We start from the raw sequence: 57,671 nt of genomic DNA on the forward strand, positions 1-57,671 counted from the left end.
TTCTTAGTCACGCTCAAATTTAAACTCAAACTTCCCGTCTCCGGCTGCACCATCAACAAAGGCCCGATCGATCGCAAAGGAGCATTCGCCTTAGCTGCAAAAGTCGATGCGACATTACCTTCAGGTAAGTGTTCCGATTCCAACTGCAACTTTAACTGATCGCCCGCCAATGTCACCTCCACCTGAATGCGGCTCCCGGAAGGCAAAGTTCGAGTAAAATTCTCAATCAAATTAGTTAAAACCTGATCCAGCATCGTCGGATCGCTGACTACCGCAGGCAACTTTTTCGGCACAATAACTTCCAAAGTGTGGTTTCGCACAGCAGCCTGTTTTTGCCAGCGGGGAATGCTATTTTGTAACACTTCACCGAGGGACATTGCTGTTAGCTGCACGCCAGAATTTTTAGCTTGCGACATTTCCAATTCCACGGCGCGGAAAATTAAACCGAAGCGATCGATCTGAGTGGTACACTCAGCATCAATCATTTCCAAACGCTTGACCACCACCGGATCGAGTTTGGGACGTTTCAGCAACAATCGAGTCAGCGTGCGGATAGTAGCCAAAGGAGTGCGGACTTCGTGGGCGATCGCCTGTAGCAATTCCACCTCTTTAGTAGCCAGAGGAATTGGAGATTTGCAGTTGATATCTGTAGGCGATAACTTTTGATGTCTATGGTTCAAACCATCATCACTTCTTTCATCTTTTATCCTGCCTGCTTCATCTTTCCCAACCGGCAAATTATGCAACAGCAAGCGGCTGAACTGCATCACTGTTTGATAATTTGGCTCCACAGGCAAAAACTGCTGGAACAGCGCGTCTAATTTAGTAGAATTATTAGTTAGTTGGCTAACTGGTAAATTGAAGCTACCGTCAGAATTGGCAAGCAAACATTCGCTTTCAGTCACCCTGCGCCGCAAAACCTCCCAAGCTTTGGCGACTACTTGCGGATCGAAAGAAAATAGAAAAGCCGGAATTCCTGCAGAATTTTCACCCAAAACCATCACCAGGCTAAAACTAGCAGTTAAAACCAAACAAAACTGCTCGTTCGCTAGGGGATCGCCACTTGCCAAAGCCAAAGCCGGGGCCGCCGCAGGCACTGATGTTTGCACATCAGCCGCCGGCATTAAAGCTAAAGTTTGTCTAGCCCGAAAAGACCACAAAGCTGCATCGTTGTCGGGAATACTGGTAAAAATCCAATTGGCAAAGCCGTTGGCCAAAGCGGGGTGAGTCAAAACCGAAGACGGGCCCGACAACACCAATCCCTGACAGGAATTGGAGATTGTCGATCGACAATTTGCTCGATCGGCATCTGTTTTCTGTCCTGCTTTTTGCCGATCGAGCATTTGATTCAAAGCTGCGATCGCCCCGTACCATTCCTGTTCAGCTTTCAGCCGAGAAGCCCCACGGCTTGCAGGACACCGATGGCGGTTGTTTCCTCCCGCCAACTTAGCATCAAAGAGACTCAGGTCATTTTCTTGGCCTTCGGAGGCTAAAATTTCGCTTATTGTCGGTAAAAAGTAAGTATTCACTGTTATAAACCCACCTTCGGAGGCATGAAGGGTGAAGTATTTATGTATAGGAAAGTTCAGGAGTTAGGAGTCAAGCACCAGCACGATCGAAAAACCCCGCATAATTTCTTGCGCCTTCCTCCTAACTCACAGGATATCCACATTTGTTAACTAACGATATTGGCAGAACCGTACCAATAAGTCGCAATCTCCGCGCTTGGGGCGATATTTTGGACGATCGCCCTGACAAAAGTGCAAAATGAAGTAAGTTAAACACCGCGCTTTCCTTATGCCCACCTCGATCGCCGACTCGAAAAATCTGCTGTCAGACTTAATGGCACGCTACCGCAACCAAGTCGATTATCTGGCAATTCGACTGGAAGAAGCCGAAGGCACCGACATCCTGCTGCGGGGCGAAAAAATTGAAACCCTCAGCGAAGGAGTCTCAATTGGCGGCCAAGTCAGAGCTTGTCACAAAGGCGGCTGGGGCTTTGCCAGTTTTAACCGACTTTCCACCCTCGCCGAAAGAATCGAAGAAGCCATCGCCGCGGCAAAACTGATCGGCGAAGAAGAAACGATCCTGGCGCCTGTCACCCCAGTACAAGACATTTGCTTGCTGCCGCTGACAGGAACAGACCCCCGTCTGGTTCCCCTAATTGACAAAAAGCAATTGTGCGATCGCTACGCGGCCATTCTCCGCAGCATTGACCCGCGCATCGCCACAATCTCCGTGCGCTACGGCGACAGCACCCAGCGGATCATCCTCGCCACCTCCGAAGGCACCATGCTCGAACAAGGTTGGGCAGACATGGAAATGCGCTTTGCCGCCACAGCCCGCAGCGGGGAAACCGTACAAACTGGCCGCGAAACCACTGGTTCCCGTAAAGCCTACGAAGATTTAACCGATCTTGATGTTCAAGTTCGCAGCGCCGCCCAGCGAGCCGTAGATTCCCTAGCGTTACCCCCTGTCCAAGGCAACACTTACACCGTCGTCATCGACCCAATTTTGACCGGATTATTCGTCCACGAAGCCTTCGGACACCTTTCCGAAGCCGACATGGCCTACGAAAATCCCGACATTTTGGAAATTATGACCCTCGGCCGCCAGTTCGGCCCAGAAAACTTGCAAATTTTCGACGGTGCATCGCCAGAGGGACACCGGGGCAGCTATTTCTACGACGACGAAGGCACTCCCGCGACTACTACTCAGTTAATTAAAGACGGCGCTTTAGTCGGGCGACTGCACTCGCGGGAAACTGCGGGCAAGTTGGGAGAAACGCCTACTGGCAATGCTCGCTGTTTGAATTATCATTATCCGCCGATCGTCCGTATGACGAATACTTGGATCGAACGCGGTGACACGCCGGTGGCTGACTTATTTTCTGGGATCAAAGAAGGGGTTTATGCGCGCAATTGGCAAGGCGGCATGACTAACGGCGAAATGTTTACTTTCAGTGCCGGCGAAGCTTGGATGATCCGCGACGGAAAACTAGACAATCCGGTGCGGGATGTTACTCTTTCGGGTAATGTTTTCAGCACTTTAGCTGATATTGAGGCGATCGGCGACGATTTCTACTGGGATGAATCCGGCGGCTGTGGCAAGGCAGGACAAAGCGGTTTGCCCGTGGGCTGCGGCGGCCCCAGTTTGCGGATTCGCGATGTCGTTGTTGGTGGCGAAGCTGCGGAAGAAAATTAAAGCTGCAAAAGTTGAAAAAAAAAGGTAAAGCGCCAGATTCCTACTCGCGCTTTACCTTTCTTTATTTTTTGAGTGCAACATTTACCGCCCGTTGGTGGTGTCTGATATCTTGAGGACGCTTGGCCAAAAAACCGGAATAGCGAACAATTATGCTTTGAGTCGTCAAATACCGCTGAAAAATCGGTTTTTTTGCTACGCAGTACGTAAGTCCGCAATTAATGGCTCGAAATCTTCAATTTTTCTCTTTTTCTCCCAATTTTATATTCTCCCATTCTCCCCCTAATTCCCTGCAATTATCGCTTTTTTCGGCTTTATCTCCCGGTGCCTCGTCCTGGTGGCTTATTATCTGGCTCCTTATCGTAAAAGGTCTGAGAGTCGGCTATGGCGGTTAAAATTTCGGGAGCAGAGTTGTCTTGAGCAAAAAAGGTCGATCGAGTTTCTAAGCTTTGAGCATTAACTGCGGTACCACTCAGTAACAGGCTTGACATCAGGATGGAAGAGTAAACGCGCATCATAAAATTTTGGTGTTTGTATTTTCCCCTTCTTGATACGCAGTCTGTACTCTGCTATCAGGATAAAAAAAATAATTGTGGCGAAATCATCAATTAGTAAGTGAGGGCACCTGCAATTTTTTTGATTTTTTGTTAAAAGCGGGTGAAATCCATCATCTAGCTCGCTTGTTCGCGGGTAATTTATAGTTATCTGCTACTGGCGGGCAACCAGCAGAATTCAAGACCCTGTTCAAAAAAATAATGCTACTCTTCTATGCCCCTGTTCGCAACCCTGGTAGTTATAAATCATTTCCAAATCTAAAATCTAAAATCTAAAATCTAAAATGGTATCGCCTCTGGAATCCTCTGGAAACGGTCTTCCAACAAGGAAACAAAAACCGCCAATTGTAAAGTTTTACAACTTTTATGATTGACTTCATAATTTATTGAGCTGAAGCCGCAATCCGGGGATTAAAGACATAACAGGAGAGTAACCAAGCCCGCCATCAGCACCTTAGATATCAATATCTTGGTCAAGGAGATTCCTTAAAGCGGGCAGTGCCTAATTTTTTACATTAACTTCATAAATGATTGCTATTGTATTTTTAAATAAATTGTGAACTTTTTATTTTTTGTGATCTTTTCTGACTTTTCTGATCTTGCTTTGTGACAAGAGCGCTTACCCGCCACTCCGAAGGAGAAGTCGAAAGCGGTTGGGGAAAAAAGCTCCTTCACAAAATCCTGGATTCAATCTCAAATCTCACCTCTCAAATCGACTAACTGGCGCGCAGGAATTAAAAAAACCCGGTTTTAAAACCGCTATCGCGGAATCAATCTCAAATATCAAATCTCACAGCGACTGACTTGCACATCTACCTGCCGGAATAGCGAGTCGAGGGTTGACGAGTTGTCCAAAATAACATCAGCTTGTTGACACTTTTGAGCTAGCGGCAACTGGGCGTTAATGCGGGCATTAGCTCGATCGTAACTCAAGCCGTCTCGCTGCATTAGTCGTTCTGACTGCACTTCGGGTGAACAGTACACTACCCAAATTTCGGTACACAAGTCAGTCATGTTAGCTTCAAACAGCAGCGGCACTACCAAAACCAAAGTCAACGTGTCAGCCTTGGCACAGAAACCGGGTTTTTTTTCAACAATACTCGGTTCTAGCTTTTGATGATGGTGAAAAAAGCCGGTTTCTTGAGTCTTTGTACCTAAATCCTGTGTGCCTTGGGATACCAAACTCGATGCAGCAATGCAGCTTTGAGTTTCCTCAACTAATCGGCGGCGCACGTAAGGGTGAATCTGTTGTTCCAACCACTGTCGCTCGTCTGCGTTACAAAAAATAATACTTCCCAACTCTGGCCGATTTAAATTGCCGTCCGGGAGCAAAATACCCGCGCCGTATCGTTTTACAATAGAGTCAAGTATTGGCGAACCGGGGTTCACAGCTTCGCGGGCGTAAATATCGGCATCTAAAATTGGAAATCCACAGGCATCTGCCAGATAATTAGATATAGCGGTTTTACCGGTGGCGATGCCCCCAGTTAAACCAATTAGACGGACAATTCGATCGCTCATAATTTTCTCTGTTTAAACTTCCTGTGTTTCGACACTTACTGTCAGTCTTTGCTATGTTGGTGACACAATCAAATTTAGACTTAAATTTTAAGATTTGCGATCGAGAGTTCGCGTTAGGAAGTGTCAGTATTGGGGTGCGATCGACTCTTTTTTACCTAAAATCTCAATTTTAAACTCGAATGAAGGTCTAGACCGAGGCAAACTTATGAATGCTCAACGTGCTGTGCGGTCGATTCTGGCAGCAATTCCCCTTGCTGGATTTTTGATAGTAGATTTTTTCCCCAACCTGGTTTTCCTCAAAGAAAACAGCAGCGGATGGGTACTCGTGGCAATTTATCCCCAATCTCAAATTGCTGCGGCACAATCTATTACTCCAGCCCCAGACGGCACCGGAACCACTGTCACCGCCCCAGGTACAGTGTCGCCTCCTCGCTACGACATTAAAGGCGGCACTACATCCAGAGACGGTGCAAATTTGTTCCACAGTTTTACTCGGTTCAATCTGAATTCTGGCGAAACTGCCAATTTCATCTCCAACCCAAGCGTTAAAAATATCCTCGGCCGCGTTGTCGGGGGCGACGCTTCCTTAATTAACGGTCTAATTCAAGTTAGTGGCGGCAATTCTAATTTGTTGCTGATGAATCCCGCAGGCATCATCTTCGGAGCAAATGCGCGGCTCGATGTGTCCGGGTCTTTTTTGGCTACCACCGCTAGCGGTATCGGTTTTGACGACCGTTGGTTCAACGGTACTGGGGCAAACGACTACGCCGCCCTAGTCGGAACGCCGAATGCTTTTGCTTTTGGCGCACAGCCGGGGAGTATTGTCAATGCCGGTAACTTGGCTGTCGGCACGGGGCAAAATTTGACTTTGCTGGGCGGAACGGTGATCAGTACGGGCCCACTTTCAGCCACAGGCGGTCAAATTACTGTGGTGGCGGTTCGGGACAAAAATTTGGTGCGGTTGAGTCAAAACGGACTTTTGCTGAGTTTAGAAGTTTCTCCAGCAGCCGGAATGTCGGCTTCGGAAGCTCTCCCCTTCTCTCCGCTGACTTTACCTCGGCTGCTTTCGGGCCCCGGCGTGGCTAATGCTACGGGTATAACTACAAACGCTCAAGGTGAAGTCGTGCTCACAGGCGGCCAAACAGTGCCTGCAGGGGCTGGAACTGCGCTGGTAGCGGGTACTGCGGACGTGTCTGCCAGGGGGGGCGTCGGAGGAAGCGTCAACGTGTTGGGTGACAAGGTAGGTCTATTGGGAGCGAAGATTGAGGCTTCGGGGCCCGACGGCGGCGGAACGGTGCGGATCGGGGGAGATTACCGAGGCGAGCGAACTGTGCCGAATGCCAGGATGACTTACGTGGATGCCAAAAGTTCGATCGCAGCCAACGCAACTGAATCAGGCAACGGCGGCCGAGTTTTTGTCTGGGCTGACAACACAACAGCATTTTTGGGCAGCATCAGCGCAAATGGCGTTTCTGCAACGGCAACCGCAGGTGTTGGCGGGTTTGTGGAAGTGTCGGGCAAGCAAAGATTGATTTTTAACGGTACTGTTGATACTTCAGGGACAAACGGTTTGGGGACTTTGCTGTTAGATCCAGAAAATATTTTAATTACAGATTCCCCAGAAGGTACGGGCGATGCGGAAATAATTGCTAACAATAATATTTTGGCAACAGGAACGCCACCAGAACAGCCAAACAATTCTGAGCCTTCGCTGACTATTTCGGCTAGAGCTTTGGAAAGTATGTCGGCGACTGCAAATGTGGTTGTCGAAGCGCTCAATGATATCACAATTGCTGATTTGGCGGACAATCAGTTGAGCTTTCAATCAACTACTGGTTCGGTAACATTTAGAGCCGATGCCGATCGCAATGGTGCGGGTGCTTTTTCGATGAATGCGGCCGATACAATTAGCACGGCTGGCGGTGCGATCACCATTTCGGGAAGTCAAATTACTGCGGGCAATTTGTCGAGTAACGGCGGAAATATTAGTTTGATTAGTCCGGGGGCGACCGTTGCCAACAATATTTCTTCATCCAATCTCAGCACCGCCAAGAGCGGGAATATTGTGCTCGACGGTCTGAATGTAACGGCGCAAAAACTGGATGCCAGCGGGCGGGAAGCGACGGGAAATGTCACTGTGACGGCTCGGAATGTTCTGGGAGTGAGCTCGATCGCAGGGGGTTCGGGAAACATTACTTTGACTGGTGATGAAATTAATTTTAAAGGTGACAAAAATTCAGTCAGCGGTACTGGGTTTTTGGTACTGCAACCTTGGAGTCCCGGTCAAAATATTGCGATCGGCGGTTCTGGAGATGTCGGCACTAATATTTATTTGAATCTGACAGCAAACGACCTCGGAAGTTTGGAAAATGGGTTTGCTGGAATTACGATCGGGCGCAGCAACGGTATCGGTTCAATTCTGATTGCCAACGATTTCACATTTTATGATCCGCTTATTATTCAATCGCCAGCGGGTTTGGGAACAATCACTACCACAAATTCTTTGACAGGGGCCGACAATGCCTCAATTACTCTCAAAGCTGACGGCAATATCCGTACCGGAAATATCACTACCAACAATCAGGAAATTCGCATCGTCAGCACCGCAGGCAATGTCACAACCGGTCAGTTACTTACTGGAACTGCCCGCACTATCAACACTTCTGTCAATCCTTCCGAAGATATAGGCAATTCGGCGGGAGATGTGAGTGTTACTGCACAGGGTACGGTGACTGCCGGGGCGATCGACACAAGGGGCGATCGCGCTGGGAAGGTGACGCTGACGGGGCGCAATGGAGTTACTGCCGGGGCGATCGAAGCTGGTGGCTCGAAAACACCGGGAGATATTACCCTGACGGGCAACAAAATTGACTTGACGGGTGAGAACAATTCGATCGCCAGCAACGGCAATCTGGTGCTGCAACCAGCAGATCCCAGTCAAAATATTATAATTCAAGGTTCGGGCGATACAGAAGCTCTGAACTTGACTGCTGCTGAATTGAACACTTTTCAGAATGGGTTTGCTTCGATCACGATCGGGCGCCCTGACGGTAGCGGTGCGATATCGATTGGTTCTCCAGCGCCGAATTCAACGCCGAATTCAACGCCTCTGGCGTTGACCTTTCAAGATCCGACGACGATTCAATCGCCATCGGGCAGCGGCGCGATCGTGGGAACGGGTGCGATCGTCGGCACTGATAACGCCACAATCTCTCTAATGGGCGGTACTGTAGCCGTCGGAGACGTTACCTCGATTGCGGGGATTAACATCACTAGCAGTCAAGGCAAGTTGACTGCTGGTACGGTTTCATCTCGCTCAAATTCCGGGGTGGCGGGCCCTATCAATATTCGCAGCGCTGGTGCGGTAGAAACCGGCAACATCGATGCTTTTGGTGCCAGAAGCGGGGGAGATATTTCGATTGCGGCGCCGGGCCGGATCGTTACAGGGGTGATCAACTCGAGTTCGCAATCGGGAAGTGCCGGTTCGAGCCAAATTATCGGGCAGAAAGATGTTGAAGTTGTTTCGATCAAAGCTCGTGGCAATACGGGCGGCGATGTGGCAATCGAGGCTGGGGGAGCGTTTCGGGCTGCGGGAACAGGAACTGCTGCTGAACGCGCCCAGGTCAGCATTTCTACAGACGGGCTGGCTCAATCGGGTTCACAGACGCTGCTGCAAAGCACTTGCTCGTCGGGAACCTGCACGGCGGCGACTGTTGGGACGGGAAACTTGAAGTCGAACACTGCCACTTCCTCAACTGCGATCGGGCCGCTGGCGATCGTGCCGAGTCCGGCACCAAATACCAGCGTGGAACTGCAAACTACAGACAATTCTCAACAAATTGTGACTCAGGTGAGTCTCGGCGCCGCAGCGTCGGAGCCAAAGACCAGTAACGCAAATGTCTCGCCAGAACCTGCTGCTGCGTCTGTTGAGGCGGGGTCAAAGGAGACTGCGGCAGGCCCGGTACTGCTGTCGCCGTTGGTGTTAAAAGACAATTTGGGTACGCCTGCGGCGACAGAAAACGCCAGCGTGGCAACAACTCCACAGAAGCCGGCGAGTGCGGTGACAGCAGAAAGTATCGGGAATGTGAGGGTTCCTGAGATTTCTCGATCGAACTCGATCGCGCAAATAAATCCGATCGACGCAGTGCAGCAAAGGGATAGAACTCAGGGCCGGGAATTTGAACGTTACTTTGGAGGCACTGTCACTGAAAAGTCAGTCACGCAGCAAAGTATTCGAGATACTCTCAGCAGCGTCAATCAGTTGACTGGGGTTAAACCCGCTATCCTTTACGTGTGGGCGAAAGAAAAACATTTAGAACTTGTGTTGTTATTGCCAGACGGCAAAAATGTTTTTAAAAGCGTGCCTGCAAGCCGCGAGACAGTCCTGCAAGTTGCTAAAAAATTCACTAATGCTATCAGAAGTCCCAGGAGATTGAATGCTGTTGATTACAAGGAACCTGCCGAGGAACTTTACCAGTGGTTAATTGCACCTCTGCAACCGGAATTGGAGGCTAACAAGATTGACACTTTAGTGTTTTCTATGGATGTCGGTTTGCGAACTTTGCCTTTGGCTGCTCTTTACGACGGCAAGCAGTTTTTGGTAGAAAAGTACAGTTTGGGGCTGATTCCGAGTTTGAGTTTAACTGATACTCGCTATGCCGATGTTAAGGGTTCTGAAGTGTTAGCGATGGGTGCGTCGAATTTTCCTGCCAAATACGATCAAAATCCGTTGCCTGCGGTGCCGTTGGAAATATCGACAATTGTGGGCAAGATTTGGCCTGGTTCGTCTTTTCTCAATGAAGCTTTTACTTTGGCAAATTTGAAGCAGAAGCGCAATCAACCGCAATACAAAATTATTCATTTAGCTACTCACGGCGATTTTCAGCCTGGGGGGGCCCAAAATTCTTACATTCAGTTTTGGGATACTAAGTTGCGGTTGAATCAGTTGGAGCAGTTGAAGTTATCTAACCCGCAGGTGGAGTTGTTGGTTTTGAGTGCGTGTACTACGGCGGTGGGGGACGAACAAGCTGAGTTGGGGTTTGCAGGGTTGGCGGTGCACGCGGGGGTAAAATCGGCTTTGGCGAGTTTGTGGTATGTCAGCGATGTCGCGACTTTGGGGCTGATGACTGAGTTTTACCAGGAGTTGCGTACAGCGCCGATTAAGGCTGAGGCTTTGCGGCAAGCGCAGTTGGCGATGTTGCGGGGTGAAGTGCGGTTGCAAGATGGTTATTTGGTGCGATCGGGCAACAATCAAGCTCTGCCTTTGCCGTCGGAGTTGGCCGCCAGGGGCGATCGAAAGTTGTCGCATCCTTATTATTGGGCTGCTTTTACCATGATTGGTTCGCCGTGGTAATTCTGAAGGAAGAGGGTGCGATCGCCCACAAAACCGGGAGAGAAGAAGTCGCAAAACTCGGAGGATCAGAATACCTAAAAAAGTGCGGTAATATCATTTCCGGTTACACCGGAATGATGTTGACTGTTGACTGTTGACTGTTGACTGTTGACTGTTGACTGTTGACTGTTGACGCCGTGAACAGTCAACAGTCAACAGTGAACTCGAATTTACTATTCCAATGCTAACGGATTTGATATCATTGGCCGCCACGCTTTCTCCGTTTTTGTCTAGCATTTTTAACAAAATTTCCTAATGCTCTAATGATGGCTTAGAGGTAATAGAGCCAATCTTTTGGGAGTAGAGACAAAAACGATTGGTTTCTCACGCACGGCTGATTTTGGAAATCAACTGCCTCTCACCACGTTGTCTAATTATATTAGTTCGCCATCATCTAGACGATAAACATGAACACAGTTGCGACCTTTGCCTTTGGCAGCATAACAAGCTGCATCAGCCGCCCCCATAACCTCCATCAAATCTTGGCTGTCTTGGTTAATGGCAACAACTCCAATACTGACCCCAATGATAAAGGTTTTGCTATCCCAAATAAACCGAAACTGATGCACTAGATCTTTGAGGTTTTCCGCAATCTGAGCTGCTTTAGAGAGGGGACATTTAGTAAGCAAAAGACCAAATTCATCACCTCCCAAGCGAGCCAGTGTGTCATGAGCGCGGACTCCCTTTTGTAAAAGTGTAGTGATTTGGCGCAGTAGCTCATCGCCAGCAATATGACCAGCGGTATCGTTAACGACTTTGAACTTATCTAAATCTAAATAACAGAGAGCGTGCTGCTGATTGCTATCTTGAACAGAGGCGATCGCCTCCATTCGTCGCTGCTCAAATCCTCGACGGTTGATTAAACCCGTCAGAGCATCGTGACTAGCTTCCCAAGAGAGTTGACGAGCAAAATTGCGCGATTCGGTAACATCATGAAAGACGATGACTGCCCCGATAATTTGACCTTGGCAGTCTCGAATCGGTGCTGCTGAGTTGTCAATGGCATACTCCGTCCCATCGCGCGCAATCAGTATAGTATGGTTAGCTAAGCCCACAATTCGCTTCTCCAACAGAGCCTTGTTGATCGGATTCTGTACTGGCTTTCGTGTTACTTCATTGACAATTTCAAAGACTGTAGACAGGGGGAGTCCCTTAGCCTCATGAGCCTTCCAGCCTGTCAGTTGCTCAGCGATAGGATTGAAAAATCGCACATTACCTTGAGCATTGGTAGTAATAACTGCATCACCAATCGATTGGAGAGTCACTTGAGCGAGTTCTTTTTCGGCAAAAAGGGATGCTTCGAGACGTTGGCGTTCTTCCATTTCTCTCAAGAGACGTAAATTCTGCTCTTGGAGGCTTTGTTGCAACCGTCGGATAGTTAGGTGAGTTTCGACACGAGCTAATACTTCTTCAATTTGAAATGGCTTAGCAATATAATCTACGCCACCAACAGCCAGCCCCTGAACCTTATTGAAAGTTTCATTGAGAACACTCAAAAAAATTATCGGAATGCTTGTGGTTTGCTCGTTAGATTTTAATTGTTTACAAACTTCATAGCCATCCAAATCGGGCAATTTAATGTCGAGTAAAATTAGTTCCGTCCATGGCGATTGGGCGGCTCGGATCGCCATTTCACCTGTTGTGGCACAGCGAACTTTATAACCATGTCTCCTCAAACTACGGCTCAGAAGACGCAGGTTGTCAGGCAGATCGTCAACAATTAAAATATTGCCGCGGTAGTTGGTAGCTGGATCGCTCACTCTATCGCTAGTTCTATCGAGAATCCTACTCCTTTCCATAGTTTCTTGCCAGAGGACTACAAGCCTATGAATAAGAGTATAGTTGAATTATTAGGTTATAAACTCACTTTACGCAGAAAGAAATCCTGCGATCGCAGAGTTCGAGGACTGGCACGCTGCCACAGCCCCTACAAAATCTGACTTGTTGAGGTAGGGATAATCCCCCCGTGGTTGCCCTTCTTCGTTTGGGGTAAAATTAGGAGAACATTTTTTCAACCCAAGCAGCCGATTTATAAACAAGCACATTTCTTAAAGGGCAAGTCTACTCGTCATTGCGATCGGATGTCTCGTGCTGCTGGGTTCGCAAGTTGACATCTCCCTACTCAAAAGTGGTTTTCCCGGTAAGACTTCGACCATGAAGCGGGCAATGGCAGAACTCAATCGCTAAGCACTTCAGCACTCATGAATAATGCAGGTTAGATATGATTACACAATTTTTTGAAAGTGGAGGATTCATTCCTCATGGTCACTGCTATCTCTGGCAAACAAACTTAGTAGGATTACATATTTTATCCGATGGTTTAATTGCTTTAGCTTACTACTCCATCCCCATCATGCTAATCTACTTTGTGCGACAGCGCCAAGATACTCCATTTCAGAAAGTATTTATTCTGTTTGGCGCCTTCATAATTGCCTGTGGTACAACTCATATTATGGAAATTTGGACGCTTTGGTTTCCTACTTATTGGCTTTCGGGAGGACTTAAAGCTATTACTGCTCTGATTTCTATATATACTGCATCTGAGCTAGTGTTTTTAATTCCATCAGCCTTAGCTTTACCTAGTCCAGCTCAACTTATTGTGGCAAATCAAGCCTTAGAGAAGGAGATCAATGAGCGCAAGCGGGCTAAAAACGAACGCAAACAAATTGAGGTGGCTTTACGAAACAGTGAAGAGCAGTTTCGCAATGCGTTTGAAAATGCCTCTATCGGGATGGCGATCGTTTCACTTGATGGGCACTGGATTAAAGTCAATCCTGCCTTATGTCAGATTCTTGGCTACTCCTCAGAAGAGTTGTTAGCGTTAACTTTCCAAGACATTACCCATCCTGACGATTTAGACCTGGATCTTAGTTATGCACATCAACTATTAGCAGGAACAATTTCAACTTACCAAATGGAAAAACGGTATTTCCATAAACAAGGACATATGGTTTGGATTCTTCTTGATGGCTCGCTCGTACAAGATGAACAGGGCAATCCACTGCATTTTATTGCTCAGATCCAAGACATTACCGCTCGCAAAAAAGCTCAAAAGACGCTAGAGCTTCAGAGTGTTGTTATGAATAACATGGCAGGTGGAGTGTGTTTAATTAAAGCCTCAGATCTCAGAATCGTCTACACCAATCCCAAATTTGACGCTATGTTTGGCTACACAGATGGCGAACTCGCAGGTCAATCGGTTGTTGTCTTGAATTATATCGATACAGAGGTTACACCAGACGCAAGCGTTGTAGATCTTGTCACTCAACTTGAGCAGAAAGGAGAAGCACAATATGAAGTATACAATAAGAAAAAAGATGGAAGACTTTTTTGGTGCAGGGCTCATACGTCTAGGTTTGAACACCCTGAATACGGAACTGTATATGTTTCCGTTCAGGAGGACGCAACAGAGCTAAAACTGGCTGAGCAAGCTTTGCAGGCTACCACAAATCGCCTCAACTTTCTCCTGAACTACAGCCCCGTTGTTATTTTTAGCTGTAAACCTGGTGGCGATTATGGAGCAACGTTCATCAGCGAAAATGTCAAAGATGTATTGGGCTATGAAAGCATTGCGTTTTTAGAAGATTCTGAATTTTGGGTGAATAACTTACACCCAGATGATTTAGAACGAGTAGTTAATGGCTTAGCCCATCTATTCGTCAATGATTTTTATTTCCATGAATACCGTCTTCGTCGCTCAGATGGGGTGTATCGCTGGATACTCGGTCAACTCAGACTAATTCGAGATCGTGCAGGTAGACCAGTGGAAATCTTGGGATATTTAATTGATATTAGCGATCGCAAACAAGCCGAGTTGGAACTTCAGCAAGCTAAAGAAGCAGCAGAAACAGCAAACCGAGCCAAAAGTATGTTCCTGTCCAATATGAGCCACGAACTCCGTACTCCTCTCAATGCTATTTTGGGATTTACGCAATTGATGAGTTACGATCCTGTTCTGACTCCCGAAATCCAACAAGATCTGGCGATCGTCAATCGTAGCGGCGAACATTTATTGGAATTGATTAACGACATTTTAGATTTATCCAAAATTGAGAGCGGACAGATGACACTCTCTCTTTCTGACTTTGACCTAAAATTTTTGCTGATTTCTATTGAAGAAATGTTGCGAATCAAAGCCCAATCGAAAGGATTGAAACTAATTGTCGAGCGAGACCCTAATCTTCCAGAATTTGTGCATAGCGATGAGAAAAAACTGTATCAAGTATTAGTCAATTTGCTCGGTAATGCGATTAAGTTTACTAAAAAAGGAAGCGTCACCTTACGAGTAAGATCAGAACAGATCGACCAAACTTCCTGTCACCTATGTTTTGAAATTGAGGATACTGGAGTGGGAATTGCTCCAACAGAAATAGACAGCTTATTTAAGGCGTTCGTGCAAGCGGAAGCTGGGAATAAATTAAATCAAGGTACTGGTCTAGGTCTAGCTATCAGCCAAAGATTTGTCAAACTCATGGGTAGTCAGATTCGGGTTCAAAGCACATTGAATCATGGGACAATTTTTTACTTTGAACTAGGGGTAAAGTTACCTCAATCAGTCTGCCTTGGTTCAGAATTGCTTAAACAGAGAGTGATTGGTATAGCTCCAGGACAACCAACATACCGCATCCTTGTGGTTGAAGATGTAGAAGAAAATCGCCGCTTATTGGTCAAACTCCTTACCTCAGTCGGTTTTGAGGTGCGCCAAGCAACACAGGGAGTTGAAGCACTATCCCTGTGGGAAAGTTGGTCCCCACACCTGATTTGGATGGATCTACGAATGCCGATCATGGATGGCTACACAGCCACTAAACGCATTAGAGAACATTCTCAGGGACAAGAGACTGTCATTATTGCTTTAACTGCCAGTGCTTTTGAAGAAGAGCGAGAGAAAGCTCTTATGGCTGGTTGTGACGACTTTATGAGCAAGCCTTTTCAGGAAAGGCTCGTCTTTGACAAACTCGCTCAACACTTGGGAGTAGAGTACATCTACACAGTTGTAGGAAAAGAGGCCCAACAACTATTTGTTGATTCTGTATCTCCCGAAGATTTAGCCGTGATGTCCTCTCAGTGGTTAGAAGAAATGTATCAAGCTGCCTACTATGTTGATCCTGAAGTCATGAACGAGCTAATCAAACAAATTCCCGCATCTAAATCAATTCTTTCCAGTTCGCTAATTGATTCTGTCAATAACTTTAACTATGACCAAATTATGGACTTAATTCGACCTCTGCTCCCGAATCCAGTTTAGTTATCGAGTTTAAGGACAAAGAAGCTAGAGCGATCTAAGGGGTGGCTAGGGAGCATCTCACTGAAAGCAGCCCAGCTAGAAATTGGAGTTTTGAGGCTCTCTTGCTGCGAGCAAAGAGTCAGAAGGAATGAGTCAGAAGAAGTGTTTTTACAAATATGAGATGCTCCCCTCCCGATCCAACTCGCTCTGACTTGCATTCCTCACGACGAAATGGTAACGGTTATTTTATTAAAGATGATATAATAATAAGTCAAAATTTAATTCTACTAATTCCAAATTTTTTGCAAATTGAGAACAAATCCCGGCAAAACATTTTCGCCAGAAAGAGTGAGAGGAGATTGTAAAACTTCCACATCTTGACCGGAGCGATAAATTTCAACTTCCCGTTTTTTGCGGTTAATCAGCCAACCCAAACGGCAGCCATTTTCCAGATATTCTTGCATTTTTTCCTGAGTCTTTTTTAGGCTGTCGCTGGGTGAGACTAATTCAATGACAAAATCGGGACAAAGCGGGATGAATTTTTCTCTTTGTTCGGGCGTCAAAGCTTCCCAGCGCGATTTTTCTACCCAGGAGACATCAGGAGATCGATCGGCTTTATTGGGCAGAGTAAAACCTGTGGAGGAATCAAACACTTCTCCGAGTTCAGTTCGATCGTTCCACGTCCAGATTTGAGCATTCGCTGTTGAGTTGCTTTTTCCCGTTTCTCCTCCGGTTGGGGGCATGACAATTAATTCTCCGTTGGCGTTGCGTTCTAGTTTCAAGTCCGGGTTTTCTTCGCACAGTTGATAAAACTGTTCTGAAGTTAGTTTTATAATGGAATTGAGGTTTAAGGTGATAGCAGTCATTGTTATTTACCTGCTGTTTTTATGAACGACATTAAGAATTAAAAATGAGTAATCCCATTTTTAATTCTTAATTATTAACTTCTCATTCTACTGCAATTGCTTGATTCTGCTGAGCGCGTCTTGATAGGCGCTGGTTCTTCCGCCTTGCTTGTAAAGTTCTGCTGCTTTTTGAAAGTCGGCCATTGCTCGCGGTTTGTTGTTGTTTTCCAGGTAAGCTAAAGCTCGGTTGTAGTAGGCGTCGGCAAAACCGGGATTGGCTGCGATCGCATCATTGTATGCTTGAATAGCGCTGGGCGCGCGGGTTGTCTCGATGCTGGCGAGAAGAGTGCGGGCATTGCCGATGTTGAAATGCAATTCTGGAGTGTAGTTGGGCTTGAATTTGAGTGCTTGGGTGAAATCATCGATCGCGTCCGAAGGATTGTCTTGATCTAACCGCGAAAGTCCTCGAAAATAATAAGCTTGGGCGTCTTGCGGATTGGCGGTGGATACGGGGCCTTGAGTTGCGGGAGTGTTGTCTACTTTCAACTCGGATTTGTTTATTCCCGCCGCCACCAGCTTCGCGATAAATGTATTAATTGGAACTGCTGCATTAAATCCGGTTTTAATCGGGGCGACTTCGCCGGAACTCGTTTGCGCGAAACCGAATTCCCCTTGTCCGTGTAAACCGATGACTCGGCCTTCGGAGTCAAAAACTGGGCCGCCACTCATTCCACTCCAAGTTACGGCCTGGTACCGCAAAGTGTAACCTTCCGGGCGGTTCCCCGGGCGGCTGGTAACGAGTCCGGGAGAGAGTTCAGGTTCTCGTTCAGCGCCGAAAAGTCCGCCCGTAGCGGGATAGCCGTAAACGAAGATTTGAGTGCCGATGACGGCTTGATCGGAATCGGCGATCGTCGCGACTGGATATTCTTCGGGACTTTCAAATTTGACTACGGCTAAATCCGGGTCAGTTTCGGCGGTTTGTAAACGGGTGACGGAGGTTGCTTGATAGTTTTTGCCTTTAGACGTGCGAACGGTGTATTTCACGTCTGCTTTCTCTACAACGTGGTTGACTGTTAAAACTGTGTAAGTTTTGCCTGTTTTGGCAATAATTACCCCAGAACCGTCTCCGAGGGAACTGTTAATTTGTACAGTCAGCGGCCCAGCAATGCTGGCGACTTCTTGGGGGGTTTTGGCGATCGCGGGCTGGCTGATGACTATGGTTAAGGCTGCGGTAGTTCCTGCTAGCAGGGTGGCTAAGGTGTCGTAACGAGAAAAATTTATATTCATGGCTATTGCTAATTAGTAGTTGGGTAGCGGGATTTGGCGGAGGAAGGGCGATCGGCGGTTGGTGCTTTTTTCTGTTTAGTTTTATTACTGATTTGACGCAAAGGATCTCGGCTTTCTTCTTTATTGATAATTTTACTCGCTTTTTTGTTCCGCGATTCGCTATTTCCATGTAGCGTGAGTACGCCGCACCTTACTTAACCTCAATGAATGCGGCCCAACTTACTTATTAAAACTCAATAATACATGACTCGAACTCGGTGGTTAGTTCTTCCTTAGTTATGGTTCCCCGTGCGACTCGCATGACTAAATCCTATGCTCGATCGTCGGTCAAATTCAGAGTGCAACCATTCAAACGCAAAAAGGTATCTGTCACTGCAAAAGCCGTTCGTTTATTGCCGTCAATAAAGGGATGATTCATCGCTATGTGATAGAGATAGGCGGCAGCTTGTTCGCTAATCGTTGGATGCAAAAAATCCCCGCCAAAAGGTGCTTGCGGTTGAGCCAAAGCCGACTCCAACAAGCCTTCATCTCTAACGCCGGGAGTGCCACAAAATCTCTCTATCTGTCTGGCGTGGATACTTAAAACCATACTTTTGCTGACAAAATTAGGAGTTGGCAAGGCGACGGTAAACCTCCTTTCTTTCGCGTTCTGAATCTAGATATGCCTGCCATGCTTTGGCTTCGAGTTTTTGTTTTTCTTCTTCAGTCTTTAAGGAACGGACAAATTCAAGCACTTTCAGCAGCACGGGTTCTGGTACTTGGTCTAGTTCTTGAAGAAGTTGGTCTTTTGCGGTCATATTTCCTCCTAGTTATTTTACAACTATTTTATCCTAATTCATAAAAGTTTTGCAACCGAGAGATTGTACGCGATCGTCTGTAGGGAGACGGCACTGCCGTGTGTCCTTACTTACTTTTTTAAATTGGTATTACAACCATTTTACCAGCTACAGATTAGATAATTAACGGCTGCCCGCTCGCACTTATGAACTTTGATATTCTGCAACCCATTGGACGATCGCCTCAGTCAGTCCATCTAAGGTATATTCTTTGGCTTCCACATCTAACTTACCCAATAAATTTTGGCAGCTTTTGGAAGTTTCCGGCCCGATGGATGCGATGCAAACGCTTTCTAACCAATCCTGAGACAGGGACAATTCTGGGCTGTTTTCTAGGAGGTGACAAAAGTTACGCACAGTTTTGGAACTGGCAAAGGTTATGATATTTACGGCTTGATTTTGGAGTGCGGATAAGGCGATCGGATCGATTGTTTCGGGACAGCAAGATTGGTAAGCTGGCACTTCTATTACTTGCGCTCCTTTGGCGGTGAATTCTTTAACTAAAACTTCTCTGCCGCCGCTTTCTACTCTGGGAAATAGGATTTTGCAGTTTTGCAAGTTATCGGGGAAGTTCTCGACTAGAGAATCGGCGACAAAGTTGGGGGGAATAAAGTCTGGTTGTAGAGAGTGCGATCGCAAACTTTCTGCTGTTTTTTTCCCGACAACTGCGATTTTAATACCAAACAAGCTGCGGGCGTCTTTGCCTTTTGCTTGTAATCGTTGAAAAAAGCAGTCTACAGCGTTGTGGGAAGTGAGAATTAACCAGTGAAAGCTTGACAATTGTGCGATCGCACTGTCTAATGGTTCCCAAGTGGATGGCGGCCCAATTACCAAGGCGGGCATTTCGATAACGCGAGCTCCTTGTTGCTGGAGTCGATCGCTAAATTCAGCAGACTGAGAAACCGATCGCGTGACTAAAATGGTTTTTCCTGCTAGCGGCAATTTGCTGTTATTAGTGGTGACAGGTGTATCGATCATATTTGTGCTTTCTGGCTGGATTAAATATTCGCGCAATCTAACTACTTCCCCAATTACCATCACGCAAGGCGATAGAGATTGACCTGCTGTTTGCTGTACAATGTTGGAGAGAGTGCCCAGCCAAATTTGCTGTTCGGGGCGGCCACAATCTCGGATAATGGCGATCGGAGTGTCGGTAGATCGTCCGTGCTTTTGCAATTGCCAAATTATCTCGCTTAAATTGCGCCCTCCCATCAATATTACCAAAGTTTCTATCTGCACTAATGCTTCCCATTCCAAAGCATCCGGTTCATGGGCGCTCATCACTGCAAAACAGCGGCTCATAACCGGATCTGTGAGGGTAATTCCTGCTAGTAAAGGTGCGGCTAATGCGGAGGATATTCCGGGTATTACTTCAAACTCGCAGCCCGCTGTGATTAATGCTTGAATTTCTGAACTAGAACGACCAAAAATAAACGGATCGCCACTTTTTAAGCGGATCACTTGTTTTCCGAGTTGGCAATGTTCTACCAGCAAACGGTTAATTTCTTGCTGCTGGGTGGAAGGTTTGCCGCCACGTTTGCCGACTTCTATTTTCCGACAAGTTGCTGGGATTAATTCGAGTTGCGGGATGTCGATTAGAGCATCGTAGATTAAGACTTCGGCTTGGGATAGCAGTTTGTGCGATCGCACTGTCATCAAGTTACAATCTCCGGGCCCCGCACCGACTAGGTAAACTTTCCCTTTTTGGTTTTTCATAAGTCCTCCTCGATAGTATAATTTAAGGAAGAAGGCAGAAGGCAGAAGGAAGAATGAGCCATTATGAAATAACAAATAACAAATAACCAATGCCCAATGCCCAATGCCCAATGCCCGATGCCCAATCCTATATTTATGCAGATTATCATCATCACGGCCGCCGATGCAAATTACTTTGAATTAGTGCGAGGTACTATTTTATCGGTGCGGGAAAAACCCGAGGGCGAAAATGTGGCGATCGGCTTTTTCGATCTCGGCTGCACTCCCGAACAGTTGCAGTGGCTGGAAACCAAAGTTAATATCATTAAAAAGCCCGATTGGGACTTTGACTTTCCTGGCAGAAATGAATCTCCCGAACATTTAAAAGGACTATTAGTTAGACCTTGTTTGCGAAAATACTTTCCCAATTTTGATATATACCTTTGGATAGATGCAGATGCTTGGGTGCAAGACTGGAGAGCAATTAATTTGTTGGTTGAAGGAGCATCGCGCCGGGGACTGGCAATTGTTCCCGAAGTTCACAGGGCAAGCTTGCAGCAGTACGGACAACTTCCTCAGTTTTGGCAGTGGGTTTATCAACAATACGAAGCTAACTTTGGTGAAGAAATTGCTAATAAATTCTACAGTTATCCCATATTAAATGCCGGAGTTTTCGCACTCAGAAAAGATGCTTTGCACTGGGAAATATGGGCTGACAAACTCAATCAAGGATTGCAAAGATCCGGCTGTGTCATGACAGATCAATTTGCCCTCAACCTCGCTGTTTACAGTGGCGAATTGTTCAATCTGACTGAAATGCTCCCAGCTTGGTGCAATTGGATATTCAACGGTTTTCCGGTTTGGGACAAGCAGCGAGGCTGTTTTGTGGAGCCGTACTTGCCGCAGGAGGCGATCGGCATTTTGCATTTAGCTGGTCGCCAGCAGTTTGACCGAGTACAATTGATGGCAACTGACGGCGATATACTGGATATTAGCGTCCGTTACCAACCTAAAAAACAGGAAGCAGTACCAATATTTCAAGTACCAAAAATGACTTATCAACAACCTGAAATTAGCAAAACTAATTTATTACAACCAGGGGATTATGTGTCGCCAGGGTTCCAAATAATTAGACCTGACTCCTATTTCCCCAATATGATTATTGCCGATCCAAATGCGAGTAACTGGCCTTATTTGCGCCGGGAAGTTCCGCATAATTGGTATGCAGACAAGCGCTATCCATTCATCGGGTTTTTGAATCGCGACGAAGCACACATCCTTTACAATACAGCCCTGCAATTCAAAGGTAAAAAAGCCTTAGAAATAGGTTGCTGGCTGGGTTGGTCAGCCTGTCATTTAGCACTCGCAGGAGTTGCATTAGATGTGGTCGATCCGTTGTTAGAAAGAGAAGACATCAGACAAAGCGTCATCGATTCAATTCAAGGCGCTCTAAATGCGTCGGGAGTTGAAACATCAGTCGAGCTAATACCAGGCTACAGCCCCCAAAGAGTCGAACAATTTTCCGCTCAATTCAACCGCAAATGGTCGTTAATTTTTATTGACGGAGAACACGGAGGTGATGGGCCGTTAAATGATGCCATTGCGTGTGAAAAATTGGCTGAGGAAGATGCAATAATTTTATTTCACGATTTAACCGCTCCAGATGTTGGTAAAGGCTTAGATTACTTGAAGCAAAGGGGATGGCAAACGGTAGTATATCAAACAATGCAAATTATGGGGGCTGCTTGGCGGGGCAATGTCGAGCCAGTAAAACATCAACCAGACCCCACGATTTCCTGGCAGTTGCCAGCACATTTGCACGGTTACAATATTAGCAGTTTAGAGACAATTAATTCTCAAACAGCCAGCCAAACCAATCAAAAACAACAGTCATCTTATACAAGAGATTTTTACCAATTAATCGGAGAAGGAACTCGCACTTCTGCTAGAGAAATTATTCCCCTGCTGTTAGACTTGCTGCAACCCACTTTACCTAAAAGTGTGGTGGATGTGGGCTGCGGTACGGGAAGTTGGTTAGCTGCGTTTCACAAGTTGGGAATTGCGGATTGTTTGGGAATAGATGGCGATTATGTCGATCGCACTATTTTACAAATTCCTTTAAATCAGTTCCAATCCGCCGATTTAAAGCAACCGCTGCAAATAAACAGAAAGTTTGACTTAGCAATTTCTCTGGAAGTTGCCGAACATTTGCCGGCTACCTGTGCCGAAAATTTTGTTAATTCTCTCACTCAACTAGCACCAGTAATTTTGTTTTCAGCAGCAATACCATTTCAAGGCGGTGTCGAACACGTTAACGAACAGTGGCCACAATATTGGGCTTATTACTTTCAGCAAAATGGTTTTGCAGTCATTGATTGCTTGAGAAAAAAAATCTGGAACAATGAAAAAGTAGAGCCTTGGTACGCTCAGAATATCTTGATTTTTGTTAAACAAGAATACTTGTCGGGATATCCGAGGTTAGTAAATGAATATCAAAATACCAATCTTAATCAATTAGCGATCGTCCATCCCAAGATTTATTTTTACAGCTTGCAAACTGCTAGAAATTCGGCACATAATTTACAATCAGAAAGTGTCAAACAAGTTTCAGCATCGCCACAATTTGCAGATCGACCTTTGGTATCTGTGATTATTCCCTGCTACAATCAATCTCATTTTTTGCTGGAAGCAGTAACTAGCGTGATTAAGCAAACTTACAAAAATTGGGAAATTATCATTGTCAACGACGGCAGCTTAGATAGTACCAGCACAGTTGCCAAAAATTTAATATTAGCAAATTCCCAATATCAAATTAGGCTTGTAGAACAAACAAATCAAGGGCTTTCAAGTGCTAGAAATGCGGGCATAGCAGCCGCAAACGGTGAATACATCATGCCTTTAGATGCCGATGATATCCTAGCTGAAAACGCCTTGACTGACCTTTTAGAAATATGTTTAAAATCAAATGTACCTTGCGTAGCCTTTGGTTCTTATCAAATGTTTGGCACGGAAAATCGCAGAGTACCAAGTTACGAGTTGTATTCGCCCGAAAATATCAAGAAATCTAACATGATTCACCCGTCTTCACTTTATCACAAATCTATTTTGGATTTGGTCAGCGGGTACAAAGTTGGGATGAAGGAAGGTTACGAAGATTGGGAGTTTTGGGTGAACTGCCACAAGCACAATATCCCCTTTTTGGGAACGAGAGAAGTAGTTGTCAATTATCGGCGTTCCCAGGGTTCTATGTTGGCAAAATCTCAGCAATATCATCACAAGTTGGTAGCACAAATTGTTTGTTACAACCGGGAACTTTACGATATTGAAAGCGTGAATATTGCTGAAAAGCTATTGGAAAAAATCGCAAGTTGAGCGGGATTATTTACTATTTAGTCCGCCTTCGCGGACTTGGTTTGTGTAGTAGCGAATTCTATTCGCCGGAAAAGATGATTGTTAAAGCGAATTTGATATAACATCTAGAAAGCGTTTAACTTGTTTTTCCCAAGTCCAATCCAGCATAAAGTTAGCCGCAGCTAAACCGCGAGTTTTTGATTCTTCGCGATTAGTATAAACTTGTTCCAAAGCCTCGACAACTTCTGCAACCTCAGACTCTCCCCAACCTTCTACACCGGAAAAAGGAGCAGTAGGTTTAACTCGTCCTTGACTCCATAAAGGATAGCAAATGTGGCTGTAAATCAAGTCTAAATGACCAGTATTTGCTGATAAAATAGTCGGAATTCCGCAGGCCATACTTTCCATCGCGACTAAATTAGTGCCACCTTCGCAGCGGTTGGTGAAAACAGCACAGTCGGCTTCTCGCAAAATTTGTCCGGTGAGGTGATTGGGAATTAAGCCTATGTCGATAAAAGAGTCAACTGGCAAACCGTTAGCCACTAACCATTGGGAAATTCCTAAACTTCCGTCGCTGTTGATATTGGGAAGTCCAGCAACGTTTCCGGTTTGTTCGATTCCTAACATATACTGAGGCCAAAAATTGTGCCATGTTGTTAATAACAAAGCCTCTGGATGTTTGGCGCGAAATCGTTTGAAAGCCGCAATGACAATATCTTGACCTTTGCGATATTCCAGTTTGCCGCCGGAGAAAATGACGAAGCGATCGCCAAATAGATTAGATTTGGGTGCAGGATGGAAAATTGTTGGGTCAATTCCTTGATGTACCATCGCCACATTAGTCAAGCCGCAGCTTCTCAAAACATCGGCATTCCAGTTGGAACCGGCGACAATCACGCTATATTTTTTGGCTGTTTCTAGTGCTTCTGCTGTGATTCGTGTGTCTTCAAAAAATATGACTCCTATTTGACAAGCGCTGGTAATTTGATTGTCTACTCCAGAGGATGCTAAATTATTCCCCAAAGCGTAAAGTACGGGAAAATTACAACTGATTTGTTTGTCGGAATTGGCTGCTACTAATTCCTGAAAACTTTTGTGCTTTTCAATTACAGGTAACAACAGCGATTTATGCAGCGGATTCATTGATTCTGAGGTGATTGATGGCGGTGTTAAAAGTGCAACTTCCCAGGCAGGGTTTTGCCGCAGTTGTAGTGTTAAATTCATGGCGTAAATTCCCCAGCCGCTGGTGATGCTGAGGGGCCAACTAATGCCGATTCCGGTAATTTGTGGGGGAGTTTCTGGGGGGTGGATTTGAGGCGGAGTTTCTGGGGATTGAAGCCGAGGCGGAGCCTCTGAATATGCGTTACCAGGCAGAGCCTGGTAACGAGGGAGAGGAGAGGAAATTAGCTGTTCTAAGGCTGCTTTTATACGATCGCACACTCCATCCCAATCACCCGCTTTTTGCTGCCGAAACAACCGCGCAGTCGGATACCAAGGGCTATCTTCGCGTTCCAGCATCCAGCGCCAATCGGGAACAAAAGACAGCAAAATCCAGACTGGTTTGCCCAAAGCACCGGCCAAATGCGCGACAGAAGTATCTACGCAAATTACTAAATCGAGTTGCGAAATAATTGCTGCTGTGTCAGCAAAATCGACGCAATGTTCGCTCAAATCTTCAATTTTGTGTTGCTTTAATAAAGTGCGTGAAGCGCAGCTATCCTGTAGGGAATTGCCCGCTGACAAATCTTTCTGAAGACTGTAAAAACTCACTCCCGGAACATCTACAAATTTCACAAAATCGCTCAATTTACACGATCGCCGATGGTTGTTGCGGTGCAGCGGGCCGCCCGCCCACACGATACCTACTTTGAGTTTATTGTTCGGCTCTAGGGAAAATTTAAAATCCTGTGGCGGAGCTAAATAAGGAATGTTTGCCGGTATATTTTCCAAAGTCGTTCCCATAATTCGCGGCAAACTTAGCAGGGGGGCTTGCACTTGAAAATCTATCAAATCGCTCGGCTTGACTCCTACTCGATCGACTCCTGCAATTCCTTCAAATAAACGCTTCAGCAAGACATGACAAGCAACAATAACTTTGCCGCCTTTTTGCTTGACTAAAGCCGCGTAGCGGATAAATTGTATCGTATCACCAAAACCTTGTTCAGGGTGCAATAAAATTGTTTTTCCCTGCAAATCAGAGCCGTCCCAAAGCGGTTTCTCAAAAGAGCGCTGATCCAATTGTTGAGTGTGCCAGCGCGATTCGTATTCCGCAAAACCACGCTCAAAATTTCCTGTTAAGAGCAAAGCTAAGGCTAGTCTCAAGCGCCAATTTGGCGAGTTGGGACGTAGTTGAATTGCTTTATTGTAGAAGTCGATCGCCTCTGCGACTTGTCCCTGTTCTTCGAGGGCGGTACCCAAATATAAGTTAGTTTCAGCCTGGTTATAATTAATTTTTAGCGAGTTTTGGTAATGAGCAATAGCCTCGGCTAGTTGCCCGTTTTCCTGTTTTATGTAACCTAAATAACTGTGCGCTTCGGCGTGGTTGGGTGAGGCGGCAATTACTTGTTCGTAACGAGCGGCTGCCTCTGCTTTTTTACCTTGTTTTTCTAATGCCTTTGCTATGTAAAATTCTACCTGTGCGGGCGATAAGGAAAATCGAGGCGAAGCTTCGGTATCTCCGTTACCCGGCACAGCCTGGAAACGAGTAGAGATTAGGTGTTTTAAGGCTGCTTTTATGCGATCGAATACTTCCTCCCAATCACCCGGTTTTTGCTGCCTAAATAGTCGCGCCGTCGGATACCAAGGGCTGTCTTCGCGTTCCAACATCCACCGCCAATCCGGCATAAAACACAGCAAAATCCATACCGGTTTACCCAAAGCACCGGCTAAGTGCGCGATCGCAGTATCCACGCAAATTACTAAATCTAGTTGCGATATCACCGCCGCAGTATCGGCAAAATCGTTTAAATTGTCGCTCAAATCTATCACGGGAATTTGAGTTAACAAACTACGATTGTCAGCCGATAAGTCTTTCTGAAGACTGTAAAAACTTACACCGGGAATATCTAACAATTGCAGGAAATAGCTTAAATCGCTCGATCGCTGAAAATCCTTTAAATGTTCCGCACTTCCCGCCCACGCAATCCCAACTTTGAAATTGCGATCGGAATTTAGAGAAAATTGCCAATTCGGCGGCGCAGCTAAATAAGGAACATTTGCGGGTATATTTTCTAAATTTGTTCCCAGAATATGAGGCAAACTCATCAGAGGTGCTTGCACTTGGAAATCTGGCAATTCATCCATGCGAACCGCCACTTGTGCGATGCCAGGAATCTGCTTAAATAAACGCTTCAGTTCTTGATAGCAAGAAATGATTACTTTGCCACCTTTTTGCTGCACCATTGCCGCGTATCGCACAAATTGAATCGCATCGCCCAAACCTTGTTCGGATCGGAGCAAAATAGTTTGTCCGTTCAAATCTGAACCGTCCCAAACTGGTTGGTCGAAATTCAACCGTGGCAATTTTTTCGCCTGTTCTGTTTGCCACCGCCACTCGTATTCTGCTAAACCGCGCGACCAGTCCCCAGTCAACAACAAGACTAAGCTTAAATTGAAGTGAGCTTTAACACAATTTGCATCAAGTTCGATAGCTTTATTGTAACACAAAATTGCTCGACCAACGTCTCCCAATTGTTCAACTGCACTGCCTAAATTAGTGATGGCTTCTAGATAATTGGGATTCAAAGATATCGATCGTTCCAAACTAGAAATTGCCTGTTCTATTTTGCCCGCACCCAAGCATAACGTTCCCAGGTGATAGTGTCCTGTAGGATTGTTTGGTTCTGCTTCAATTGCACGCTCGTAAAGGCGTTCCGCCTCGGCTAGCTGAGATTCTGTTTGCATCGCCGCACCCAAATTTACCAGCGCTGGCGCATAATTGGAATTGACAGAAAGTGCTTGATGAAAACACGCGATCGCAGTTGGCAAATCGCCCTGCTGCTGGAGTATCGCGCCGAGATTGTTGAGAGCTTTGACGTAAACCGGATTCAGGGCGATCGCCTTTTGAAAACAAGATACAGCATCGGGTATATTGCCTTGATCTTGCAGCAAAATACCCAAGTTATTGTGCGCTTGAGCGCAGTTCGGATCTATCTCGATCGCGCGCTGATAATAGGTGGCAGCTTCGGCTAAATTGCCTGTTTGGTGCAGCGTCACTGCCAAATTCGTGGCGGCTTCGATCGAATTCGGCTGCCAAACTAAAGCATTTTTAAAACAAGCGATCGCCTCGGAAAATCTACCTTGCGCTTTCAGAACATTTCCGCAATTGAACTGTTCTTGAGCTAAGTCAACATTGGGCTGAGCTTCTATTAGTGGTTGAGCTTCCTGATGCTGAGAAATTCTTTGTCTGAGCGCCAAACTAGCTTGTTCTAAAACTCCTTCCCAATCCCCCGCTGTTGACTGGCGAAACAGCCGCGCCGTCGGATACCAAGGACTATCTTCGCGTTGCAACATCCACCGCCAATCCGGCACAAAACACAGCAAAACCCACACTGGTTTGCCCAAAGCACCAGCCAAGTGCGCCACAGCAGTATCTACAGAAATCACTAAATCCAGAGCCGAGATTGCCGCCGCAGTATCAGCCAAGTCGTGCAAATAAGAGCTTAAATCTGTTACGGGCATTTGCTCTAACAAAGCGCGATCGTCGGCTGTCATTTCCTGTTGCAAACTGTAAAAATCTGCTCCGGGAATACCTAATAGTTTTGTTAACAAATTTAGCGGTAACGATCGCACATTATTTTGGGAATTTTTAGGATTTCCTGACCACACAATTCCCACTTTCAAGTTAATAGTTGGATTGAGAGTAAATTCCCAACCGGGCGGCGGAGCTAAATAAGGAACTTTGGCCGGTATAGTTTCTAAAGTTGTTCTCAGAAGGTGTGGCAAACTCATGAGCTGCGCGTGAACTTGAAAATCCGGCGCATCCTCTGGATTAACTATTAACCCATCGATTCCCGAAACTTGTGCAAACAAGCGCTGCAAGTGCGGCAAACACCAAACAATTACCCGACCGCCTTTTTGCTTGACTAAATCTGCGTAGCGGATAAACTGAATTGCATCGCCTAAACCTTGTTCCGGGCAAAGCAAAATAGTTTTTCCATGCAAATCTTTGCCATCCCAAAGCGGCTGAATAAAGTTGTGAGTTCGGAACTGTTTTTCTTTAACTAGGAGCCGCCATTCGTACTCGCAAAAACCGCGCTGAAAGTCTCCCGCCAGCAGCAAAGCTAAACCTAAATTTAGGTGAGATTCAGGATTCCCGACATTGAATTTAACTGCTTGGCTGTAACAGGTGACAGCATCTGCAAATTGGCCGCGATCGTGCAAAGCACTTCCCAAACTGGTGAGGGGATTGATATAACCGGGTTTGAGTTCGATCGCCCGACGGTAACAATCGATCGCCTCTGCCATTTTTCCCGCTTCCTCAAAAGCTTTGCCGAGATTGTTCAAAGCTTGTGGAAAGTCGGGTTTCAGGCTCAAAGCTTGCTGATAGCAGGCGATCGCATCTTCAATTTTGCCCTGTTTCTGCAGGACAATTCCCAGATTGCAGTGAGCCTGTGCACTGGCTGGTAATGCCTGAATCGCCTGCTGGCAAACAGCTAGAGCCTCATCTAACTTATCCTGCTGCTGCAGAGAACTCCCCAAACCGATCAGAGTTTCTGCTAAATCCGGTTGCAGTGCAGTCGATCGCTCGTAGTATGCGATCGCGCGGTCAATTTTGCCCTGTCGGATCGAGGCGTATGCTAAGTTGTGCAGGGCCTCCACATAATTTGGCTCGATCGCGATCGCCCGTTCATAATTGGCGATCGCGCGTTCGTAATTCGCGCCCGCTTCCTCCCCTTGTTGCTCCAAAGCAATTCCCAAATTCAAATAAGCCACCGCGCAATTAGGATTGACTTGAATCGCTTGCTCATAGCAGCTTATAGCCTCCGCTACATCCCCTTGCTCTTCCCGCAACAGGCCCAAATTAATCAGCGCTTCCGCGCAATTCGGGTTCAAAGAAAGCGCCCGCTCGTATTCTGCGATCGCCTCTCCAGTCTCCCCTGCTTCCGCGAGCGCGCTGCCCAAATTGCTCGCAGTTTCCGCCAAATTCTCGTCGATTGCTAAGGCTTGTCGGTAGTGCGCGATCGCCTCTGTTAGCAGGCCGCTTTGCTGTTTGACAACGCCTAAATTGCTGTGCGCGGCTGCGTAATTAGGATTGATCGCGATCGCCCGCTCATAACAAGCGATCGCACCGCCCAAATCGGCTTGCTGCTGCAAATCCACGCCCAACCGAAACTCTGCATCCGCCGAATCCGACGGCACAAATGCAGCAGCAACCGCGCCTAGAGCTTGCGCCACCCGATCGAAAACGTCCTCCCAGTCGCCCCGCTGATGCTGGCGAAACAGCCTTGCGCTTGGATACCAAGGACTATCTTCACGCTCCAACAGCCATCGCCAATCCGGCGAAAACGCCAGCAAAATCCACACTGGTTTGCCCAAAGCGCCCGCCAAATGGGCGACAGCGGTATCGACACTAATGACTAAATCCAGTTTGGCGATCGCAGCAGCAGTATCGGCCAAATCGCCAAAATGCGGGCTCAAATCTATGATCGACGTTTGATTCAACAGCGCGCGATCGGTCTCGGAAACCTCTTTCTGCAAGCTGTAAAAACTTACCCCCGAAACGTCCAAAAGCGGCAGAAACTGGCTTAAACTGCACGAACGCTGCTTGTTTTTGCGGTGTTTTGGATTCCCCGCCCAGACAATGCCCACTTTCAAAGTGCGATCGGGCAGAAGCGTAAATTCAGCACCCGCAGGCGGAGATAAATAAGCAGTATTTGCTGGTATTGTTTCCAGCTTTGTACCAAGAATATACGGCAAACTCAACATCGGCGCTTGCACGTCAAATTCCGGCAGTGGCTCCCCTTTAACTATTAGCAAATCAATGCCATCAACCGTTGCAAATAAACGGTGCAATTGCGGGTAACAGCCAACAATGACCCTACCGCCTTTATTTTTGACGATCGCAGCGTAGCGAATAAACTGAAGCGAATCACCTAAACCTTGTTCGGCGTGCAGCAAAATAGTCTTTCCCAGCAAATCAGAACCGTCCCACAGCGGCCGGTATTCTCTCGCCGAAACAGTATTGTCCGGCCCCGTCAAGAAACAGGAATGACCATTGTGAAATTCTTTAATTTCCCAGCGCCACTCGTATTCAGCGAGACCATTTTCCAAATCTCCCACCAACAGCAAAGCCAAGGATAAATTCAGGTGAGCGCTAGCGTGATTTGGACTTAAATGAATCGCTCGTCTGTAGCAGGATATCGCATCTTCTACCGCGCCTTTTTCCAGAAATGTCCTGCCTAAATTGTTGATAGCTTCCACAAAATCCGGCAGCAATTCTAGAGCTTTGTGATAATACTCCAGCGCATCTTCTAAATTGCCCTGTTCTTGCAACACTGTTGCCAGATTGTTGTAAGCTTCCCAGCTATACGGATGAATTTCCAGCGCTCGCCTATAAAGGTTTACAGCCTCTAAAAGTTCGCCTTTTTCTTGCAGCGCCACGGCTAAATTAATCAGTGCAGGTACGAAATCCGGTTGAGCTACGAGAGCTTGCTCGTAATGTGCGATCGCCTCTTCCACTTGACCTTGTTCTTCAAAAATCTTTGCCAAGTTGTAAGCTGTTTGAGGAATATTTGGATCGATGGCTAAAGCTTCTCGGTAATGTGGGATAGCTGCGTCTAATTCGCCCTTTTCTTGCTTGAGAAAACCAAAATTAATCCGCGCTTGAACGCAATTTGGCTCAATAGATATAATCTGTTCGTAAAGGGCGATCGCCTCTTCCTTATCTCCTGTTTCCATTAAATGCTCTGCTTGCCGCAATAAATCCTCTAAAACAACCAAATTCTCGCCAGCCGTTCCGATCGCAACAGATGTCTCAATCCCCTGCGAGTGCTTAGCTGCAGAGCCTTCTGCGAACCCTTCACTCGCAATCACAAATATTTGTTTACTCTCTTGAAGCACGCTTGCACCTGTCATCGTGAGAGACACATAATCGAGGGAAGCCGTATGATTAGCAGTCATGGCGAGTGAAACGAAGTCAAGCGAATCTTTGGCAGAATCCTCGGCATAACTAACAGTATTGGCGATCGCAAAAGAACTCAAAGCCGCCTTTACTTCTTCAAACAATTCTTGCCAACTTTCCGGCTGACTTTGGCGGAAAAGCCTCGCAGTTGGATACCAAGGATTATCTTCACGATCCAGCAGCCAGCGCCAGTCAGGAGCAAAAGAAAGCAGCACCCAAACCGGTTTTCCTAAAGCACCGGCTAAGTGCGCCACAGCCGTATCGACAGTAATGACTAAATCCAGTTGAGATATAGCCGAAGCGGTATCAGCAAAGTCGTTCAAATGGGGAGTTAAATCCGGCACTAAGTGTTGGTGCAACAAAGTGCGATCGCTCTCGGATAAGTTTTTTTGTAAACTATAAAAAGCAATTCCCGGAACATCCAAAAATCGAATAAAATCGCTCAAACTGCAAGAACGCTGATTGTCTTTCCGACGCTTCGGACTCCCCGCCCAAACAATCCCTACCTTCAATTTTGCATCAGAAGAAAGCGCAAATTTGCACTCAGCAGGCGGATATAGATAAGGAACATTTGCTGGTATTATTTCCAGAGTTGTCCCCACAATTCGCGGCAAACTCATCAGAGGTGCGTGAACGTCAAATTCTGGCAAAGCTTCCAGACTAACTGATAAATATTCAATACCAGCAACTGTCGCAAACAACCGCATCAGTTCTGGATAGCAAGCCACCATAACTTTAGCGCCTCGGCTCCGAAGAATCGGCGCGTAGCGAATAAACTGAATAGAATCGCCAAAGCCTTGCTCGACGTGGAGTAAAATAGTTTTCCCCTGCAAATCCGAACCATCCCAAACCGGCTGTTTAAATTGCCTCGGTTGTAGTTGCGGAGTGCGCCACCGCCACTCATATTCAGCAAAACCGCGCTGAAAATCTCCGAACAATAGCAAAGTTAAGGCGAATTCCAGGTGGGCGGTGGCGTTGTCTGGCTGCAATTCCAAGGCTCGACTGTGACAAGAAAAAGCTTCTTGAAATTCTCCTAAATCGACCAAAGCGTGCCCGAGATTATTAATAGCCTCCACGAAATCTGGCTTTAAGTTTAAGGCTTGTCTGTAGTAGGATATTGCGGCTTTGACATTGCCTTGTTCGTGGTAAAATGCTCCTACATTGTTGTGAGCTTCGGGATTGATGGGGTCGAGTTTTACCGCTTGTTGGTAGCAGTTGAAAGCTTCTGCTAATTTACCTTGCTGCTGCCAAACTGTTCCCAAACCCATCAGGGAATATGTCAAATTTGGATTAATTTTTAAAGCGTGGACGTAATAAGCTACCGCCTCGTTTAATTGATTTTTACCTTTAAATAAATGTCCTAAGTTGTGCGCTGTTTCGTGTAGATTTGGGTCGAGTTGCAGCGCTGTTTTGTAATATAAGATAGCCGCGTCTATTTCGCCTAATTGCTGTTTTGCCCAGCCTAAATTATTGTAGGCGAGTGCGGAATTTGGCTGGATTTTAATGACTTGTTCGTAACTGGCGATCGCCCTTTGATACTCACCTACATCCAGCAAAAGATTAGCCTTATTTAAATGTGCTTCTACAAAATCGCGGTTTTGGGCGATCGCCTTTTCGTAAAAGTCGATCGCCTCTGCAATTTTCCCCTGCTGTCTCGCCGCTATTCCCAACAAACACAGCACGTTTGCTGATTCCGGCTGTACTTCTATTATTTGCCGATACAAATTCTCAGCTTCTAACAAACGGCCCGCTTGGTGATGTTCCCAAGCTAATTTCAAATAGTCTTCGGCACCCAGTTTGCAGGCAGATTTCCGCGATTTTTTTTGAGAAGCCATAGTTGTCTTGGTTGTTTGGGAGTTCGCTAACTTGTAATTGCCAACTTGTTCTAATTTGTTAACTCTTCCTTCCTTCTTCCTCCTTCCCCCTTCCTTCTTCCTTCTTCCCCCTTCCCCATTCCTTCTTCCTTCTTCCCCCTTCCATCGGACTGACATCCGTTACATCCGTTACACAATCCGTTGCCGAACTTCCTTCTTCCTTCTTCCTTCTTCCCCCTTCCATCGGAGTTACATCCGTTACATCCGTTACATCCGTTACACAATCCGTTGCCGAACTTCCCCTTCTACCCCAACAAACAAGCTGCGGGAAAAATCAGATATTCTAAGAAAAACAACTTCCAGATAAACTGATAAAATGCAGCAATTTCTATTTTATCGTCCAAATCTACTTTGACACTCCAAAACCACATCAAACCCAAAGCCGCCAAATGAGAAACTGCCAGAAACACTAAATTAACATTAGACAATACGATCGCTCCCGCCAAAGTCGCGCCCAAATAGCAAACCGTCAACACCCAGCGAGATAAATTAAAGACGGCCGGCTTGCCCAGCTCAATCGTCAACGTAGTAATATTATATTGCTTGTCCCCTTCCATGTCGGGGATATCTTTAAAAATGGCTATCGCAAACGTAAACACCACAACAAAAATCGTCAGCACCCAAACTTCGGCAGGAATCGCGAAAGACAAACTCTCCAAACTCCAGCCAGAAAAAGCGCTTTTCGCCCTTCCCAAACCCAACACCCAATTAAAGTGCAAAAATAACCCTAAATTAACGATCGCGCCCCGCACCGTAAAAATGCACAGCGCCGCCCAAAAAGGAAACCGTTTCAGCCGAATTGGGGGCAGAGAATAAGCAGTCCCGATCGCCAAACTAACACCAACAGTAGCCAGCAAAAACGGGCCTTGTAAAACAGCAGTCAAAATTGCTAGAATCCCCGTTGCAATTACAATTAATTCCCCGGTTTTCCGAGAAAACACTCCCGACGCGATCGGCAAATACGGCTTATTGATTTTATCAATTTCAACATCTTCTAACTGGTTCAATCCCACAATATAAATATTGCCGCAAATGCAAGCCAACCAGGCAAAAGCTAGGGGCCCAAATACAGGATTCACAAACAGCCGTGCGCTTTGGGCGATCGCGTACAAAGCCAATACACTCAAGCTAGTACCCACAATTGTGTGCGGCCGAGAAAACTCCCAAAATGCCCTCACCCAGCTTTGCGGAGCCGAGCCATTCTTATCAATCCAAGACTTGCCAATCGAATCATTGCCCATAAATCTCACACCCACGCCAAAAAAATAATATTCTGTAGGGTGCGTAATACGCACCTTACTCATTAACTCAAAACTCAAAAATTCTCTGATATAAGCTGTTGCGGCCTTTAAATTGTATGTCCAAAAAAATCAAAGTCTTGTGGGGAGTAGGGGTTGGGCGTCCCGCGCGCCCAGAATATACAATTTAAATGCGCGACAGCTTATGCCTGTTATTTTACAGCACAAATCATGCCAAAACGAATCAACCCGCTCTGATATCCACGGCTCATTAATCCGAGAGCAAGTGCTGCTTGAATAGTCGTCCAACCGCTCGTTAGCAAACCCCAAATCGCGCTCGGAGTCAAAGCAGAATCGATCACCACATCCCAAAAAGGAGCAACAGCTTTTGACCAATCAGCGGTGCGAATATTTGTCAAAGGCAAACTGCGGACAATTTCCTCATATTCCGGCAAAGAAATTACATAAGGCAAAGCATAAACTCGGTAAATTTCTGCCAATTGCTTTCTCTCTTCATCAGTTAATTCTCCCGCCGTTTCTCCCACCGGGCGGTGACACCAAGTTGCCAAAATCAAAGTTCCTCCCGGCTTGAGTACGCGGCAGCATTCCTGCAAAAACTTAATTTTGTCGGGCATATGTTCGCCACTTTCGAGCGACCAAACCAAGTCGAATGACTCGTCAGGAAAAGGCATATTCAAAGCATCGGCCACCAAAAAATTCACATTGCTTTGAGCATCGGCAATTTTAGCGCGTTCGGTCGCTCTGTTGGCCTGTACCGGACTCAGAGTAATCCCAGTCGCTGTAACGCTAGCGCCCGTTTTGTTTAGTTCCGGCGATCGGCTACCCTCTCGATCGACCTTGCCATCCAACTTTAAATTATTTTGAGCGATCGAACTAAACTTTTCAGTCAAATACAGTGTGCTGCCGCCGATCCCGCAACCGACATCGAGAATGCGGTAAGATTCACTCAGTGCCTTCTCTGAGGGGACTCCAGCCCAAGCCAGCAGTTCTTCTATCAAATCTATCTGAGCCTGTCGGCGCTCTTTTTTCAAATTGCCATCCGGGCCGTAGTAACCGTGGTGCATATGTTCGCCCCACACCTGCTCCCACAAACCGCTAGAAGCGTCGTAAAGTTGCTGAATTTGCTGGTAAAGTGTTGATGTCATCGCCGGATCGCAAGTTATTAAAGGAATTCTACCGTTATTTTCCCGCTGTTGTCATAGAATTTGGCGATTGAGTTCGATCGGTCTCCGGCCTTCGCCAGATAGAGATGTCCTGATTTCAAGCCCGACGCTCTATTTGTGGGTTCCCTCTAAAACCTCAAATCTCAAATCGATTTGTGGCTTCCCTCTCAAACCTCAAATCTCAAATCGATTTGTGGGTTCCCTCTCAAATCTAAAATCTCAAATCTAAAATCTAAAATCGAATGACTGTCTCGCGAACCATTGCTTTGGGCTTTCTCGCTGTCATCCTCGCAGGTACTCTATTGCTGATGATGCCCTTTTCCACAATTGATGGAACTTGGAGCGATCCAATAACAGCACTGTTTACCTCTACTTCCGCTGTCTGCGTCACGGGCTTGTCGGTTGTGGATGTCGGAAAATATTACTCTTTTTGGGGGCAACTGTGCCTAGTTTTACTGGTGCAAATAGGAGGATTGGGCTACATGACAGCCACGACTTTCTTGCTGCTGTTATTGGGCCGCCGCTTTGGCTTGAAAGACAAAATTGCCCTGCAACAATCTCTCGACAAATCCGGGCTAGCCGGCGTAGTACAACTGGTGCAGTCAATTCTAGCAACAACACTTTTGTTTGAATTAACAGGAGTGTTTTTGCTGATGACGGTTTTCGTCCCCCAATACGGATTTAAAGAGGGTGTGTGGTCTGCTATATTTCACAGCGTTAATTCCTTTAACAACGCGGGTTTTAGCATCTATTCAGATAATTTGATCGGCTACATCAATTCGCCTATGGTTAACTTCACTGTCGGTGGTTTAATCATATTTGGCGGAATCGGCTATGAAGTAATTATGGAAATGTACCTGTGGCTGCGCGATCGCTTGAAGAAAAGCCCTATCTGCACAGTTTTTTCCCTGAACTTCAAAGTTGTTACCACTACAACGGCTGTCCTTTTGATTTTAGGAATGCTAGCCTTTTTCGTGCTGGAATACGACAACCCTGACACTTTCGGCTCTCTAAATTTTCCTCAAAAAGTGATGGCAGCTTGGTTTCAATCTCTTACTCCCCGCACGGCGGGATTCAATACAATTGACATTGGCAAAATGAGCGAAGCCTCGCTATTTCTGACTATCGCGCTGATGTTTATCGGCGCCAGTCCTGGCAGCACCGGCGGCGGAATCAAAACCACAACTTTTAGAATATTGTTTTGCTGTACCACAGCAGTTCTCGAAGGCCAGGAAGATGTGGAGTGCTATCAGCGTCAAATCCCGCCAGCAATGATTCTAAAAACCATTAGTGTAGTCTTCGGTTCCATGTTGGTCGCGTTCACATCTGCAATTTTAATCGAGCTGACCAATCCCGAAGTAGAATTTATCGCAGCGCTGTATGAAGCAGTTTCAGCTTTTGCCACGGTCGGTCTTTCCACAGGGATTACAGCCAAGATTTCAGCGATCGGTAAGCTGGTTTTGATTGCTACAATGTACATAGGTCGGGTTGGCGTGTTGCTGCTGATGAGTGCTGCCTTCGGCGACCCAAAACCCAGGTCTTTTAAGTATGCTGAGGAAAGTTTGTTAGTCGGATAAAAAATCCTGCCTCGTTGCTGATAATCTAAACAATGGGTGACAACCCAAATCAACTTTTACTACTTACCCAAAAATCAAAAGGAGGCGGCGCTGTCTCTGCTAAAATTTAAACAGCAAGACGCTCAGCGCTGGATATTCAGTGAACCTGTCATCTTTAAATTTTTTTCGCACTTTGCGCGCCGACAACAAGCAGTTTGCAGTTATTGGTTTGGGACGCTTCGGCAAAGCTGTGTGTTCGACTCTGCACGGTTTGGGTTACGAAGTCCTGGGAATTGACACCGATGAAAAAAAAGTAACTCAAGCTTTGAACGATCGTATTGCTGCTCACGTTTTGCAGTTAGATTCTACTGAGCCTAGCGCTCTTGCGGAAGCCGGTATATTTGAATTTGAAACAGTGATTGTTGCGATCGGCAATTATCTAGGAGAAAGCATTACCACGACCCTAAATCTTAAGGAAGGCGGGGTACGTCACGTAATCGCCAAAGCTTCTTCGGAAACTCACTTAAAACTGTTGAAAAAAGTTGGTGCAGATCATGTAGTTTTTCCCGAACGAGAAATGGGCTGCTCTTTGGCCCGCCTTCTTACAAAACCCAGCATTTTAGAACGCTTTGACCTCGACCCAGCTCACAGCATCGTTGAGTTGCTCGTTCCTGAAAAGTTTGATGGCAAAACCATCTCCGAATTGGAACTCCGGCGCAGGTATGGTTTGAATTTGCTAGCAGTCGGTCGTGCCGACAAGTTCGAGATCAATCCGCAGCCAAGCGAACGCTTGAGCAAAGGCGAGGTGATGGTGGTAATTGGTTCTAATAAAGATATCAATCGCTTGCCAATTTAACAGCTCGACATTTTACGCACATAGAGCAACACTCCTGGACTCAGAAACCCGGTTTCTTGTGTTCCGAGTGTCTCAGTCCTAAGCAATTATGGCCTGATGTGTGACAATTTTAGACCCTCACAAACCCGGTTTATTTTAGATAAACCGGGTTTGTCTGTCCATCTTTATGTTCTAATTTTTAACTGAAATATGTAAATTGAATTTCACCAGTTCTGGGGTTGGTTCCGTCTTTGCGACCCCCTCGGAGAACCTAGCAAGACAAATTGCGAAAAATTTTAACAAGGTAGCAGCACTCGATCATCGCGCTCCCGCAAATCATAGGAGCGCTAGTCCTGAAAATTCAGCCGACTTTCAAGATTTTTTGCAAATAAGCTTTGCCGAAAACCAGCACCGCCAATACTAGAGCAAGTTCAACAGGCCAAGGACACACTGCCACCAACCAAATTAACGAACACATTCCAATAATTGCAGCTATGGGAGCCGGAATTCCGTCTAGCGTTCTGTTGTCAGTCCCGGCAGTCACCCACCAAGCAATCAAGCATACCGTCAACGGAATCAAGCAATTTGTGAGCATGATTTTTACCCCATCAATTTTTTTACATATGGCATCTGAGCATATTGTAACAATACATCAAAAATTCGGAAATGCACCATTAATTACGATAAAATTTAAGGTTAGGTAATTCATACGCTGGGGTGATAATTTTTTTAAATTTTTAGCTTCGCCTCTCTCCGAAGGCAGAATTAGGCGGGCATTAAGCATCATTGGGGGATTTGTATTTCGGCAGAAGTGCTTTTGTTTTCTACCTTGAGATGAATTGCGATGCGCCCATCTCTGCAAGTTATACTCAGAATTGCAGTCAGTTACTGTAGAGCGTGAATCAATGCTGGGCAAATTTTTTCGCAAGCCAGAATCAGAAAACATCGATCGCGTCCCCCCGGGTCAATACCTCGCCAACGGCTTTCCTGTGCTGACCTACGGCGATACACCCTCCGTCAGCATTGAGAGTTGGGAATTTAAAGTCTGGGGATTGGCAAAACCACAAACCTTCAGTTGGTCGGACTTCCAGGCCATGCCCCAAAGTAACTTTACAGCGGACTTTCACTGCGTCACCCGCTGGTCAAAACTCGACGTGCAGTGGACGGGAGTCAAAGTCACAGATTTTATGAACTATATCGAAGTCGATCCGAAAGCTATGCACGTCCTGGAACACTGCTACGGCGGCTACACGACTAACATTGCGATCGCCGACTTCCTGAGAGAAGAAAACTTTTTCGCCCACACCGTCTTCGGCGAACCTCTATCCGCAGACCACGGCGGCCCAATGCGGCTCGTAGTTCCCCACTTGTACGCTTGGAAAAGCGCTAAATGGATTAACGGCCTGGAGTTTACTGAAACCGAAGAACTCGGTTTTTGGGAACGCAACGGCTACCATCGGCGGGGTGAACCTTGGGCAGAGGAACGCTACAGCGGTCTGTTTTGATGCGGGCGATGGGGAGCAAAGACGGGGCCACAGCTTCTCTATACAATCTTTGTTGAGGGGCAATCCGGTCTTTTACCGCTTCAATCTGCGGAAATTGCATCTTCTCGATCGCATCTTGGGGATATCTCACGCCCGGAGCTCTATTTAATTCAACCAAAATACGTAGACCCAACGATCGCATTTTGTACGTAATTTACCCGATAGATAAACTACTTTAACTCCCCTACACAAGCCCCAAAAAACAAATATTCCCAGTTTCTGGCTAATAGAAAACTTTTGGAACTGTCAGTACCCACAAACCTTACCGTATTTATACTTAAGTATCTGCTGTTGAGGATTTAGACTTAATAATATAATAAAAAATTAGCATAAGCCCGAACCAAATAAGTTGTGATCACCCGCCCTCCCAAGCCCGCTACTGTAAGGTTTCCATCCAAACTATTTATAATTATTTAGTGGGTATTTTTAGGGAGCGATCGCCCCCAGGCAGATGCGATCGACAGCATTTGTGAAGGTTATGTAAAGGCTTGATAAAGAATATGTCAAACTTTACCTAAAGTGAACCAAATACAAAGAAAGTATCGCATAATGAAAATATTAAGACCATCGCACAAAAGGACACAGGTTATGAATACCAAACTCTTATCCGCCCTAACAGCTACCGCCGCCGCCACAGCTCTGTTTGGCGCCGGAGCTCCTGCTCAAGCCTTCTCCTTCGGTGCCAGCGGCATCCAATTCAGCCAAGATACAAGCGTCAAGTTTAGCTTCAAAGAATCTCACGGAATGTACCAATCCTCTTTGGGAATCTACAGCGTGAATGACTCGGCGGTCTCTCTAGTTAGCACCCTGTTTTCCGAAACTAAATCCTCAGACAACCAGTGGGAGAATGAATGGAAAGGAACTCTGGGCAATACAGTCGTGGGTTCTGGCTCAGTAGTATTCACATTCCTGGCAAATCAAATTTACACTTTGGGACTCAACAGCGGCTGGGGTGGCAGTGTCTATTCGACCTCAGCCTTGAACAGCGGCACCCAGCAAGCAGTGTTTGGCGGGCAAGGCGAACTGTGGAGCGCGCTCGACAAAGAAACCACGAACGTCTTCCAAGCTGCCGGACAATTCACAAACGGATACGCTTCTCTGTTTAACGGAGGCACGCTAATTGGCTTCGACGATCGCGGTAACAACAACGACGCAGACTTCCAAGACTTCACAGTGAGTGCAGAAGCAGTTCCAGAACCGATGACAATGACTGGTTTGGCTCTCGGTTTGGGTGGCTTGGTTGCAGCACGCCGTCGCCGCGCTAGCAAGACGACTTCATGATTTTGTCAACCGGAACAATCTCCTCATTTACGTTTTACAAAATAAAATTCAATTAGGAGGCGCGCTAATGAGAAATCGGCTCGCCTTTTGCTTGATTTGAAAAGTCAGAAGAGAGAAGTCATATCCATTCTGGTTGCACTCCTCATGATTGTTGACTGTTGACTGTTGACTGTAGAAGGAGGAGTCGCCAAACAGAATGATGGTTGAGTGTTGGATGTTGACTCGATTTTACGCCCGACGCTGAAGCGCGGATTTGATCTCAGAGGGAAGTTCGGCAACGCCCAGTGTACGGAATTTAATGGATTTAACGGATGGGTGTTGAGGGAAGAAGTCAAGCGTGAAGAAGTCAAGCGTGAAGCAAGAGGATTTTTCCCACTCCCCCACTCTCCCACTCTCTCCCTCTCCCAAGTCAAAATTCAAAACTCACTCACGGTAAATTGTTCGATCGTACAAAGTCACCAGTACCGGTTGAGGAATTTTAATGTCCGCCCGGATGCACGCTACTTTAATCGCCAGCACAGCCCTGGTGTTTGTCCGTCGCACCTGTGCTTGTTCGCGCAGCGTCCAATAGCCAACAATAAGATGCAAACAACCATCGCTAAAGCCTGAATTATCAACATCCTAGGCTAAATTGAAAGGCAAGTTAGTTCGCCTGTGGGGCCTGCCTATTAGTAAGTTGTTGTGCATTTAAATTGTATATTGAGGGCGGGTTCTCCTGCCCAACCCCTACTCCCCACACAAGTAAAGATTTATTTGACTATGCAATTTAAATGCGGATTAGCTTACCCGCACTGAATGGGTAAGCTGTTTTGCATTTAAATTGTATGTTGAGGGCGGGCTTTCCTGCCCACCCCACAAAGGGAAAGATTTATTTTACTATGCAATTTAAATGCGGATTAGCTTAAATACGATCGCCTTCGGCATGATAACTCGCTCTTCCCGATCGCTAATAATTTGAGTTGAACGCCGCAAAATCTTTTCAACAGTAGCTTCAAAGCCTTATACAATTATCCGATCGCCCAATTGAAACGATTCGTGCAACAGCAACAATATTTCTGCTAAAAAGTATTTGAAGATGTCTGGGAACGCGAAACTAATCCCTACGGAACCAAGTCCTAAAAAACTGATGATATTTGCAGGCCGCCAAGCCGGGAACGCAATCACGCAGGCGATCGAACTGCCAGCAGCCCAAGTGAGAGTGTCAATCGATTTTAGATTTTAGATTTTAGATTTTAGAATTGAAGCATTGACTTGCGCGAGATGAATCCGGGGGCTTGTATCCTGGATGCTTTGGGTCAAATAATTCCAGAACGCCACGCTAACACAAAAAATAGAGATCCATCGCCCGACAAGAATGTTTGACTCTCACTGTGCGGGTGACTCCATCGACTCGTTCGCTAATCATTAAAACACAATCAAAATTTAAGATTAGCAGCGCCGACCCCGATCGAGTAAAATCACAGCACTTGCCCGCCGATGACTTAATCTGCTAAAACTAACAAAGTTTGATGATTTCTGAGAAATAACATACATGGTTGCTACATCCGTCAAGATTAAACACGAAGTCAAAGACTTGTCCCTCGCCCCCTTGGGAAAACAACGCATCGAGTGGGCCGGCCGGGAAATGCCTGTTTTGCGGCAAATTCAAGAACGCTTCGCTAAAGAAAAGCCTTTCGCTGGCATTCGCTTGGCTGCTTGCTGCCACGTAACCACAGAAACCGCTCATTTGGCGATCGCCATCAAACTCGGCGGTGGCGACGCCGTACTGATCGCCAGCAACCCCTTGAGCACTCAAGATGACGTAGCGGCTTGCTTAGTTGAAGACTACGGCATTTCCGTCTTCGCCCTCAAAGGAGAAGACGCGGCTACCTACGAACGTCACGTCTACACAGCCCTAGACCACCGCCCCAATATTATCATCGACGACGGCAGCGACGTTGTAGCGGCACTGATCCAGCACCGCCCCAACCAAATTTCCGATTTAATCGGAACTACCGAAGAAACTACCACAGGCATCGTGCGCCTGCGGGCTATGTTGAAAGACGGTGTGCTGACTTTCCCCGCAATGAACGTCAACGACGCCGACACCAAGCACTTCTTTGACAACCGCTACGGTACCGGTCAATCTACCCTAGACGGCATTATCCGCGCTACTAATATTTTGTTGGCCGGTAAAAATATTGTGGTTGCAGGTTACGGTTGGTGCGGCAAAGGCACGGCACTGCGCGCCCGTGGTATGGGTGCTAACGTAATTGTCACCGAAATCGATCCGATTCGGGCGATCGAAGCAGTGATGGACGGTTTCCGCGTCATGCCGATGGACGAAGCAGCAACAGTCGGAGATATATTCATTACCGTTACGGGCAACAAACACGTCATTCGTGCCGAACATTTCGAGACAATGAAAGACGGCGCAATTGTTTGCAATTCCGGTCACTTCGACATTGAAATTGACCTCAAATCCCTCGGCGCAAAAAGCACCGACGTGAAAACAGTCCGGTCTTTCACTCAAGAATATCACCTCAATAATGGCAAGTCGATTATTGTGTTGGGCGAAGGTCGTTTGATCAACTTGGCAGCAGCCGAAGGACACCCCAGCGCCGTGATGGATATGAGCTTTGCTAACCAAGCTTTAGCCTGCGAATATCTAGTTACGAACAAAGGCAAACTAGAGCCTGGTATTCACTCAATCCCCGTAGAAGTTGACAAAGAAATTGCCCGTCTCAAATTGGAAGCAATGGGTATTCACATTGATACCTTGACTGCCGAACAAATTGAGTACACAAACTCTTGGACTTCGGGCACTTAATCATAGTATTCTCGTTCCCGGACTCTACCTGGGAATGAATACAAGGAGGCTCTGCCTCCCTCATGGGGAGTCGAGGCAGAGCCTCTAGATATGTGTTCCCCGCCTGTGCCTGGGAACGAGCAATGACTAATGAATACTGACTTCTTCTTACCAAATTAGGGAATCAAAATGGTTGAATGGATAACTAACACAATGCAGTCGATGGGCTATCTCGGAATAGGGCTGTTGATGTTTTTAGAAAATCTTTTCCCCCCCATACCCTCAGAATTGATTATGCCGCTGGCAGGATTCACGGTATTCCAGAACAGAATGGAGTTTTCACCGGCGATCGCAGCAGGGGTAATCGGTACAGTTCTGGGGGCGCTTCCCTGGTACTATGCTGGTAAATTATTGAGCGAAGAACGCTTGAGGAATTTAGCCGACAAATACGGCAAGTGGATCACAGTATCGGGCGCCGATATTGACAAAGCAAATAGATGGTTTAACAGACACGGCAACAAAGCCGTGTTTTTGTGTCGCCTAGTACCGGGAGTTCGCACCCTGATTTCCCTGCCCGCTGGCATCAATAATATGCCTTTAATTCCTTTTTTACTATACTCAACTGGAGGCACTCTTTTATGGGTAAGTTTCCTGACTTTTGCCGGGTATAAACTAGGCGAAAATTATACACTTGTAGAGGATTATCTCGGCCCGGTTTCCAAAATAGTTGTGGTGATTATAGTCATCTGGTGTATTTTATGGATAGTGAAGAAGAATATGCAAAAAGAATAAAATCCTAGATAAATGCAGACATCCCCAAAAACATCTGCGTTTATCTGCGTCAATCTGCTATTATCTGCGGTTAAAAATCAAGTTATCAAAAATTTATACAAATATTTAGGATTGATTGAGGTTTAGGCAGACAATCGTGGCAAAATAGGGAACATTCCTATCCGCACTGTTAAGATATGTACGAAAAAATTGTAGCCCCGACAACAGGTTCTAAAATTACTTTCAAAGACGGTTTGCCGATCGTCCCCAATGACCCAATTATTCCCTTCATTCGCGGCGACGGTACCGGCGTTGACTTGTGGCCTGCATCCCAGAAAGTCATGGATGCTGCGGTAGAAAAGGCTTACGGTGGCGATCGAAAAATCAACTGGTTTAAAATCTATGTAGGCGACGAAGCCTGCGATGTCTACGGTACTTACCAATATCTGCCCCAGGATTCCTTAGACGCCATCAAAGAATACGGAGTCGCCATCAAAGGGCCGCTGACAACCCCAATCGGGGGCGGCATTCGATCGCTAAACGTAGCTTTGCGGCAAATCTTTGACCTTTACGCCTGCGTGCGGCCCTGCAAATATTATGCTGGAACACCATCGCTACACAAAACTCCTGAACTCCTAGATGTAATTATTTACCGGGAAAATACAGAAGATATTTACCTCGGAATTGAATGGGCAAAAGGCAGCGAAATCGGCAAAAAATTGATTGAATTCCTCAATAATGAGTTAATTCCCGCAACACCAGAACATGGCAAAAAACAAATTCGCATCGATTCGGGAATCGGAATTAAACCGATTAGTAAAACAGGTTCTCAGCGTTTAGTACGCCGCGCCATTACCCACGCTTTACGGTTGCCGAAAGACAAGCAGCAAGTAACTTTGGTGCACAAAGGCAATATCATGAAATACACAGAAGGAGCTTTCCGAGATTGGGGTTATGAATTAGCAACCACCGAATTTCGCGAACAGTGCGTAACGGAAAGAGAGTCTTGGATTCTCGGCAACAAAGAACAAAACCCCGACATTAGCTTGGAAGATAATGCCCGCCAAATAGATCCGGGATACGATGCTTTGACCCCAGAAAAACAAGCCAAAATTCGTCAAGAAGTAGCCGACGTTCTGTTTGGAATTTGGGAGAGTCACGGCAGCGGCCAGTGGAAAGAAAAAATCATGGTCAACGACCGAATTGCTGACAGTATTTTCCAACAAATTCAAACCCGACCGGCCGAGTATTCGATTTTGGCGACAATGAATCTGAACGGGGATTATTTGTCCGATGCGGCTGCCGCCATTGTGGGTGGATTGGGTATGGGCCCTGGTGCAAATATTGGTGATGAATGTGCAGTTTTTGAGGCGACTCACGGCACTGCACCGAAACACGCTGGTTTGGATAAAGTCAATCCCGGTTCCCTGATTTTGTCCGGGGTGATGATGTTAGAATACATGGGATGGCAGGAAGCAGCAGACTTGATTAAGAAGGGTTTGGGAGCGGCAATTTCTAACGGTGAAGTTACTTACGATTTGGCGCGGTTGATGGAGCCGCCGGTGCCTGAGTTGAAGTGTTCGGAGTTTGCTGAGGCGATTATTAAGCATTTCGCAGATTGAGTTTGAGGGCTTTTTTTGAACGGGCTAGAAGCCCGTTCCACAAGCAGTAAACTTGCTTTGTGGGGAGTAGGGGTTGGGCACGCGAGCCCGCCCCCTGTTTATTAAGAACGGGCTAGAAGCCCGTTCCACCTCACATCTTGCACCATTGTCAAGAACAGGCTTTCCGGCCTGTTCCACAAAGAGGGAATTTTCTTGTGGAACAGGCCGGAAAGCCTGTTCCTAAAAAGCTTATTGAGAATGGTGCAACCTCTGAGTTCCACAAAAGTCAACTTGCTTGTGGGGTGTCCCGCCCTCCCGAAAATACAATTTAGATGCCCGGTTTATAATGATGGAACAGCCATGCCGCGCTCAACGGCGGGACGCTTCTGCAAGGTTTCTACCCAACGTTTGAGGTGGGGGTGGTTGTCGAGGGTTAATCCTTGAAATTCGTAAATAGCAACCCAGGGATAGGTAGCAATGTCGGCAATAGAATAGTCGCCGCAGATGTATTCATATTTTGCTAGTTGAGTGTCTAATACTCCGTAGAGGCGCAAGGTTTCTTTTTCGTAACGCCCAATCGCATAGGGAATTTGTTCGGGTGCAAAGCGTTTGAAGTGGTTTAGCTGACCAAACATCGGGCCGACGCTGGCCATTTGAAACATCAGCCATTCTATAACTTGAAAGTATTTTTGTTTGTCTGTGGGTAGAAATCTGCCGCTTTTTTCGGCAAGATAGATCAGAATAGCGCCGGACTCGAAGACGGTGATGCCGTTATCTCGATCGACTATCGCCGGAATTTTGCTGTTGGGGTTGATGGCGATGAATTCTGGGCTAAATTGGTCGTTTTTTGTGATGTTGATGACGTGCACGTTGTAGGGTAAACCTATTTCTTCGAGCATGATCGAGACTTTGCGACCGTTCGGGGTGGTAAAAGTGTAGAGGTCAATCATAGTTGTGATGTTAAGTTGAAAGTTGGCAAGGCAGGAAATAACCCGATATAATATCACAATTTGGACGAAAATTGCGGATTTTTTATCTCTTGTGTTAAAATTATATTCTAATAATATAAGAATAACGATCGCTCGAAATGGACATTCTGGAAATTCTCAAAGACGATTATCAAAGATTTCCCGATAATCAGACTTACAGCATCTATGCAAAAGATGTTTATTTTGAAGATCCGGTGAATCGATTTACAGGAGTCGATCGCTACCGCAAAATGATCGGGTTTATGGGGACTTTTTTTCAGGATGTAAATCTGGATTTGCACGGGATTTCGCAGTCGGGAGATACTATAGACACTCGCTGGACTCTGAGCTGGATCGCACCGCTACCTTGGAAACCGAAAATGGCGATCGCCGGTAGGAGCGAACTGAAAGTCAACAGCGACGGTTTAATTGTTTCTCACATCGATTACTGGGATTGTTCGCGGTTGGATGTGCTCAAACAGCTTGTATTTCCTCGGAAAACTAATGTTTGAGAATTGTTCTTAGGTTTTTTAGCAATAAAAAATAGTATTTCAAGAGGGAGATCTTTTTTTTAACCGCAGATGTTAGCAGATAAACACAGATGAACGCTGATGGATTTTTATTTGTTGCAATTGATATCTGAGATAAATAATTTTAACTGATATTGACATAGCAGCAATTTCGTGTATCACGGGAAATAGGATATGTCCGGCGGCGCGATCGCCCAAATTAATTCCCCACAAAATTAATTTCCGTTACATAACGTTACAATAGAGGAGTAAAAAACTTTCAGGCGAGCTAAACAATCAATGCGCTTAATATTAATGACTGGAAAAGGCGGCGTCGGCAAAACCTCCGTAGCCGCTGCGACGGGGCTGCGATGTGCCGAATTGGGATACAAAACCCTAGTGCTGAGCACAGATCCCGCTCACTCCTTAGCCGACAGCTTTGACATGGAACTCGGACACGATTCGCGGCTGGTAAAACCGAATTTGTGGGGAGCAGAATTAGACGCTCTCAGGGAATTAGAAGGCAATTGGGGAGCAGTTAAGCGCTACATTACTCAAGTCTTGCGTGCCCAGGGACTCGAAGGGGTGCAAGCTGAAGAATTAGCCATCTTGCCAGGAATGGATGAAATCTTCGGTTTAGTGCGAATGAAGCGGCATTACGACGAAGGCGAATTTGATGTTTTAATTATCGATTCTGCTCCGACGGGCACAGCATTGAGACTGCTAAGTTTGCCAGAAGTTGGCGGCTGGTACATGAGAAAATTTTACAAGCCGCTGCAAGGCATATCAGCCGCCCTTCGACCTTTAGTTGAACCTATTTTTAGACCAATTGCGGGTTTTTCTTTACCCGACAAAGAGGTGATGGATGCACCTTACGAATTTTACGAACAAATTGAGGCTTTGGAAAAGGTTTTAACTGACAATACTGTCACTTCGGTAAGGTTAGTTACTAATCCTGAAAAAATGGTAATTAAAGAATCTCTGCGCGCTCATGCCTATTTGAGTTTGTACAATGTAGCCACAGATTTAGTAGTAGCTAACCGGATTATTCCTGCAGAAGTAACTGACCCATTTTTCAAACGGTGGAAAGAAAGCCAGGAGCAGTACCGTCAGGAAATTCACTCAGATTTTATGCCGCTGCCAGTTAAGGAAGTGCCACTTTATTCTGAAGAAATGTGCGGTTTGGCAGCTTTGGAACGGTTGAAAGAAACGCTTTACAAAGACGAAGACCCAAGTCAAGTTTATTACAAAGAAAATACGATTAGGATTGTTCAGGAAAACAATCAATATAGTCTTGAACTGTATTTGCCCGGAATTGCTAAGGATCAGATCCAGTTGAGCAAAACGGGAGATGAGTTGAATGTTCGGATTGGGAATCACCGCCGTAATTTGGTGTTGCCCCAAGCTTTAGCAGCGCTGCAACCTTCGGGGGCGAAGATGGAGGATGATTATTTGAAAATTAAGTTTGCTTAATTTAACAGGACTTAGGCAGGCAAAATATAAATAGTTTACCTGTCTAATTTCTGTATTTTTAGCTTAGTCGTTCTAGAGACTACTTAACTAAGGCAAACACCTGAACTCAAGGCTATTTTAGTAATTTCACTCGGCAAAGTAACCAACAAGTGTTAGCGAGTCCGTTTCACTTCCTTGTTACCCACTTCATTGGTGTCCCCCATATTCCCTTCGCAAAGAAGCGATCGCCACTTTGGACAAACCCTACTTTTTGGTAAAAGCCTACTGCCGCATCAGATGAGTTAACCGTGATTTCCTCAATATCGTTGCTGCATCGAGTGAATAGTTCTCTACCGATTCCTTGCCCACCAAATTCTCTTCGGACGAACAACAATGACAGATGATTCCCTCTCCGAAATGCAATAAAACCAACAATAATCCCATTCCACGTAGCGACTAGCGTTTTCTCGCTACTCAAAATTCTGGCTCTTAATTCTTCTATGTCAGAAATTTGTTTCCATTCAGTAACACTTTCTGGCGTTCCATCTGTGAGTTCCCATAGATCCGCAGCAGCCCACATACAAGCACTGATTTGGTGTTCATCCCCAGGTTGTGGATTTCTATAGGTAATTGCATTCATCATTGTGATGCGAGTGCTGAGAGTAGTCAAGGTTGAAACGGTGTACCCTGATGAAAGCGAAGTACCCAACCGCTTGTCGTTCGCGACCAAATAGAGCTTCTGTGTGTATGTTCAACAACGCCGTCATAAATAAATGCACTGTCATAGGTAACCTGGGCAGTGCGCTCATCGAGCAGGCGAATGTCAAATTTAGGTAGTGGACAGACGACATCTATTGATGAAGGCTCTGCCACAAGTGTATCTTGTCTTTGCCAGACACGTCCAGACCGTCCAAATTCAAAGAAGTCCGGTGCAAGGAGTTCATTCATGCGCTGCTTGTCAAGGCGAGTTTCTTGACGCCATAGCTCTTGCTCTAGGCATTCGAGGGTGTCTCTGTCTTCGCTGCTGATTTCCATAACGATCATTCTAACTAAACCTAAAAATATCACAATTTTGTCCGCTCCAATGATTTGTTATGCGCGATCTCTTAACAATTATTTATGCTCGTGCGATCGCTAATAACTTCTCTGGAATCAAGAACCAATCAACCGATACATCGATAACTATGAGAGCATCTCAATGAAAGCAGCCCACCTAGAAATTGGAGTTTTGAGGCTCTCTTGCTGCGAGGCTCTCTTGCTGCGGGGAAAGAGGAAGAAGTCAGGAGCCAGAATAAGTGTTTTTACAAATATGAGATGCTCCCATAACTATTCTTCCTCTCTTAAAGACATAACTTCCCCTCCCTCTTCTTTCCCATCCTCTGTCCTCTGCGGTTCGTTCACTCTTTCCTGCATTAACCTCAATTTTTCGCGCCTGACGTTCCGACGCAGCTTTTTGCAGCATTTTCAATTTTTCTGGGTCAGCATTCGATCGCCAAAACAACTTATGATCCTTAATTTTAACGCAATTTTCCTCCAAACACTTCACCAATTCTCGATGTTTCTTAACTGCGCCACGATCTAGAATCCCTAACTTTTCTTCTTGGCGGGTGAGTTTCGCAAACTTGTCGTAATGGGGATAACTAGCAGTAACAAAAGCTTTTTTTCTAACTAAAATTGGCGGATTATACACATCAGAAAAGTCGTGATAGCTGACAGAAAGATCGCGCAAATCTATGTGCATAGAAGTGTGCAAAGCTGGATGCGGGTTAGTGTCAAAATCGGGATAAAATAAATAGGAAATCTGAGGTTTGCGAGCGTAAAATTTGATGATTGTCGCGCCGTCAAGCCTGCCAATTGTGCGGTTGGCGCAGCCTTCGTAGAGCCTGAGCAAAGGGTCTAGTTCTTCTAATGCAGAGACGTGAACTGAAACGGAACCGGGCTGTTTGTAGCCGATCGCACTATCTTCGCAGCAGTCCGCAACAATATCAGGTTTACCCAAACTGTATAGCATTAAATCTGCCAAAGTGCAAGCTTTTTGATAATTGTCAAACAAACCTTTGATGTCTTTGCGGATTTGAGCCGGGAGTCGGCGCATCGAAGGTCGATCGTGGTTTCGTTTTGTTGCCCTAAATCTTGAAGCTTGACGGGAATTATCATAGGTTAAGCATTGCTTGAATAATGACGAGTGGGGAAGGAAACACAGACAAGAAAGCTGCATATTGGTAGAGGCTTATTCCATGAAATATGCACCTTTATTTATCACTCTTTACCAATCGTTTCTCTCTAAAATTGATTGGGCAAAATCTCTCGTTGCTTCACCTGAGTGGTACCACCAAGATATATTTAAGGGAAAAGCTGGCAAATGCCCTTTAGGAGCATATTTTAAGTTAAAGTTTAAATCATCATAGGATTTCCAACCAAAAACGCCACCAAATAAACCTGCTTTTCCTCGCCAGCCCATCTTTTCTCCAAAATCGCCTACTTTTTTTGACACATCCCAATAAATTTGTTTTTGCGCCTTAAAACCAAAATGTCCATTACTATTGTGTGACCAAAGTTGATTGATAGTGCGTAAATCCTCAATGGGCAAGATTCTCAAATTTTGCTCAAAACCACGGTTAGCTATCTTTACTATGATGTCACAGGTTTCTTGGTCTGCTTTTTTCCATTCTCCCACTTTTAGTAAACTACTGAGTCTAGTATAGTCTATGGTCAAAGCCGTATTGATTTCGCTGGAAATCAGAGCAACGATTCCTTCTTCGGAAGTAGCGTTATCTAAATAATGTTGACTTTGTTCCCTAATTTTATTTATAACTGTTGGCGAAGTTAATGGATTAATATGTTGATTAAGTTTGCCTTCATAGAACTTACAAGCAGCATTTCCTACTGCATAAATCATTAGGGCTTTAGCAGAAGCACTTATTATTTTACTGGGAATCATGCCATACTCTAGCCAGTCTATACCTGCCTCAATAGCTCTTTCTCCCAAAAAAGCTGCACCAAAGGCTGTTAAAGCTTCAATTTTTCGTTCGGGATCTTGTAAATTAAATCCATAAATATCGGCAATCTGATAAACCATTTCTGCCGAGAGTTTGGAGATTTCTGGTAAATCGTACTTAGCTATCCCCCTGATAACAGCTTCTGCTCTCGGAATTCCTCTAACTAAATCCACTCCCGCCGCTTGTAAGGATTTTTGAACGATAAGAACATGAGCAATTTCATAGGGAGATTTGTCTCGGTAGCTGTGCTTCAGCCTTTTAACAGACGCTTCAGATGCAGCAAAATTAATTTCACAAACAGATTCACCAATCCAATTAACTAGACTATTCCAAGCATTTGAATTAGATTCTTGCTTCAGTTGTCGTAGTTGAGGATTAGCATTGACTTCAGTATTTATCTGAATAATTTGTTCGCTGGGTTGTGGCGATGATGTTGTATTTGTCGGCGATGGTGCAGGTATTGGTGCGGGTGTTGGTGCGGGTGTTGGTGCGGGTGTTGGTGCGGGTGTTGGTGCGGGCGTTGGTGCGGGCGTTGGTGCGGGTGTTGGTGCGGGTGTTGGTGCGGGTGTTGGCGATATTCCTTCAAATGAAGGTTCAATAAATTCAGCAATAATCTCTGGGTATGTCAGCTCATCTGACATTTCCATAATTGCTCGTATTACTGGCTTCATCTGGTGCTCATCAATATTATCAAAATCCTCATACCGACGGCGCTTGGCACGGTTAGCAACTTGAACAGTAATACGGTAGCGATTGGAAGATTCCACCAAATCTTCAGCACGTTGGATGACTTTAAAGGAATCAAATTGAGGACGTTTATATGACATAATTGAGTACCTTCGGGTGGAAATTTACAAGTATAAGGAGGGTTACTTATTAAGATTAAATAATGGCTAGTCGAACTTCTCAACAGGGTAGGCAACCGACGCTATTTTTCCTACCCTTACCGCTTAAAACCAGCGCTTTTTGACTTTCTTCAAGTGCGATCGCCTCAAATTTTCCACCAACTGCCGCAACTGGCCCACATTTCCCGCTTCGTCGCCATACTTCCAACGCACGTAAGCTTGCGAAACTTCATCAATCACCTCAGCTTCATCAGTTGCATGATTACCGCGCATTGCCTCAGCATACTCCAAAGGCGTTTGAGCTTTCTGCTTGGCAAAACCCCTACTCGCCAAATCCTTCAACATTTCCTGATAAACCCCCTCCACAGGCGGCAACTTCGCCAGCCAGCGGCGGTGGCGCCACTTGCGCCACACTTGCCAAATTAACCAGCCAATAAAGCCAAAGGCGATCGCAGCAATTAAGCCCGTAAACAACCCCACCCAGCCCTTCGCAAACTGTCCCAGAAACCAGCCCACAATCAAACTTATCCAGCCAATTACAAAACCTATGACTGAATCCAGCCCGCTTCTGAGAGGAGTCGGTAGCCAACCCGCGATCCACTTCCAAAACGATTCCAGCGCACTAAAAGTCTGGTTGTCTTCCACCGAAGCCGGAATCAGCGGATAACCGGGAATCGGATTAAAAGCAAACCAGCCGTGATTGGGAAAATATACCTCCGTCATCAAGAAAGCGTCGGTATTTTTCACAATATACAAACCCGTAAACGGGTTAAATTCCCCCGTATCGAAACCCCCCGCCAGCCGCGCCGGAATCCCGATCGACCTCAGCATAATTGTCAATACCGTCGAAAAGTGGTCTGGATATCCCCCTGTAATTTTTTTGCCGCCCTGAGTGTTTTTGTAGCCAAACAGAAAACCCTCGACTAAATCTTCACCTTCTTCTAAGTAAGGCAAGGCTTTTTCTATTTTGTAATTCGGATTTTGCTTTAAATATTGAGCCAAATACAAAGCTTTTTCGTAAGAAGAATCGATCGGTCTATCTGACTGAGATACTCTAGTTCTTGCCGCCAAGATTTCTTCAGTTTTTTCTCGCACCTTCTGGGCAATTTCCGGTGGCACATCCAAATAGAACTTGCGAATATTTTTCGGGTAATTAGTACCAGTTTTACCCAACAAAGAGCGATCGCGAAAAGGCACATTAGAAATCACCGTATAAGTCAAACCTTCCGCCAATTCCACAGGTGATCGCAAACCCCCCTCCGCATCAACCGCAATATCTGTCGTCGGAAAATAAAGTTCCCTCGGCTTGTTTAAAGCCGGAATCAAATTCGGCAACTGAGCAACAATAGTATAACTTTGAATCACCTCTTGAGTGCGAGGCGCATTGGGAAAAGGATTCAGAAAAAATTGATAAGACCACCTAGGTCTATTCACCTTAAAAGCGTCGTCGTTGCGAGAAATTTCCCAACCCTGACCGGTGTATTTGTCGAATCCTAAAACCCGCCAAAAACCCGCAGCCTGCGATCGCACCCGCATCACCACTTGAGGTTTCATTTCCCCCCGCAAATTTTGATTGATGCGCTGGTTGAAACCGTAATAAAAAGTAGAGTCTACCTCTCCTGGCCCAGAGTCTGGGTTTCTCCCCCTTCCTCCGCCAGTTCCTTTTTTATCTCCTCCTCTGACATACCCCGGATTGAGAATGCTGCGCGAGTCAAACTCCCCCTGATATTGAATGGGAGCACTCACCGGAAAAGTCCGCAATTGATAGCCAGGGAGGCGCGGCAAAAACGCAAAAATAGTCAGCCCCAACCCGACAGTTATCAGCAGCAGCCAACCAAAATACTTTGGGGATAAAGTAGCAGCAAATAGCGACAGGCTTTCATTTTTCGCTTTACCTTGTGCTTTTTCGCCAATGACTTCTGGCTTCAAAAATCCCAAGCGCGATCGATAATCCAACACCAAAGTCGGAAGCGCTAAAGCCAAAAACACCAACAACAGCGGCCCAAAAGTCAAGGTTTGGCTGAGAGTCGCTGCTACCCCTAACAAAATTAGCCCGATTACCATCGAATAGCCTAAATCCTTGCGGCGAGGCAAATCGAAACTGTGCAGCACTTGAAGTTGGATTAACAGTTGCGCCAAAACTAACCGCGTATCATTCAATTCTCCCACCAAGCGGCTAAAAAAAGCGAACAGCGCCACCAGCATTCCAATAGCTATGCAGAACTTAGCAGCTACATTGCGATCGCGGCGGCGGTACCAACTCCAAGTTGCTCCCACAATACTAACAGGCACAGCCCACAGGTTCAGGGCTTCTTCAGCAGCAACGTCAGTAGCCACAATTCCCACAATTACCAACAACTGAACTAGGATTCGTAGCAGTAAAGAATCCTCAACCACCGGCGGAGGCATAGCCTCAATCTGCTCCCACAGCTTACCCAAAACAGGTATATTTCGCAGGTTATCAGTTGTCATGTGCACCCATCCAAGTCAACGAGCAGTAGATTGTAGATTTTAGATTTGAGATTGACTCCACAGATGAATTTGGAGGCTTGAACTAAGATCTAAATTTTTTCGCTTTCCACGACAGCAGTCGAGGGATTGCATTTGTTTTTGTGTGAGGTCAAACCACAGAGTAAAAACCTAAATTATTTACTCTAATTAGACCTTTCTAGTTGCTATCTTGTCCTGCCAAAATTGGACGAATAGCAAACATCAAAGGTCGGGTCTCGAAGTTTTGGAATCGAACTTCTAGGGCATAAGTCTTGTTAGGTTGCGGGTCAAACAACTCCACACTTAAATGCCCGGAATTCGGACGATGTGCAGTTGCTTCGGCATCTCCTCCCTTGAGTTCCAAACTTCCTGCCCCCGGAAATTGGCACTCAACTCTTAAACACGGCATTGGCTGTTCTCTGTTGGGGTTCGACAGGTATTGAGCCTCCAGAGTCAGCGAACCCAAACCAGTCAGCCACTCCCGCGAAACCGGCGGCTGATTCACAGGACAATCGAGAGTTAGAGACTCAATGATTTCCTTGGCGGCCAACAGCGACAGCACCATTTGTTGATCGGTACTGGCTGCTTCATAATTCGGGAAATCTTCTAAATCTAGAAGTCCCCGCAAAGAACCTCGGAGCACTAAACCAGCTAACTCGTTGAGTTCCTGAGACTGGCCCGGAAATAAGCCATCTACAGCGCGAACTAACTTCGATCCTTGCCGCAGCGACGACATTACCAGTTCCTGACAAGGTTCTAGCAGTTGAGCAAAAACCCCTTGGGCGATCGGAATTGGCAGGCGGCCCCACCTGATATTTTGTAGTTGGGGAGTCCAGAGGTGTAGGGGGGGAACCCATTGCGGGGCTACATCGTCTGGGTAATCGTGGTCGTAGCTTTTGAATTCTGTTTCCCAGGGGAACAGCGGCGGGTTGGATTCAATTTCGGCTCTAAGCCTTTCTTTTAACAAGGTCTGAAAACGGTCTTGCACGGTCGGTATTTCTCCAATTGTCAGCGGTTGTGCGGGTGCATTGTTGTGCGCCCCCACTTGATAGTCCAGCGGGTCTGGTTCGTCCCATTCCCAGTATTCCACCCCGGAATTGTCGTCTGTGTCGTCCCACTCTTCTGAGTGAGGGGATGGATTGAGGTTTTCCTCATCTTCGTTAGAGGCATTCGCGATCGGCGTCTGCAATATCCAGTCTAAAAAATGGCGATCGAAAGCCTCTGCATCCCTGTTCGTTTCGTTATTCATCACTAGATGCCCCTTCTCCGGAATCTGAACGATTTCGCAATTCCCAGGCAAGTTCCAGCAATTTAAACCACCGTTTCTGTACCTGGGCTACCGTGCTGCCGAGGGTTTGCGCGATCGCTGACTCTGACAGACCCTGTTGTTTCAACTTTAGCAAACGCTGTCCCTCTGGACCAATTTGCTCGCCAAACGCCTGCCACTGAGAAGGCAGCAAACCCAAATTGCGATCTAAGTCTGCTTCCAGCCACTGGTGAACGAGTTCCCAGCGGTGCGACATGGCGAACCTGAGCAAATGGTACTTGAAGCGCTGCTGCAAATAGTCTCTTTGGCGGGGAGTTATGCCCAGAAGCGACTCTATTTCATTAGTCGGCAAGTCTTGCAAGCGCAGCACGAAGTAATCGGCGCAGTCTTGTTGGTTGCGCTCTTTCAAGTAAGCCACTAATTCGTCAATCACGTTTT

37 protein-coding genes and 1 pseudogene (2 of these 38 cut by a window edge) are annotated in these 57,671 nt (G+C 46.1%); 15 read left to right on the forward strand and 23 right to left on the reverse strand.

Annotated features, from left to right (window positions below):
* Positions 1 to 1,529 carry the 5' portion of a HAMP domain-containing sensor histidine kinase gene (locus QUA83_RS05090; protein ID WP_333291943.1) on the reverse strand. 88 nt of this gene lie to the left of the window's left edge, so only the first 1,529 of its 1,617 coding nucleotides appear in the window; it begins with the start codon at positions 1,527 to 1,529; its stop codon lies off the left edge, out of view.
* A 268-nt stretch (positions 1,530 to 1,797) separates the two neighbouring features.
* Here QUA83_RS05090 and QUA83_RS05095 point away from each other — a divergent pair, with 268 nt between their 5' ends.
* Complete coding sequence (locus tag QUA83_RS05095) at positions 1,798 to 3,204, forward strand: TldD/PmbA family protein (RefSeq protein ID WP_333291944.1); 1,407 nt, start codon at positions 1,798 to 1,800, stop codon at positions 3,202 to 3,204.
* 311 nt (positions 3,205 to 3,515) lie between these two features.
* Here the strand turns inward: QUA83_RS05095 and patX are convergent, their stop codons facing one another.
* Both patX and coaE read right to left on the reverse strand, forming a co-directional pair.
* Positions 3,516 to 3,719 carry a heterocyst-inhibiting protein PatX gene (gene patX, locus QUA83_RS05100; RefSeq protein ID WP_333291945.1) on the reverse strand — a complete coding sequence of 68 codons (204 nt, stop codon included), beginning with the start codon at positions 3,717 to 3,719 and terminating at the stop codon, positions 3,516 to 3,518.
* An 819-nt stretch (positions 3,720 to 4,538) separates the two neighbouring features.
* Positions 4,539 to 5,276 carry a dephospho-CoA kinase gene (gene coaE, locus QUA83_RS05105; RefSeq protein WP_333291946.1) on the reverse strand — a complete coding sequence of 246 codons (738 nt, stop codon included), beginning with the start codon at positions 5,274 to 5,276 and terminating at the stop codon, positions 4,539 to 4,541.
* A gap of 205 nt (positions 5,277 to 5,481) precedes the next feature.
* Between coaE and QUA83_RS05110 the strand changes: the two genes are divergently transcribed.
* Positions 5,482 to 10,629, forward strand: a complete 5,148-nt coding sequence (locus tag QUA83_RS05110; protein WP_333291947.1) for a CHAT domain-containing protein — start codon at positions 5,482 to 5,484, stop codon at positions 10,627 to 10,629.
* The gene (locus QUA83_RS05115; RefSeq protein WP_333291948.1) at positions 10,623 to 10,766 is read left to right on the forward strand and encodes a hypothetical protein; all 144 of its coding nucleotides are present in this window, start codon (positions 10,623 to 10,625) and stop codon (positions 10,764 to 10,766) included. The genes QUA83_RS05110 and QUA83_RS05115 overlap by 7 nt, the downstream gene beginning before the upstream one ends.
* 276 nt (positions 10,767 to 11,042) lie before the next feature.
* On the opposite strand, the gene QUA83_RS05120 is transcribed toward QUA83_RS05115, so the two are convergent.
* Positions 11,043 to 12,467, reverse strand: a complete 1,425-nt coding sequence (locus QUA83_RS05120) for a diguanylate cyclase domain-containing protein (RefSeq protein ID WP_333291949.1) — start codon at positions 12,465 to 12,467, stop codon at positions 11,043 to 11,045.
* Between the two features lie 422 nt (positions 12,468 to 12,889).
* Here QUA83_RS05120 and QUA83_RS05125 point away from each other — a divergent pair, with 422 nt between their 5' ends.
* On the forward strand, positions 12,890 to 15,916 hold the full coding sequence (locus QUA83_RS05125) for a PAS domain S-box protein (protein WP_333291950.1): 3,027 nt from the start codon (positions 12,890 to 12,892) through the stop codon (positions 15,914 to 15,916).
* A gap of 266 nt (positions 15,917 to 16,182) precedes the next feature.
* On the opposite strand, the gene QUA83_RS05130 is transcribed toward QUA83_RS05125, so the two are convergent.
* The 5 genes from QUA83_RS05130 to cobA form a co-directional block, all read right to left on the reverse strand.
* Positions 16,183 to 16,761 (reverse strand): Uma2 family endonuclease, encoded by a 579-nt coding sequence (locus QUA83_RS05130; protein ID WP_333291951.1) that lies wholly within the window; start codon positions 16,759 to 16,761, stop codon positions 16,183 to 16,185.
* Between the two features lie 87 nt (positions 16,762 to 16,848).
* Positions 16,849 to 18,027 carry a tetratricopeptide repeat-containing serine protease family protein gene (locus tag QUA83_RS05135; protein WP_333291952.1) on the reverse strand — a complete coding sequence of 393 codons (1,179 nt, stop codon included), beginning with the start codon at positions 18,025 to 18,027 and terminating at the stop codon, positions 16,849 to 16,851.
* A 310-nt stretch (positions 18,028 to 18,337) separates the two neighbouring features.
* Positions 18,338 to 18,616 carry a type II toxin-antitoxin system death-on-curing family toxin gene (locus QUA83_RS05140; protein ID WP_333291953.1) on the reverse strand — a complete coding sequence of 93 codons (279 nt, stop codon included), beginning with the start codon at positions 18,614 to 18,616 and terminating at the stop codon, positions 18,338 to 18,340.
* A 16-nt stretch (positions 18,617 to 18,632) separates the two neighbouring features.
* Positions 18,633 to 18,824, reverse strand: coding sequence for a DUF2281 domain-containing protein (locus QUA83_RS05145; protein WP_333291954.1), 192 nt, complete (start codon positions 18,822 to 18,824; stop codon positions 18,633 to 18,635).
* 183 nt (positions 18,825 to 19,007) lie between these two features.
* Positions 19,008 to 20,579: a uroporphyrinogen-III C-methyltransferase gene (gene cobA / locus QUA83_RS05150; protein ID WP_333291955.1), complete on the reverse strand. Its 1,572-nt coding sequence runs from the start codon at positions 20,577 to 20,579 to the stop codon at positions 19,008 to 19,010.
* A 96-nt stretch (positions 20,580 to 20,675) separates the two neighbouring features.
* Between cobA and QUA83_RS05155 the strand changes: the two genes are divergently transcribed.
* Positions 20,676 to 23,930, forward strand: coding sequence for a glycosyltransferase (locus QUA83_RS05155; RefSeq protein ID WP_333291956.1), 3,255 nt, complete (start codon positions 20,676 to 20,678; stop codon positions 23,928 to 23,930).
* 81 nt (positions 23,931 to 24,011) lie between these two features.
* On the opposite strand, the gene QUA83_RS05160 is transcribed toward QUA83_RS05155, so the two are convergent.
* From QUA83_RS05160 to QUA83_RS05175, 4 genes are all read right to left on the reverse strand, one after another.
* The gene (locus QUA83_RS05160; protein WP_333291957.1) at positions 24,012 to 33,866 is read right to left on the reverse strand and encodes a tetratricopeptide repeat protein; all 9,855 of its coding nucleotides are present in this window, start codon (positions 33,864 to 33,866) and stop codon (positions 24,012 to 24,014) included.
* 58 nt (positions 33,867 to 33,924) lie between these two features.
* A complete protein-coding gene (locus tag QUA83_RS05165) occupies positions 33,925 to 34,089 on the reverse strand; it encodes a hypothetical protein (protein WP_333291958.1) in 165 nt (54 codons plus the stop codon).
* Positions 34,090 to 34,150: 61 nt separating this feature from the next.
* A complete protein-coding gene (locus tag QUA83_RS05170) occupies positions 34,151 to 35,209 on the reverse strand; it encodes a homogentisate phytyltransferase (RefSeq protein ID WP_333291959.1) in 1,059 nt (352 codons plus the stop codon).
* Positions 35,210 to 35,355: 146 nt separating this feature from the next.
* The gene (locus tag QUA83_RS05175; protein ID WP_333291960.1) at positions 35,356 to 36,309 is read right to left on the reverse strand and encodes a methyltransferase domain-containing protein; all 954 of its coding nucleotides are present in this window, start codon (positions 36,307 to 36,309) and stop codon (positions 35,356 to 35,358) included.
* Positions 36,310 to 36,569: 260 nt separating this feature from the next.
* Between QUA83_RS05175 and QUA83_RS05180 the strand changes: the two genes are divergently transcribed.
* Together QUA83_RS05180 and QUA83_RS05185 are read left to right on the forward strand one after the other, a co-directional pair.
* Positions 36,570 to 37,904, forward strand: coding sequence for a TrkH family potassium uptake protein (locus tag QUA83_RS05180; RefSeq protein WP_333291961.1), 1,335 nt, complete (start codon positions 36,570 to 36,572; stop codon positions 37,902 to 37,904).
* A gap of 139 nt (positions 37,905 to 38,043) precedes the next feature.
* Positions 38,044 to 38,739 carry a TrkA family potassium uptake protein gene (locus QUA83_RS05185; RefSeq protein ID WP_333291962.1) on the forward strand — a complete coding sequence of 232 codons (696 nt, stop codon included), beginning with the start codon at positions 38,044 to 38,046 and terminating at the stop codon, positions 38,737 to 38,739.
* A gap of 340 nt (positions 38,740 to 39,079) precedes the next feature.
* Here the strand turns inward: QUA83_RS05185 and QUA83_RS05190 are convergent, their stop codons facing one another.
* Positions 39,080 to 39,313, reverse strand: coding sequence for a hypothetical protein (locus tag QUA83_RS05190; RefSeq protein ID WP_333291963.1), 234 nt, complete (start codon positions 39,311 to 39,313; stop codon positions 39,080 to 39,082).
* A 310-nt stretch (positions 39,314 to 39,623) separates the two neighbouring features.
* Here QUA83_RS05190 and QUA83_RS05195 point away from each other — a divergent pair, with 310 nt between their 5' ends.
* The 6 genes from QUA83_RS05195 to QUA83_RS05220 all read left to right on the forward strand — a co-directional run bounded on the left by QUA83_RS05195 (position 39,624) and on the right by QUA83_RS05220 (position 46,724).
* A complete protein-coding gene (locus tag QUA83_RS05195; protein ID WP_333291964.1) occupies positions 39,624 to 40,223 on the forward strand; it encodes a sulfite oxidase-like oxidoreductase in 600 nt (199 codons plus the stop codon).
* 627 nt (positions 40,224 to 40,850) lie between these two features.
* Entirely contained in the window at positions 40,851 to 41,543 is a 693-nt protein-coding gene (locus QUA83_RS05200; protein WP_333291965.1) for a PEP-CTERM sorting domain-containing protein, read from the forward strand.
* A 207-nt stretch (positions 41,544 to 41,750) separates the two neighbouring features.
* A complete protein-coding gene (locus tag QUA83_RS05205) occupies positions 41,751 to 42,152 on the forward strand; it encodes a hypothetical protein (protein ID WP_333291966.1) in 402 nt (133 codons plus the stop codon).
* Between the two features lie 922 nt (positions 42,153 to 43,074).
* Positions 43,075 to 44,352 carry an adenosylhomocysteinase gene (gene ahcY / locus QUA83_RS05210; protein WP_333047387.1) on the forward strand — a complete coding sequence of 426 codons (1,278 nt, stop codon included), beginning with the start codon at positions 43,075 to 43,077 and terminating at the stop codon, positions 44,350 to 44,352.
* 168 nt (positions 44,353 to 44,520) lie between these two features.
* Positions 44,521 to 45,123: a DedA family protein gene (locus QUA83_RS05215; protein ID WP_333291967.1), complete on the forward strand. Its 603-nt coding sequence runs from the start codon at positions 44,521 to 44,523 to the stop codon at positions 45,121 to 45,123.
* A gap of 176 nt (positions 45,124 to 45,299) precedes the next feature.
* A complete protein-coding gene (locus tag QUA83_RS05220) occupies positions 45,300 to 46,724 on the forward strand; it encodes an NADP-dependent isocitrate dehydrogenase (protein WP_333291968.1) in 1,425 nt (474 codons plus the stop codon).
* A gap of 320 nt (positions 46,725 to 47,044) precedes the next feature.
* Here the strand turns inward: QUA83_RS05220 and QUA83_RS05225 are convergent, their stop codons facing one another.
* Positions 47,045 to 47,653 carry a glutathione S-transferase N-terminal domain-containing protein gene (locus tag QUA83_RS05225; RefSeq protein WP_333291969.1) on the reverse strand — a complete coding sequence of 203 codons (609 nt, stop codon included), beginning with the start codon at positions 47,651 to 47,653 and terminating at the stop codon, positions 47,045 to 47,047.
* Between the two features lie 137 nt (positions 47,654 to 47,790).
* Between QUA83_RS05225 and QUA83_RS05230 the strand changes: the two genes are divergently transcribed.
* Both QUA83_RS05230 and QUA83_RS05235 read left to right on the forward strand, forming a co-directional pair.
* Entirely contained in the window at positions 47,791 to 48,183 is a 393-nt protein-coding gene (locus QUA83_RS05230) for a DUF2358 domain-containing protein (protein ID WP_333291970.1), read from the forward strand.
* Positions 48,184 to 48,480: 297 nt separating this feature from the next.
* Complete coding sequence (locus tag QUA83_RS05235; RefSeq protein WP_333291971.1) at positions 48,481 to 49,653, forward strand: TRC40/GET3/ArsA family transport-energizing ATPase; 1,173 nt, start codon at positions 48,481 to 48,483, stop codon at positions 49,651 to 49,653.
* Positions 49,654 to 49,819: 166 nt separating this feature from the next.
* Here the strand turns inward: QUA83_RS05235 and QUA83_RS05240 are convergent, their stop codons facing one another.
* The 8 genes and pseudogenes from QUA83_RS05240 to hetZ all read right to left on the reverse strand — a co-directional run.
* A complete protein-coding gene (locus QUA83_RS05240; RefSeq protein ID WP_333291972.1) occupies positions 49,820 to 50,275 on the reverse strand; it encodes a GNAT family N-acetyltransferase in 456 nt (151 codons plus the stop codon).
* Positions 50,276 to 50,298: 23 nt separating this feature from the next.
* Entirely contained in the window at positions 50,299 to 50,667 is a 369-nt protein-coding gene (locus tag QUA83_RS05245) for a DUF4440 domain-containing protein (protein WP_333291973.1), read from the reverse strand.
* A gap of 244 nt (positions 50,668 to 50,911) precedes the next feature.
* A complete protein-coding gene (locus QUA83_RS05250) occupies positions 50,912 to 51,727 on the reverse strand; it encodes a DNA phosphorothioation-associated putative methyltransferase (protein ID WP_333291974.1) in 816 nt (271 codons plus the stop codon).
* A 171-nt stretch (positions 51,728 to 51,898) separates the two neighbouring features.
* The gene (locus QUA83_RS05255) at positions 51,899 to 52,711 is read right to left on the reverse strand and encodes a GUN4 domain-containing protein (RefSeq protein ID WP_333291989.1); all 813 of its coding nucleotides are present in this window, start codon (positions 52,709 to 52,711) and stop codon (positions 51,899 to 51,901) included.
* A gap of 522 nt (positions 52,712 to 53,233) precedes the next feature.
* Positions 53,234 to 53,458, reverse strand: a pseudogene (locus tag QUA83_RS05260) (DNA-directed RNA polymerase subunit omega); the annotation flags it as partial.
* A 123-nt stretch (positions 53,459 to 53,581) separates the two neighbouring features.
* The gene (locus QUA83_RS05265; protein ID WP_333291975.1) at positions 53,582 to 55,948 is read right to left on the reverse strand and encodes a transglutaminaseTgpA domain-containing protein; all 2,367 of its coding nucleotides are present in this window, start codon (positions 55,946 to 55,948) and stop codon (positions 53,582 to 53,584) included.
* Between the two features lie 196 nt (positions 55,949 to 56,144).
* Positions 56,145 to 57,215, reverse strand: coding sequence for a hypothetical protein (locus QUA83_RS05270; protein ID WP_333291976.1), 1,071 nt, complete (start codon positions 57,213 to 57,215; stop codon positions 56,145 to 56,147).
* Positions 57,208 to 57,671, reverse strand: partial view of a heterocyst differentiation protein HetZ gene (gene hetZ / locus QUA83_RS05275; protein ID WP_333291977.1) — the final stretch only. Its footprint extends 718 nt past the window's final position; only the last 464 of its 1,182 coding nucleotides appear in the window; the start codon falls outside the window, past its right edge; the stop codon is at positions 57,208 to 57,210. Before hetZ ends, QUA83_RS05270 begins: the two co-directional genes overlap by 8 nt.

Origin of the sequence: Microcoleus sp. K1-B1 (assembly GCF_036704705.1) — a bacterium.
Taxonomy (GTDB): Bacteria; Cyanobacteriota; Cyanobacteriia; order Cyanobacteriales; family Microcoleaceae; genus Microcoleus.

Excerpts from the sequence above, each read along its gene's own strand:
- QUA83_RS05095 (WP_333291944.1), top strand. The coding sequence starts at position 1,798 with ATGCCCACCTCGATCGCCGACTCGAAAAATCTGCTGTCAGACTTAATG.
- patX (WP_333291945.1), bottom strand. The coding sequence starts at position 3,719 with ATGATGCGCGTTTACTCTTCCATCCTGATGTCAAGCCTGTTACTGAGT.
- coaE (WP_333291946.1), bottom strand. The coding sequence starts at position 5,276 with ATGAGCGATCGAATTGTCCGTCTAATTGGTTTAACTGGGGGCATCGCC.
- QUA83_RS05110 (WP_333291947.1), top strand. The coding sequence starts at position 5,482 with ATGAATGCTCAACGTGCTGTGCGGTCGATTCTGGCAGCAATTCCCCTT.
- QUA83_RS05120 (WP_333291949.1), bottom strand. The coding sequence starts at position 12,467 with ATGGAAAGGAGTAGGATTCTCGATAGAACTAGCGATAGAGTGAGCGAT.
- QUA83_RS05125 (WP_333291950.1), top strand. The coding sequence starts at position 12,890 with ATGATTACACAATTTTTTGAAAGTGGAGGATTCATTCCTCATGGTCAC.
- QUA83_RS05130 (WP_333291951.1), bottom strand. The coding sequence starts at position 16,761 with ATGACTGCTATCACCTTAAACCTCAATTCCATTATAAAACTAACTTCA.
- QUA83_RS05135 (WP_333291952.1), bottom strand. The coding sequence starts at position 18,027 with ATGAATATAAATTTTTCTCGTTACGACACCTTAGCCACCCTGCTAGCA.
- QUA83_RS05140 (WP_333291953.1), bottom strand. The coding sequence starts at position 18,616 with ATGGTTTTAAGTATCCACGCCAGACAGATAGAGAGATTTTGTGGCACT.
- QUA83_RS05145 (WP_333291954.1), bottom strand. The coding sequence starts at position 18,824 with ATGACCGCAAAAGACCAACTTCTTCAAGAACTAGACCAAGTACCAGAA.
- cobA (WP_333291955.1), bottom strand. The coding sequence starts at position 20,579 with ATGAAAAACCAAAAAGGGAAAGTTTACCTAGTCGGTGCGGGGCCCGGA.
- QUA83_RS05155 (WP_333291956.1), top strand. The coding sequence starts at position 20,676 with ATGCCCAATGCCCAATGCCCGATGCCCAATCCTATATTTATGCAGATT.
- QUA83_RS05160 (WP_333291957.1), bottom strand. The coding sequence starts at position 33,866 with ATGGCTTCTCAAAAAAAATCGCGGAAATCTGCCTGCAAACTGGGTGCC.
- QUA83_RS05165 (WP_333291958.1), bottom strand. The coding sequence starts at position 34,089 with ATGGAAGGGGGAAGAAGGAAGAAGGAAGAAGGAAGTTCGGCAACGGAT.
- QUA83_RS05170 (WP_333291959.1), bottom strand. The coding sequence starts at position 35,209 with ATGAGTAAGGTGCGTATTACGCACCCTACAGAATATTATTTTTTTGGC.
- QUA83_RS05175 (WP_333291960.1), bottom strand. The coding sequence starts at position 36,309 with ATGACATCAACACTTTACCAGCAAATTCAGCAACTTTACGACGCTTCT.
- QUA83_RS05180 (WP_333291961.1), top strand. The coding sequence starts at position 36,570 with ATGACTGTCTCGCGAACCATTGCTTTGGGCTTTCTCGCTGTCATCCTC.
- QUA83_RS05190 (WP_333291963.1), bottom strand. The coding sequence starts at position 39,313 with ATGCTCACAAATTGCTTGATTCCGTTGACGGTATGCTTGATTGCTTGG.
- QUA83_RS05195 (WP_333291964.1), top strand. The coding sequence starts at position 39,624 with ATGCTGGGCAAATTTTTTCGCAAGCCAGAATCAGAAAACATCGATCGC.
- QUA83_RS05200 (WP_333291965.1), top strand. The coding sequence starts at position 40,851 with ATGAATACCAAACTCTTATCCGCCCTAACAGCTACCGCCGCCGCCACA.
- ahcY (WP_333047387.1), top strand. The coding sequence starts at position 43,075 with ATGGTTGCTACATCCGTCAAGATTAAACACGAAGTCAAAGACTTGTCC.
- QUA83_RS05215 (WP_333291967.1), top strand. The coding sequence starts at position 44,521 with ATGGTTGAATGGATAACTAACACAATGCAGTCGATGGGCTATCTCGGA.
- QUA83_RS05220 (WP_333291968.1), top strand. The coding sequence starts at position 45,300 with ATGTACGAAAAAATTGTAGCCCCGACAACAGGTTCTAAAATTACTTTC.
- QUA83_RS05225 (WP_333291969.1), bottom strand. The coding sequence starts at position 47,653 with ATGATTGACCTCTACACTTTTACCACCCCGAACGGTCGCAAAGTCTCG.
- QUA83_RS05230 (WP_333291970.1), top strand. The coding sequence starts at position 47,791 with ATGGACATTCTGGAAATTCTCAAAGACGATTATCAAAGATTTCCCGAT.
- QUA83_RS05235 (WP_333291971.1), top strand. The coding sequence starts at position 48,481 with ATGCGCTTAATATTAATGACTGGAAAAGGCGGCGTCGGCAAAACCTCC.
- QUA83_RS05240 (WP_333291972.1), bottom strand. The coding sequence starts at position 50,275 with ATGATGAATGCAATTACCTATAGAAATCCACAACCTGGGGATGAACAC.
- QUA83_RS05245 (WP_333291973.1), bottom strand. The coding sequence starts at position 50,667 with ATGGAAATCAGCAGCGAAGACAGAGACACCCTCGAATGCCTAGAGCAA.
- QUA83_RS05250 (WP_333291974.1), bottom strand. The coding sequence starts at position 51,727 with ATGCGCCGACTCCCGGCTCAAATCCGCAAAGACATCAAAGGTTTGTTT.
- QUA83_RS05255 (WP_333291989.1), bottom strand. The coding sequence starts at position 52,711 with ATGGTTTATCAGATTGCCGATATTTATGGATTTAATTTACAAGATCCC.
- QUA83_RS05265 (WP_333291975.1), bottom strand. The coding sequence starts at position 55,948 with ATGACAACTGATAACCTGCGAAATATACCTGTTTTGGGTAAGCTGTGG.
- QUA83_RS05270 (WP_333291976.1), bottom strand. The coding sequence starts at position 57,215 with ATGAATAACGAAACGAACAGGGATGCAGAGGCTTTCGATCGCCATTTT.